This window comes from Actinomycetota bacterium, assembly GCA_035697485.1.
In the GTDB taxonomy this organism is placed as follows: Bacteria; Actinomycetota; UBA4738; order UBA4738; family HRBIN12; genus JAOUEA01.
This window is the reverse complement of the sequence record DASSCU010000048.1, coordinates 1-43,021: the sequence shown is the minus strand read 5'-3', so window position 1 is coordinate 43,021 and position 43,021 is coordinate 1. Positions and strand designations below refer to the sequence as shown.

Genomic DNA, 43,021 nt, shown 5'->3' with positions numbered 1-43,021 from the left:
GGCCGTGATCCACGCGGTGTACGAGCTGGCGGCCGAGTGGCCGGAGTTCCCGATGTTCATCCGCGAGGCCGGTCGCCTCGGACCGAACGCGTTCGACCGGTTCGGCGGCTCGCTGGAGCCGCTGCGCCTGCGGGCGATCGGGTTCCTCGAGGCGGGGATGGCGGCCGGACAGATCCGCCGGCAGGATCCGGCGATGCTGCTGTTCACGTTGTACACGGCCGTCATCGGCTCACTGACCGAGGCGAGCGTGCTGGCGTCATTCGTCGGTCAGGACGACGCGCGGGTGTCGCTCAAGCGCCGCGAGGCCGAGGTGGTCGAGCTGGTGCGGGCGACGATGACGCCGACCGCTTAGCCCGCTTAAGCGTAGAACTCGACGATCAGGCGCTCTTCGACCGGGACCGGCAGCGGGATCTCGTCGCGCTCGGGCCAGCGGCTGAGCGTGCCGGACGCCTCGTCCTTGTTCCGGTAGAGGTACGAGGGTGGCTCGGGTGTGATCTCGAGCGCCTCGCGGACGAACACGAAGTTCTTCGCCTTGTTCGACAGCGTGATCATCTGGCCGGGCTTGACCTGGGCGCTCGGGATGTCGATCCGGCGGCCGTCGAGGCTCACGTGGCCGTGCGAGACGAGCTGGCGGGCCTGGCTCGTCGTCAGGGCGAAGCCGAGGCGCAGGCAGACGGTGTCGAGGCGGCACTCCAGCTGGCGGAGCATCTCCTCGCCCGTGACGCCCCTGTGGCGGGTCGCCTTCTCGAAGTAGCCACGCATCTGCTTCTCGTTCACGCCGTAGATGTGGCGGAGCTTCTGCTTCTCGAGCAGGCGCGTCTGGTACTCGGAGATGCGCTTGCGGCCGCGGCCGTGCTGGCCGGGCGGGTAGGGGCGCTTGTTCGACGGGCAGTTGGGGCGGCCGCAGAGCGGCTCGCCCACGCGACGACACATGCGGTGCTTGGGTCCGATCTTGTCCATTGGGTCTCCCGTGTTCCTCCAGCCTGTTGGGTGTTCCCGCTGGCCAGGGCGCGTGGGCTGGGTTACCCCTGACCGTGGAGCGTCGCCGACTGCGACAGGCGCGCTGCGAGAACTCGTGCCCTTCCGGTGTGCACCGACGATACCAGTCGACCTGCGAAGATGCCCCGCGTGGACGCCGCGCAGGACCGGATCGTAGGGAGCATCCTGGGCCTCGCGCTCGGTGACGCCCTCGGGGCGCCGTTCGAGTTCCGGCGGGCCCGCGACGTGCCGGACCTCGTGCCGGCGTTCGAGCTGCCGTGGATGGGGTTGCCGCCGGGCTCCACGACCGACGACACGGCGATGGCGCGGAACCTTTGGACGAGCCTCACGGCCGCGGAGGGCGAGCTCGACGCCGCCGACGTGCTACGGCGCCACTTGGAGTGGTTCGCCACATCGCCTCCCGACGTCGGCACCCTCACCCGTCGGGTGCTGAGCGGATGGCGCGACGGGGAACCGGATCCGGCCAACGACTACGTTGCCCGGCGTGGTCCGGAGGTGAGCGCCGGGAACGGCAGCGTGATGTACTGCGCGCCGCTCGGCCTCGCCTACGCCGCTCGCCCCGGGGATCTGTTCGCGGCCGCACCGGCGCTGAGCGGGCTCACGCACGCGGACGACCGGTGCCGCACGGCGTGCCTCGCGGTGACGCTGGTCGTCGCGGCGCTCGTGCGGGGCGAACCGGCCGAAAGCGCGGTGCGGGAGGCGCTGGCTGCGATCGGCGGTCGCGAGGGGGCCGAGGAGCTGGAGTACCTGGTGGGAGCGGCGGGGATCGAACGCCCGATCGATGGCCCCGACCAGGGGTTCGTGTTCTTCACGGCCGGGGTCGCGATGAGGGTCGCGGGGGAGAGCCGCCCGTTCGACCGGGGACTGCTCGACGTCGTTGCCCTCGGCGGTGACACCGACACGAACGCCGCGGTCGCGGGAGCGTTGCTCGGCGCGATGCACGGCACCGGGGCGCTGCCGGCCGCCTGGCTCGGGCACCTGCAGGATCGGTCCGCGATCGTGGAGGAGGCGAGGGCGCTGGCTCGGCTCGTGTCCAGCGAGTCTGTGACGGACTAGTACGCGTCGGTGGCGACCGTGTACTCGATCTCGTCGCTGCCGTCGAGGCGCTGCACCATGCCGGACTTCGCGAGCTGGTTCAGGATGCGCTCGGTGAGGCTCGCCGGCACGCCGAGCGATCGCGCGAGGGTGTCCCTCGTCCACACGTCGTACGGCTCGCGGTTCAGGAGGCGGACGATCGCACGGCGGGCGTCGGCCTCCTCCTCGTCGTGCACACGTTCGAGTTCGGTGTCCATCGGATGTCACCTCCGTGCTCAGATCGCCTCGGACGACGGTGGCTCCTCAGTGTCCGACGACGGCGCGGGCGAGGGAACGGGCGCGGGGAACGTTCCCGCACCGTTCGCCGGACGTTCACCGCTCCATGCCGCGGCGACCCGCCCGTGTGACATGCCCGGGACGAGGACTTCGGATACCGTGGCCGACGTTCCCATGCACGAGTGACGGAGGGGGCATCGCGATGGAACCGAGCGAGATCTTCGAGTTGATCGTGAAGGCCGACGAGAAGCTCAAGTACGCCACGGCGGGCAAGGGCGACGTGCGAGCGAAGCAGGCGGGCGAGCTGTTGTCCGAGGCCCTGCGCGAGGCCGAGGCGATCGGCAACGACGCGCTAGTCCAGCAAGCGAAGGTTCGTCTCGCCGATCTCGACGCGATCGTCGGTGGTCGGCCGGGCGAGCCCGATCCCGGCGGAGCCGAGCCCGCCCCGTAGCATCGCTCCGTCGGTCGCCTCCGAGGACCCGCCGGGTCGTGAGACCGAGCGGAAGGTCAGATCTGTGGGCCCGGGCCGGCGGGAGCGGCACCCTCGTGCCAGCGCCTGAACACCTCGCGCATCGCTTCGCGCTGATCGGCGGTGACCGCGGACTCGGTGAGCAGACCCGTGGCCTCGATCGTCGCCCGGAACTGGGCGAGCACCGCGGTGCACCCGGTGCACTCCTCGAGGTGGTGTTCGAACCGCGCCCGATCGGGACCGACCATCGCGCCCTCGAGGTAGTTGGTGATGACCTCCACCACCTCCCGGCACGTCAGATCCTCACCGCTCAGCCCGCTCATGAGGAAGCCTCGATCTCCATCTCGCGCTCCAGGGCCGCGCGCACCTTGGCGCGAGCCCGGTGCAACAGCACCCGCTGATTGGTCTCGGACAGCTCCAGGGCGTTACGGACCTCCTCCGAGGTCCAACCCAGCACGTCCCGCAGACGGATCACCTGCGCCTGCATCGGCGGCAGCGCGTCGATCGCCCGGCGAACGGCGTCGAGCGTCTCGGACGACGTCAGCCGCGTCTCCGGGAGTCCCCGCCAATCCGTCGGAAGCGTCGACCAGTGCCCGGCCCACTCGTCGCCGGCCCCGAGGAAGTGATCGGGGTCGAACGCGGGAGCGTCGAGATCGTCGCCGGCCAGCGACGTGAACGGCACGCTGCGTCCCTCCCGTTGCCCTCGCGTCTTGGCGATGTTGCTCACGATGCGCAGGATCCACGTGCGCAGCGACGAACGGCTCTCGAACCGGTCGATGCCCTGCAGCACGCCGAGCCACGCTTCCTGCACGACCTCCTCCGCGATGGCCTGCGATGAGACGTACATGCGAGCGACGCGGAGCATGATCGGCTGCAGTCGCTCGACGAGCGACATGAAGGCGTCCTCATCACCCCGGCGGAGGCGTCGCACCAGTTCGACGTCATCGCCGGACGCGCTCGCGGCGGCGTCCACGACGCGGAGACTACCGAGGGAGGAGCGACGTCAGGTCGGACGGACGATCTGGACCACCGGCGTGCCGTAGCCTGCGACCGAGCCGTACTGCACCTCGCCGCCCGGTCCCGGGTGCCGGGCGTGGATCATCGTGCCGCCTCCCACGTAGAGGGCCACATGGCTGATCGGTGAGTAGAAGAAGAGCAGGTCGCCCGGCTGGGCCTCCGATAGCGACGACACGACGGCTCCGGAACTCGCCTGCGCGGCCGAGGAGTGCGGCAGGTAGACGCCTGCCTGCGCATAGGCCCAGCTGGTGAGACCCGAGCAGTCGAACGTGTCGGGTCCGGCCGTGCCCCACACGTAGGGCGAACCGAGCGCCGAGTCGGCGGCTCCGATCGCGATCTGGGCGGCGCTCGCATCAGGCGGCGGCACGTACCCGCCGCCACCACCCGTGGTGCTCCCGCCGCCGCTCGTGCCCGTGTCGCTCGCCGCATCGGCTTCCGCGGCGGCTGCGGCGGCGGCCTGCGCTTCCTGACGCTCGATGTAGTCGCGGTACTCCTGGTCGAGCTGGGCGGCGAGCGCCTTCTGCTCCTCGAGCATCGACTGGATCTCGGCCCGTTTGGCCTGCATCTGCTCGAGCTCGGCCGTCTTTTCCTCGATCGTGTCGGCGTAACGCTCGGCCGCCCACTCGGCCTGCTGCCTGGCGTTCTCGGCGGCCGTCGCGAGGTCGGCGTCGTTCTGCGCGAGGGCGCCCATGAACTCGAGCCGGTCGGAGAACTCGGAGAGGTCGGATGCCCCCAGCAGCACGTCCATCTGCGAGCCGGCGCCCGTGTACGCCTCCACGGCACGGTCCTCGAGTTGGCCCATCGCCTCGGCAGCGATCGCCTCCGCGGCTTCCTTGTCGTCGAGGGCGTCGGCGAGCCGGTCCTGCACGCCCTGCAGGCGGACCCGAGCGTCGTTGTACTGCTCGATCGCGATCTCGAGCTCGTGGCCGATCCGGTTGGCCTCGGCCTGCGCGGCCTCGACCTCGGCCTTCGTGGGAGCGGCGACCGAGGCGGAACCTGCTGCGACGACGACGGCGGGGACGATGAAGACGACGGCTACCGCGAGCCGTGCGATCCGCTTCGGGGTGCGGGTCATCGTCCTCCGGTGGTCGGCCTACAGGAATACGAAAGGCTCCGGTCCTCCGGAGCCAACGCCCACGAGGCTACCGAGCGAGATGGGGGGCGTCAAACCTCTGTTGCGCTCTGCGGAACCGTTTTCCTCGGCCCGAGTCCGCCGCCGGATCCCCCCAACGACCGAGGGCGGGTCGCGTCGTGCGCGACCCGCCCTTCCGGTGTCCTGGTCGGGACGGCGGGATTTGAACCCGCGACCTCAGCGTCCCGAACGCTGCGCGCTACCAAGCTGCGCCACGTCCCGAGGAACTTCGAGTGTAGCGATTCGGCGCAGCTCCAACAGCGTCGCCTCGGGCCGGCACGCGAACCTGAACGGGGCGTACTTGCTCGTGCCGAGCCCCTTCGACGTGTGCAGTACCGATCCGCCCATGCGGATCAGGCCGGCCGCGAGCCGCCGCGGCATCGAGCAGTTCGTGACGAGCGGGCCCCCGAGCGGACTGGGCAACGGCAGGCAGACCTGCCCGCCGTGGGTGTGCCCGGCGACCATGAACTCGTAGCCGAGGGCTGCCGCCTCGGGGGCCGAGTCGGGAGAGTGCATCACCGCCACGCCGAAGCGGCCCGGCGCTCGCCGCGGCGCGTCCGTCAGGTCGTGCCATCGCAGGTGCGCATCGTCGAGGCCGAGCAACTCGATCGGCAATCCGTCGAGCGCGAGCTCGCGCCGCACGTTCGTCAGGTCCTCCCATCCGTCGGCGGTGAGCTGGGCGACGAGGTCGGGCGCCCGTCCGGGCTCGGCCCGGCGGCGCTTCCGACGCTTGCGGAAGTAGGCGAGGTAGTTCAGCGGGCGCGGGGCGTAGTAGTCGTTCGACCCGAGCACGAACCACGAGGCCAGCCGCCCCCGTACGGACCGGACCGCCTCGACCGAGCGTTCGACCGCCTCGGGTTCCGCGAGGAAGTCCCCGGTCACGATCGTGACGTCCGCCTCGGGCAACGATGCGAGGAACCGAGCCTTCCCCTCGTCGCCCCGCACGAAGTGCAGGTCGCTCAGATGCAGCACGGTGAGGGTCTCGGGCCCCTCGCCGTCGGCCGGTAGGATGGCGACGCGGTGCCGCACCAAGCGGTACCAGCGGCGTTCGATCGCCACCCCGTAGGCCACGCATCCGGCGCCGACCAGCGCCAGGAGGCCGAGGACCTGCGTGAGCGAACGGGGAAACATCTGGAGGAGTGTAGTGACCGATCCCACGTTGAAGGCCGAGATCCACGAGCAGATGACCGCCGCGATGAGGTCGCGCGACGAGCTGCGCCTGAGCACGCTGCGCATGTTGATCTCGGCGATCCGGTACAAGGAGGACGAGCTGGGCCACGAGCTCAGCGACGACGAGGTGCGCGAGGTCGCCGGCAGCCAGGTGAAGAAGCGAACGGAGTCGATCGAGGTGTTCGAGCAGGCGGGTCGGAGCGAGCTCGTCGCGAAGGAGGTTGCGGAGCGCGAGGTGCTCGCCGAGTACGCACCCGAGCAGCTCTCCGACGAGGCCGTCGACGCCCTCGTCGACGAGGCGATCGCCTCGACCGGCGCGACCTCGGTGCAGCAGATGGGTCAGGTGATGGGGACGATCATGGGTAAGGCCAAGGGCCAGGTCGACGGCTCGGTCGTGCAGGCGAAGGTCAAGGCCAAGCTGGGCGGCTGAGCCGACCTACCGACCCACCACGATCGTCACGGTCGAGCCCTCGGCGGCGGGGGTGCCCCCCGGCGGGTCCTGGCGGATCACCTTCCCAACCCTCGATCCGTCGTCGACCTGGTCGTAGTCGACCCTCACCACGAACCCGGCATCCTCGAGCGTGGCCTGCGCCACGCCTGCGCCCAAGCCGATCGTGCCCGGCACCTCGGTCTTCGGCGGCTTCCCGCTACTGACCTCGATCTTCACGGCGATGCCGAGATCGACCGTCGTGCCGCCGGCCGGGCTCTGCGCCGCGACGATGCCCTCGGGCTCGAGCGAGTCGACCTCGACGACCGACACGTTGAAGCCCGCCTCCTCGAGGCGCGCGATCGCCTGATCCTTCTCGAGGCCGACCACGTTCGGCACGGTCGCGGTCGGAGGCGGCGGAGGCTCGGGGAAGCCCTCGATCGGCATGCCGCTGACGACCCGAGCCATGTACGTGCGCCAGATCGGCGCGGCCACGGTGCCGCCGAAGACGCTCCCCATCGAGTACGGGTTCCCGTTGGAACCGACCCAGATCGCGGTCGCGAGCTGCCGCGTGTACCCGCAGAACCACACGGCTTTGTTCAGGTCCGACGTGCCGGTCTTGCCGGCCACGGGCCGGGTGCCCCAACCGTAGAACGCGCTCGCGGCGGTGCCGCTCGCGGGCACCCGCTGCAGCATCGCCGTGATCAGGTGCGCGATGTCGGGACGCAGCACGCGTTCGCAGTCGGGGTCGTGCTCGAAGACGGTGTCGCCGTCACGCACGATCGTTTCGACCGTGTAGGGCGAGCAGTGCACACCGCCGTTCGCCAGCGTGGCGAAGCCGACCGACATGTCGAGCGGCGAGACCTCGGCGGACCCGGTGGCGAGCGACGCGACCGGCGGCAGGTCGTTCGAGACGCCCATCTTCGAAGCGACCGGGGGCACCGTCTCGGGGCCGATGTCGAGGATCAGCTGCGCGAACACGACGTTGATCGAGTTCTCGGTGGCCGTCCAGAGGTCGACCTTCCCCTTCCCGCTCCCCTCGGCGTTCGAGACGCATCCGTCCTCGTCCTGCCACAGCGGGCTGCAGAACGGCGAGGTGCTCGAGTAGGTCTGGGTCGGCGGCACGCCCTGCTCGAACGCCGCAGCCAACACGAACGGCTTGAACGCCGAGCCCGTGGGGTGGGGATCGGTCGCGAGCGCGAGCTCGTCCTCCATGAAGTTCTTGCCGGAGAGCATCGTGCGGATCGCGCCCGTGTTCGTGTCGACCGTGACGATCGACGTGTCGGGATGCGCCTTCCCGTTCGACGGGATGAACACCCGGTACGGCTGGTTCGCAGCCTGTTGCGCGAACTCCTGCCAGGTCGGGTCGAACGTCGTGGTGATCTTCAGACCCCCCTCGAACAACGTGCGTTTGCGGGCCTTGACGCTGCGCCCCAGCGCATCGAACTGCCCGTTCGCGTTCTCGAGCACCTGGCGGATCATGTAACGGACGAAGAACGGCTGCTTCTTCTGGAGCAGCTTGCCGGCCCCCTTCGGCAGCTTCACCGGCTGCGCTTTGGCCCGTTCTTCCCGCTGCTCGCTGATGCCGACGGGCGAGTCGGTCCCCAGGGCGCCCATGCGCACGAGCACCTCGTTGCGTCGTACGAGCGCCCGCTTCGGGTGATCGATCGGGTTGTAGTCCTCGGGCGCCCTGATCATGCCGGCGAGCATCGCGCCCTCGGTCAACGTGAGCTTGCGAGCCGGCTTGTGGAAGTAGAACTCGGCCGCCGTGCCGATGCCGTAGACGCCGTTCCCGAAGTAGACCTGGTTCAGGTAGAGCTCGAGGATCTCGGGCTTCGTGTACTTCTCCTCGACCCTGATCGCGAGCGCGAGTTCCTGGAACTTGCCTTCGAAGCTCTGGTCGAACTGCCCGAGGCCCAGGGTCGCGCCCACCAGCTGCTGCGTGATCGTGGATCCTCCCTGCACGATCTCGCCCGCCTGCGCGTTCTCGATCAACGCCCGCACGAGCGAGCTCCAGTTCAGGGCGCCGTGCTCGTAGAACTCAGCGTCCTCGATCGCGAGCACCGCGTTCTGCGCGACCTCGCTCACGTCCTTCAGCCGGATCAGCTCTCGGTTGTCGAGGTAGACGGTGGCGAGCTCGGTCTCCCCGTCGTTCGCGTAGATCGTCGATCGTTCCGGGAACCGAGGGATGCGTGTGAAGTCGGCCCCGAGCGTGGAGAGCTTGGCGTCGACCCGCATCACCCCGAACGCGACGCCGACGAACGCGGGGGCGATCAGGAACGCCAGCAGTCCGCTCGCCAACAGGATCACGGGCACCAGCAGGATCGCCGCCAACGGCTTGAATGCCGGACGGTCGGAGATCGGCCGCGGATCGGGCCGGCGGGGAACGGAGGACGGAGGCATGCGGTTGCGCCCAGGATACCCCCCACTGCCTGCGGGTACGATGGAGGACATGCGACGCGTGGCCCTGCGTTCCGCCGTGCTCGGCGTGCTCTCCGTCGCGCTCGCGACCTCCACGGCGGGGGCCGCCGAGGCGACTCCGGTGGTGGTGCTCCGCGTCGAGGGCGCGATCGATCGGCCGTTGCTCGGCTACCTCGACGATCGCCTCGCGCAGGCCGAGCGCGACCGAGCGATCGTCGTGCTGCAGCTCGACACCTCGGGAACCCTCGGCGAGGACGGAGTCGCCCTCGCGCAGCGCGTGGTCGACCTCGACGTGCCGGTGCTGGCGTGGGTCGGGCCCACCCCCGCGAGCGCGTCCGGTGCGGGCATGCTGCTGATGTACGCGTCGTCGCTCGCCGGGGTTGCACCGGGGTCGCAAACCGGGCCCCTCGAGCCGATCGACCTGGTGCACCCCGACGACGTGCCGGCCGATCTCGAGGCCACGATCGAGGGATGGATCGACGAGCGCGGCAAGGACACGCGGCTCGAACGCACCGACGAACCCCTGACCGCGGCCGATGCGATCGAGCTCGGCATCGCCTCGGCTGCGGCGACGTCGGTAACCGGTTTCCTGGCCGAGGTCGACGGGCAGACGGTGCAGACGCCGAGCGGTCCGATCACGCTCGACACGCGCATCGCGACGAGCGAGGAAGAGGCCGGGGAGGGGACCGTCGCCCTGCGCTTCGACAACCTCGGGCCGATCCAGCGGGTCGCCCACGCGATCTCGACCCCCTCGATGGTCTACTTCCTGCTCGTGTTCGGGCTCGCCGCGCTGGCCTTCGAGATCACGCAGCCCGGGTTCGGCTTCGCGGGGTTCGCGGGTGTCGGACTGCTGGCCCTCGCCGCGTACGGACTGTGGGTGGTGCCGCCCTCGATCCTTGGCATGGCGCTCCTGCTCGGCGGCATCTGCCTGATGACCCTCGACGTGCGACTGCGCAACCTCGGCCCGCTGACCGCGGTCGGCCTGATCGCGTTCGGGGCCGGATCGGTGCTGGCGTGGTCGGGCGTGGCCGACGCGATCCGCATCTCGCCGTGGCTGATCGGCGGGGCGGTCGTGGCGTCGCTGCTCTACTACGGCTTCGCGCTCACCGTCGCCCTCCAGTCGCGCGATCGCATCGTGAACACGCAGAGGGGACTGATCGGACTGATCGGCGAGGCGCGGGGCAAGCTGGCCCCCGAGGGGCCCGTCTACGTGAAAGGCGCGATGTGGCGAGGCCGTGCGCAGGGCGACCCGATCGCTCCCGGCGCCAAGGTGCGGGTCCGGGGCGTCGACGGTCTCGTGCTGCGCGTCGAGGAGGAGCCGGACGCCGAGCCTGCCGGCGCGACCAGCGGGCTGGCCGACCCGGTCTGACCGCGCGCATCGGGTCCTCGGTGTGGTGATCCGGTGTCGCTCCTCAGTAGGTTGGGGCCGCCGCAATCCTCGACCGAGGCGTCCTCCGAACAATGGATTGAGATGTGGAATCTCGCCGAGGACTGGCAGCACGAGGCCGCCTGTCGGGGCCAGGACGCGATCTACTTCTTCGCGCCGAACTACTTCGAGCGCCGGGAGGAGAAGAACGCGCGCGAGGCCGTCGCGAAGGCGTTCTGTGCGCGGTGCCCGGTGCGGGAACGATGCCTCGAGTACGCCTTGACCACCCGCGAGGCGCATGGCATCTGGGGCGGCCTCAACGAGATGGAACGTCGTCGCCTGCTCCGCGAGCGGGCTCGCGCCGCGAGCTGACCCGGCCGCCGACCCGCGCCCGGCCGCTACCCTGACCCACCCCACCCGATCGTCTCGCTGCGGCAAGCCCGAATCGTGCGAGGATGCTCCCGCGATGGACGACCGACGAATCCTCGAGCGGATCACCGAACTCGGTCTCGAGCTCCCGCCGCCACCGAATCCCGTGGCCACGTACGTGCCCGTGCGGGTGGTGGGCTCGCTCGCGTTCGTGGCTGGACAGGTGGCCATGGTCGACGGCGTGCTGATGCACCCCGGTCTTCTCGGGGACGGGGTGACCCCGGACGAGGCGGCGCTGGCCGCCCGTCAGGCTGCGCTGCAGTCGCTCTCGGCCCTCCGCGAGGCCCTCGGCTCGTTCGAACCGCTCGTGGGCATCGCGCAGGTCACCGTCTACGTGGCGAGCGTGCCTGACTTCGCGGAGCATCCCGCGGTCGCCAACGGAGCGAGCGATCTGTTGGTCGACGTGCTGGGTGATCCCGGTCGTCACGCACGTGTCGCGGTCGGCGTGTCGTCGCTGCCGCTCGGCACCTCCGTGGAGGTCGCCGTCACCGCCCAGCTCGGCTGAACCATCCCGGGTCTCGGCAGGCGAGACTCAGCGCGGGAACCGAAGGTCGCCGTCGCGGCGACTGACGCCGGTCCGGTCGAAGAACTCCAACAGAGGAAGGGCGAACTTCCGGCTCGTGTGGAGCGCCTCACGGAAGGCGCTCACCGTGATGCCCTCGGTCGAGCTCCGCACGATCTCCTCGGCGCGGGCGACGAACTCGGGGGTGAAGACCAGCTCCTTCGAGATCCGTACCACGAGCCCGGCCGCCACGGCCGCCTCGATGACGTCGCGCTGCACCCCGCTTCGTTCCAGCTCGGCGATCGTGGGAGGCGTTGCCTCGGCGTCGCCGCCGATCGCGGCGAGCAGACGCTGCACGTCGACGTCGTCTGCGTCGAGCGCGACCCGGTGTCCTGCCAGGCGCACCGTGGTCGCCGACCGCACCACGAGCCCGGACGCCACCGTGGCGTCGATCGCCGTCTCGACGAGAGCGAGATCGGTCGGCGCCTTCGCCGTACGAAGGGCGTCACGGACGACCGTGCGAACGTCGCCGATCGGCGCGCCGGCGGCGAGCGGTTCACGCTCGTGGAAGCCGCCGAGCATCTCCATGACCGCGTGCTCCCACGCCTCGCGGACCGCCGGATCGACGGCCCAGGTCCCGATCACGATCGAGGGGTCGGCTTCCCTGCCGACCAACCGAGGCACGTCGTCGACGGCGACGGCGCCTCGCTCGGCGATCAGCAGGGCCGGCAACTCGTCGGGGGACGCCGCCACGCGGGCGGCGAGACGCTCCGGCGCCCCCGTCGCCTTGCCCGGCGCCAGGTCGAGCACCAGGCCGCCGGCCACGGTCTCCCGGCGGCCGGCTTCCCGCAGCACCACACGATCGCCGACGGCGAGCACGAGGGGATGCGACGTGCGCATTCGGGCGAACGCCGAGCCACCCGGCTCGAGCCGATTCCCTTCGAGGAAGCGCACCCGCGCATCGGCCTCCGCGGCGCCCGCGTATACCTTGAACGCTCCGCGTGCGGTGAGCGCCTTCGCGAGCCCTCGCACCGCCCGGAGTTCGACGTCGAACGTCGAGCTGGGGAGCCACGCTCCCGGGCGGGTGATCACGTCGCCGCGCCCGAGGTCGTCGCGTTCGAGTCCCACCAGGTTGGCGGCGACGCGCGCCACCGGGCACGCACGGTCCTCGCTCTGACGGTGCGTCTGCAGGGAACGCACGCGGGCCCGGCGATCGCCGGGTTCGATCGCGATCTCGTCACCGACCGCGAGGCAGGCGCCGGTGAGCGTCCCGGTCGCCACGGTCCCCGCTCCCTTGATCGTGAAGACGCGGTCGACGAAGAGCCTCGCTGGCGACGGCCTCGGCGCCGGAGCCTGCTCCAACATCGCGTCGAGCGCGGCGCCCAGCTGGTCGAGCCCCTCGCCGGTGGCCGACGAGACCGGCACCACGGGGGCACTGGCGAGCGTGGTCCCGTCGAGCTGCTCGAGAACCTCCTGCTCGGCGATGCTCAGGGTCTCCTCGTCGACGAGGTCGAGCTTCGTCAGGGCGACCACCCCGTGCGAGACGCCGAGCACATCGATGATCTCGAGGTGTTCCTCGGATTGCGGCTTCCAGCCCTCGTCCGCTGCGACGACGAAGAGCACGAGCGGCGCCGGACCGACCCCGGCGAGCATGTTGCGGATGAACCGCTCGTGGCCCGGAACGTCGACGAAGCCCACCTCACGTCCGCTCGGGAGCTGGCACCACGCGTAGCCGAGGTCGATCGTCAGTCCGCGGCGCTTCTCCTCGACCCAGCGATCGGGGTCGATGCCGGTGAGCCGAACGATCAGCGACGACTTCCCGTGGTCGACGTGGCCGGCGGTCGCCACCACGCGGTGCGCCGTGCCGACCTCGTCGCGCGCGCCCGCGGTCACCTCACTCCTCGTCGGCGAGCTCGTCGCCCTCGAGGGCGTACCAGACCGCCCGCGCGAGGTCGGGGACCTGCTCGTCCGTGACGGTCCGTAGGTCGAGGAGCACGTGGTCCTTCTCGATCCGGCCGAACACGCTGGGGCGGCCGGCGCGAAGGCGAGCGGCGAACGCGCCGGGATCGGGAACGGTGACCCGCACGCCCCAGGAGGGAAGCCCCGCGCCGGGCATCGATCCGCCGCCCACGGCCGACTCGCATCGATGCACATGGGCATGCTCGAGGTCGCCGCCGATGGTCTCGTTGAGCCGTTGGGCCCGCCGATGCACCGACCCGGCCGACTCCCGGAGCATGCGGACCACCGGCACCCGGTCGAGGTCGCCGGTCACGGTCATCGCGAGCACCTGCTCGAGCGCCGCCACCTGCATCTTGTCGACGCGGACGGCGCGGGCGATGGGGTGGCGACGGAGCTTCGCGACGAGCGCGGCGTCACCGACGATGATGCCGGCCTGCGGACCGCCGAGCAGCTTGTCGCCCGAGAACGTCACGAGGTCGGCGCCGTCGGCGAGCGCGTCGGCGACGGCGGGCTCGCCCTGCGGCAACCCCTGGCCGTGACGCAGCAGGCCCGAGCCCACGTCGTGGAGGAAGGGCACGCCGTGCTGCTCCGCCAGACGGGCGAGCTCGGCGGCCGGAGCGGAGGCCGTGAACCCGACGACCCGGTAATTCGATGGATGCACCTTCAGTACCGCCCCGACGCGCTCGGTGAACGCCGCACGGTAGTCGCCGATGCGCGTGCGGTTCGTCGTGCCGACCTCGACGAGCTTCGCTCCCGATGCCGCCATGATGTCCGGGATGCGGAACTCCCCACCGATCTCGATCAGCTCGCCCCGCGAAACGAGCACCTGCTTACCCTTCGCGAGCCCGGCCAGGCTCAGCATCAGCGCCGCGGCGCAGTTGTTCACGACGAGTGCATCCTCGGCGCCCGTGATCGCGACGAGTATCGACTCGGCGCGGCTCGAGCGACTTCCCCGGGCACCGGTCTCGCGGTCCACCTCGAGGTCGCTGTAGCCGCGGGCCGCTCGCGCCGCCGCCTCGATCGCTCGCTCGGGCAGCGGCGCCCGTCCGAGGTTCGTGTGCAGGATCACCCCGGTCGCGTTGATCACTGGGGTGAGGCCGACCGAGATGCGCGAAGCCCGAGCGATCGCCCGCGCCAGGATCTCGTCGTCGGTCGGGCGCTCGTCGCTCGCCACCTCCATGCCCGCCCGCACCTCACCGAGCACCTCGCTCACCGCGCGCTTCAACAGCGGCCGACCGATGGTGACGACCGCCCTCGTTCCCGGCTCGGAGCGGAGCAGCGAATCGACCGAGGGAAGCGAGCGCCGGACGTCCGTCATGGCCCGGAGCCTATCCCGCGGAACGGTGGCGAGGCGCGCATGGGCGGTGGTGAGGCTTCCGTGGCAGGATAGGGCGTGATGGCCGACACCCGAGAGCGTCCCGCCTTCCAGTCGTCCCAGGTCACGAGCATGATCCGGGGCGGCGGCCTCGACATCGAGATCGCCGACGACTCGATGGCGACCGAGGACATGATCCTCAACATCGGGCCGCAGCACCCGTCGACCCACGGCGTACTCCGAGTGGTGCTCGAGCTCGACGGTGAGGTGATCGTGCGTGCCGAGCCCGTGATCGGCTACATGCACCGCGCGGCGGAGAAGCTCGCCGAGTTCCGCGACGCGCGTCAGACGATGGTGCTGATGAACCGTCACGACTGGATCAGCGCGTTCAACAACGAGCTCGGTTTCGTGATCGCGGTGGAGCGGCTCGCCGGCATCGAGGTACCGGCGCGAGCGCAGTGGATCCGCACGATGTTCGCCGAGTGGAACCGCATCTTGAACCACCTGATGTTCTCGGGTTCCTACCCGCTGGAACTCGGGGCGATGACGCCGATCTTCTACGCGTTCCGTGAACGAGAGATGATCCAGGACCTGATGGAGAGCGCGACCGGCGCACGCATGCATCACTCGTACTGCCGCGTCGGCGGGCTCAAGGACGACCTGCCGGCGGGGTTCCTGAAGCGGTCGGTCGACGTACTCGCCGCTGTGCGCAGGACGATCCGCGACTTCGAGACGCTGATCATGGGCAACGAGATCATCTTCGCGCGCTGCCGCAACGTCGGCGTGCTCCCGACGGCGACGGCGGTCGCCTTCGGCACGAGCGGACCCGTGCTGCACGCGAGTGGTGTGCCGATGGACCCCCGGAAGGACGAGCCGTACGAGAAGTACGGCGAGGTCGAGTTCGAGGTGCCGGTCGGGCAGACCGGCGACAGCTACGACCGCCTGTGGGTATTGGTCGAGCGTATGAAGCAGAGCTGCAACATCATCGAACAGTGCATGGACAAGCTGCCGGCGGGTGAGTACCGCGCCCCGAAGCTGCCGAAGACCCTGAAGCTCGAGGGTGAGTCATACGTCCGCACGGAGAACCCGCTCGGCATGATGGGCTACTACCTCGTCGGGAACGGGAAGAAGCAGCCGTACCGCCTCAAGATGCGCACCCCGTCGTTCTCGAACGTCAGCGTGATCCCGGCGATGCTGCCCGGCACGCAGCTTCCCGACCTGATCTCGATCCTCGGGTCGATCTTCTTCGTGGTCGGCGACGTCGACCGCTGAGCGCGTGAGCACGAGGCCGTCACGCCCGCGCGTGAGTGCGCTCAAGAAGCTCGTGACGACCCACGCCGATCTCGCAGCGGCGGCCGAGCGGGCCGGCGAGGTCGCCGACGACGTGCTGTTCCCCGCGGCGCAGGCGACCGACCGCGCCCGGCTGGTTCCGCTCGCGAACATCGACGCCCTCCGTGATGCGGGGCTGCTCGGGTTGCAGGGTCCCATGAGCGTCGTCGGCGGACTGGGGGCCGGCCACGAGGAGGCCCGGCCGGTGTTCGAGGCGGTCGCCGGCGGGTGCGGCGCCACGGCCTTCGTGTGGGCGCAACACCACGGTGCCGTGCGACGCGTGGCCGGGGGCGACGGTCCGGCCCGCGCCGCGTGGCTTCCGCGTCTGTGCGACGGGTCGACCCTCGCTGGCATCGGCTTCGCGTACCTGCGCCGTCCCGGTCCAGCCGCGGTCCGCGCCGAGCGCGCGGCCGGCGGCTGGCGGATCACCGGCGAGGCGCCTTGGATCACCGGATGGGGCCTGATCGACGCGCTCGTGGTCATGGCCAGAGCCTCCGACGGCTCCGTGGTCACCGCGGTCGTCGACCGTCCGGCCGAGCACCCTGCGCTGCACCCCGGGGAGCCGCAGGCCCTGGCCGTGATGGGGGCGACCGGGACGGTGGTCCTCCGTCTCGACGTGTTGGAGGTAGCCGATCGCGACGTGGTCGGCGTACAGACCGACGAAGCCTGGCGACGGCGGGACCGGGCCGGCTCGGCGCTTCCGCCTGCTGCTCCGCTCGGGATCGCCGACCGGGCGATCCGGTTGCTCCGCGAGCGAGCGTCGGATCCAGGTGTCACCTCGGCGGCCTCGGCGCTCGCCGTCGAGCTCGACGAACGGCGGGCGGCCACTGACGAGATCGCCGCCGCGATCTCCGGATCGATGGTCGACGATCGACCGATCGACGACATGGTCCTGACGGGCGCCACGGAACGCGACCGCGGCCTCGACCTCGCTCGGCGCGCCACCGACGCGCTCGTGGCGGCGAGCGGCGGCGGTGCGATGTCGCTCGATCATCCCGCACAGCGGCTGAGTCGCGAGGCGACGTTCTACTTGATCCAGGCCCAGACCGGCGATCTGCGAGCGACCTCGCTCGCCCGCGCCGCGCGTTCTCGCTGAACGGCTTCCCGAGCTTGGCCCGCGGGTCTCATCCGAGCTCCAGTTGTCCGCCCACCCGTGCCGATACCCCGAGGATGGGACGTCCAGCGGGTTCCGGCGTGCAGCCGATCGGCCTGTTCCGCGTCCGCATGGCGCGCGACGGCGCGGTGGACATCTGGGCCAAGGGCTGGCGCCTCGAATCGCAGGTGCCGGCCCTCGTTCCCGTGGTGATCGCCGTCGGCTTCCTGTTCTCGCCGTTCCCCCTGCCGGTCCGTTCGGTCGGCGCCGGCCTACTCTTGGGTTGCGCCTGGATCGTGCTGCGGATGTCGCGCCTGGGGTTCCGGGTCGATCTCGCCGGCGTGCAGGTGACCAATGTGGCGCGTACGCACCGCGTGGCCTGGGAACGCTTCGACGGGTTCGTGGGGGAGCGCAACGAGCACGAGGGCAGGTGTGTGCTCCTCACCACCGATGGAGATCGGGTCACGTCGCCCGGCACCCTGGATCCCGACGAGATGGACCCGTTCTGGGCTGAGGGCGACATCTCCGCGGTCGACCAGCTGAACCGCCTCGTCGCGCGGACCCGCGAGGCGCTCACATCGGGATCGGTTCCCCGCCCGGCGGATCTGAAGGAGTCCGCGCCATCGCCCGACGACGGTGGTCTCGAGTCGCCGGGCGCGCGGCGGCTGCGGAACATCGCTGGCGGTTGACCCAGACCCCGCCGGGGCCTCAGTCGCGCATGCCCTGTCCCTCGGTGGCGGTCATCGTGCCGGCTCTCGTGATCGCGATCTCGCCATAGGCTGCGTCCGGCTCCCGGACGACCGCGTCATGAGACGGAAGCGAAGCCGGAGGTGACATCGGGCGATGGATCGCACGGCTCACAACTGCCGGTTGATCCAGACGCCGCCGGGGCCCGAGTAGCTGTCGCCCTCGCCCCAGACCCCGATGAACTTCCCGGTGTTCGTGATCGCTGCCTCGCCATAGTCTCCGTAGGGTTCACGGAATCCGGCCGGGCTCTTGTACGCCGTGCCGCCGGTGGCGTCGGAGATGTTCACGGGGCTCGACCACGAGATCCCACCATCGGTGGAAGCGCGGTACCAGACGTTCCAGGCGTCTGGACCGCCGTCCTGCTGCATGTAGAACGCACGGACGTCGCCGGTGCCTCGCGATTCCATCGCAGGGAACGACGAGAAGACCCCTGCGCTGGACAAGGCGGAGCGGGTGCTCCAGGTCGCACCGCCGTCGCCAGACCGTTTCGTCCAGATCGTCTGTGGACCGCCGGCCGTCGTCGCGCCGTCGTACAGCATCACGAGCGCTCCGTTCGAGTCGGCGCTGATCGCCGAGTGGCCGAGGTAGTAGTCGGCGCTACACCCGTCGGCCACGCAGTCGGCGCCCAACTCGACCGAGTCCACGACGACGTTGGACCACGACGATCCCTGGTTCGGCGAGCGGATCGCGTGCACCTGCACCTGGCCCTCGGGCGACGCCCCCGGTCCCGTGTAGCTCACGCTCGACTGGGAGAAGACGACCGTGCCGTTCGGCAGCACGTCACCGTCGAACGCGAAGAAGTAACGGGGGGAGTCGACAACCTTGGTCTGCGTCCACGTGGCGCCCGCGTCGTGGGACTGCGCGATGTACGGATCCCCGCCGCTCGGGCCGTTCCACGCGACGTACACGTGCTGCCCATCGTCGCTCGCCGCGAGGATCGGCTTGTCGTTCCAGCTGACCTTGCCGTAGGTCTTCACGGGCGCCGACCAGGTTGCCCCGTTGTTCGTCGACTTCGAGAAGTAGACGTCGAAGTCGTTCATCCACACCGCGTAGACGTGGCCGGTGTTCGGCACGACCTCCACGATGGGGTCGAACTGCCCCTTCTGGCCGCGGCATTCGCAGAGGAACTGATCCCCCATCCACGTCGCGCCCCCGTCGTTGGAACGGCGCAGCACGATATACGGGGTCGGGCACCGGTTCCCGCATGCGTTCGGCCCCGTGTAGCGCGTGGTCGTCATGTAGACCCAGGGGGTGGCCGGCGCGGCCGCGATCGCGGGCTCCCAGTCGTCGGCCGTGGGGCTGGCGAGCTGCTCGCCGGACCATCCCGGGACAGCCGCCGCCACGATCGGCTCGATCTGTCCGAGCTCGCCGACCCGGCGGGCGTCGTCGGCCGCGTTCAGACGCTGCTCGGTCGAGGTCGCCTGCTCGATCCGCTCGGCGCGAGCCCTTCCGGGCGCGAGGGAGCCGGCACCGTCGCTGCCGGATGCCAGGATCGCCGCCACGGCGACGAGCGCGATCGCCAGCGATGTCGCGATCGTCCTGGTCCAGGTCAGTCCCTTCACCATCTCTGCGCATCCTCCCGCTCGACCGGGCCGTTGGGCGGACGCTACACCGACACCCGCGCGGAGCGCCACCGTCGAGGGGCGGACATGCGGCGACGTCGAGCCGTTAGGCTCGCGAGCCATGGCCGCGACCCCCACGACCCGACCCGCGAACGTGCGTCGCCCCGAGCCGGCGTTCCAGCGTCGCGGCCGCCTCGCACGGCAGCTGATCGTCGTGCCCGTGACGGCATTGTTCCTCGTGCCCCTGTGGCTGATGATCGTGGCCTCGCTGCGGCCGCTCGGCGAGGCGCCGCCGCAGTCGGTGCAGTGGTTCCCGACCTCGCCCGCGTGGGGGAACTACGCCGAGGTCTTCGAGGTGGTGCCGTTCGCGCGCTACACGGCGAACTCGCTGCTCGTGGCTGCGATCGCCGTGCCACTCTCGGTCGTCGTGGCCTCGTGGGCCGGCTTCGCGATCGCGCGGCTTCCGCGTCGATCGCGTGTCTTCCTGATCGGCCTGTGCGTCGGGGTCCTGATGATCCCCGCCACGTCGCTGCTCGTTGGTCGGGTGAGCGTCTTCCGATGGCTCGGGCTCACCGATACGCCGATCCCGCTGATGGCTCCGGCCCTGCTCGGCATGTCGCCCCTGTTCGTGCTGCTGTACGCATGGACCACTTCGCGCCTGAGCGGGGACCTGTTCGATCTCGCGCTCGAGCGCGGCCTCTCGCCGGTCGCCACCTGGTGGCGGGTCGCGATGCCGCTTCAGCGGGGCACGACCGCGGCGGTCGCGTCGCTGTCGTTCGTGATCTCGTGGGGGAACTTCCTCGACCCGTTGATCTATCTCTACGACGGGCGCTGGTTCACGGTGCCGCTCGGCATGCGGTCGCTCGCGATCGTGCCGGTGACCGAGCAGCCGCTGATGCTCGCCGCGTCGGTGCTGGCCTGCCTGCCGGTGCTGGCCTCGTTCCTGTTCGTGCAGCGTCGGCTGTTCACCGATCCGAGGACGGAGACCGTCACGTGAGGATCCGATCGCTCGGCGCGCTCCTCGTCGTCGGGCTCGTGCTCGCCGCGTGCACGAGCGAGGACGCATCTCCCCAGCCTGGCGAACCGACGACCGTATCGGTCTGGGTGTCGGGCGACCCCGGGGAGACCCAGGCGTTCGTCGACGTCGCCGCGGCGTTCGAGATGTCCCAGGATGCGATCGACGTCGACCTCGTCACGATCGCCGAACGCGACGATCTGATCGCGCGCTTGTCGACGTCGCTCGCGGGCGGTGAGCCGCCCGACGTCTTCCTCATGAACTACCGCTACCTGGGGCAGTTCGAGTCGAAAGGGGCGCTCGAGCCGGTCGAGCCGTACCTCGACGCCTCCGATGCCCTGTCGGCCGATGCGTTCTATCCCGAGGCGATGACCGCCTTCCAGGACGACGGCGTGCAGACGTGCATGCCTCAGAACGTGTCGAGCCTGGTCCTCTACTACAACCGCGACCTGTTCGAGGCCGCCGGTATCGACCCGCCTCCCGCCCAGGGCTGGAAGTGGAACGACATGGTGACGACCGCGACGGCGCTCACCCAGGACACGGACGGTGACGGTGCGATCGACGTGTACGGCCTCGGCACCGACGTGGAGATCATCAGGGTGGCCCCGTTCGTCTGGTCGAACGGAGGCGACATCGTCGACGATCCCGACCGGCCGACCCGGTTCACGATCGGCAGCCTCGACGCGATCCGTCCGATCCAGGCGTTCCTCGATCTGCGGGGGGTGCACGGCGTCACCCCCACCGACGAGGAGGCCGAGTCGGCGGACTTCGAGACGAGGTTCCTCGACGGGTCGCTCGCGATGATGATGGAGTCCCGCAAGGTCGTGCCCTCGTTCCGCACGATCACCGACTTCGAATGGGACGTCGCCCAGCTGCCCGTGCACGAGCAGCCGGCGACGGTGCTGCACTCCGACGCGTACTGCATGACCGCGGCGGGCGAACGCAAGGACCAGGCGTGGGAGTTCCTGGAGTTCGCGCTCGGCCCGCAGGGCCAGGAGATCGCGACGGAGACCGGCCGCACCGTGCCCTCGCTGCGCTCGGTGGCCGAGTCGGACGCGTTCCTCGACCCGAGCGTGCCGCCGGCGAGCTCGCAGGTGTTCCTCGACAATATCCCCTCTATCCAGGCGGTTCCCCACATCGCGACCTGGCCCGAGATCGAGGACGTCGTGAACGCGCTGCTGGAGGAGGCCTACTACGAGCCGACCGGTCGCGGTGAGGCCGGCGAGCTCGTGGTCTCGATCCTCGACCGGACGAAGCCGCTGTTCGAGCGGGCGAACTCGGGCGGCTGACGCGTGGCGGTGCGGGTCGACCGGGAGCGGCTGGGCCTGTGGCTCATGGCCTCGCCGTTCTTGATCGGGGTCGTCGTGCTCGTGGCGGCGCCGGCCCTCGTGACGCTCGTGATGTCAGTGTTCGAGTGGGATCTGCTGCAGCCGGCCCGCTTCATCGGACTCGACAACTTCCGCGAGCTCGTCGGCGACGTTGCGTTCAAGGCGTCGCTGCGCAACTCGCTCACGTACGCCGCGATCGCCGTGCCGCTGCGCGTGGCGATCGCGCTCGGCCTCGGGCTGCTGATGCACCGTCGGATGCGCGGGGTCGACGCCGAGCGCGCGGGCGTGTTCTTCCCCACGGTGATCCCCGACGTCGCGTACGCGCTGCTCTGGCTCTGGATCCTCAACCCGCTGTACGGCCCGCTCAACCTGCTGCTCGGCGCGCTCGGGTTGCCGACCCCGTCGTGGCTCTCGATACCGGCGTCGGCTCGGTGGGGGGTAGTCATCATGGGGTTGTTCCTGATCGGGGAAGGCTTCCTGATCGCGCTCGCCGCGCGACGCGCCCTGCCGGGGGAGCTCTACGACATGGCCTCGGCGAGCGGAGCGGGTCCGTTTGCGCGCTTCGCCCGAGTGACGCTGCCGCTGATGACGCCGGCCCTGCTGCTGATGGCCACCCGCGACACGATCATGAGCTTCCAGGCGACGTTCGTGCCGGCGTTGATCGTGACCGAGGGCGGACCGCCTCCCTACGGCACCACGTACTTGCCGCTGTTCGTGTACCGCAACGCGTTCGAGTACCTGCGTTACGGGTACGCCTCGGCCGCGACGGTGTTCATGTTCGTCCTGACCGCCTCGATCGTGTGGCTGCAGTACCGCGCGTTCGATCGCGTTCGCCGAGGGGGGCTCTGGGCGGGGTCACGCCTCGGCGGCTGAACGGTGCTCACGAGCCGCACGCAGGAACGCCGGTTCGGCGACGTCGGGGGTGGCCACCACGAACCATCGGAAACGCCCGAGCCCGGCGGGGTCGGCCAGCATCGTCGCCCGGCTTCGGCCACCCCACGTGCGCACCGCGTCGGCGCCGCGTCCGGAGTCGAGCAGGTCCTGCTGGCGCTCGAGCTCGGTGTGCAGCCAGTCCTCGAAGCCGAGCGCGATCAGGGCGTCGTGCTGCGAGACGGTCGGGAAGGCCCGCAGTCCCTGCGCCGTCGCCGTCTCCGCCAGGAACCCGAAGTCCACGCCCGCGGTGATGTCGGTCGTGCCGGGCGCGGCGAACAGGTCCTCGACGACCCGGTGCGAGGCGTACCCGTGGGCCGGGCCACCGGAACCACGGTCGGAGCCGTAGTCGATCGCGAGCATGACGCGGGGCGCCGACCCCTCGAGCGCCGCCGTCACGAACGTCGCCGCGCCAGTCGGCACGATGGTCTCGACGTCGGTCGCCTCGAGGTCGGTGACCGGCCGCAGCACCTCGACGAGCCGGTCGCCGTCGAGGCCGACGAAGGCCTCGTGCGAGCCCTCGTCGGCCAGCCGGAACCTCCGGAACGGCAGGTTGTCCAGCAGCTCGTGCGCGATGATCATCGCCGGTGCGCTCGCGGCGGGCATCGCGTCGCGGACCGTCACCCCGTCGATCGTCGCCAGCGCCGTTCGAGCCCCGGCGCTGCGTTCGACCGCGGTGACCCTCGTATCGAGATCGGCGAGCTCTGGGAGCAGAGCTCGAAGCAGCGTGCCGTCGCCGGCCCCTGCCTCGATCAGCTCGAACCCGTCGGGACGGCCCATCGCCTCGTGCAGGTCGCGGATCGCCTCGGCGAGCAGCTGCGCGAAGATCGGGTGCACGTGAGGGCTCGTCACGAAGTCGCCCGTCGGTCCTGCACCGACCGGTGGCTCGTCGTAGTAGCCGCCCGGCGAGTACAGGGCGAGCTCCATGAACCGGTCGAAGCGCATCGGCCCGAGTCGGCGGATCTCGTCCACGATCGTGCGGGCGACCACGCCCGGGCCCTCGGCGTCCATCGAGCGGCAGGGTACCTGGGAGGATGAACGCTCGATGAGCGAGCAGATCCGACACGCCGCGTCGGTGGTCGCCGTGCGCGAGGGCGACGACGAGCCCGAGGTGCTCGTCCTCGAGCGGGGGGCCGACAGCCGCTTCCTGCCCGGGTACGTCGTGTTCCCGGGAGGAGCGGTCGACGCCGACGACGCCGTGCTGGCGGCTCGCTGGTTCGACGACGAGGGCGAAGCGGCGCGGGCCGCCGCCGTGCGCGAGCTCGTCGAGGAGGCAGGCCTCGCCCTCACCCGCGGTGGGCTGGTCGATGCCAGCGACCCGGACTCGCTCGATCCGGTGCACGCTTCGCCGCCGATCGCGGCCCAGCTGCACGAGCTCGCGCGGTGGGTCGCTCCCGACGAGGTGCCCGTGCGGTTCGACGCCCGCTATTTCACGATCGCCGCGCCGAGGGATCTCGAGCCGGCACCCGACGGTGGGGAAGCCGCCCACGCCTGGTGGGCCTCGCCTCGGGCGTTGCTCGGCGAGTGGCAGGCCGGCGCCCGCAAGCTGTACTGGCCGACCTACGCCACGATGCTCGAGCTCGCCGCCTGCGGGAGCACCGAGGCGATCGTGACGCTCACCTTCGAGACGCGCGAGCCCGACGACGACGAGGTCGTGCGGCTGCCGCGGTCGGTCTTCTGGGAGGACTGAGCCGATGTTGCCGATCGTGCGGGTGCTGGCTCCGAACCCGAGCGCCTACACGCTCGACGGGACGAACACGTGGGTCGTGGGCGAGGCCCACTCGGTCGTCGTGATCGACCCAGGACCGGACGACCCTGCTCACCTCGACGAGGTTGCACTCGCCGCGGGCGGAGATGTGAGCGCGGTGCTCGTCACCCACGATCACCCCGACCACGCGCCTGGAGCCGTATCGTTCGCCGCCCGCGTGGACGCGCCGCTCTATGCGTTCCGGCTCACCGGCGCCGAGCACCTGCGCGATGGGCAGCAACTGCGGGCGGGAGCCGTGACGCTCACCGCGGTGCACACGCCCGGGCATACCAGCGACCACATGGCGTTCTACGTTCCCTCGGAGGGCGCCCTGTTCACGGGCGACGCGGTACTCGGTCGCGGCACGAGCTTCATCGACCCGCCCGACGGCGACCTGGCCCAGTACCTTCGGTCGCTCGCCCGCATGCAGGAGCTCGCTCCGCGCACGATCTACCCGGGCCACGGTCCCGTCGTCCTCGGCGCCGCGGCCAAGTTGCAGGAGTACCTCGATCACCGCGCGGAGCGCGAGGAGCAGGTCGTCGAGGCGATCTCGCACGGACCCCGCACGGTCACCGACATCGTGGGCGAGATCTACGCCGCGTACCCCCCCGAGGTGCACGAGCTCGCCGCCCGCTCGGTGCTCGCACACCTGTTGAAGCTCTCCATGGAGGGCCGGGCAGCGCAGATGGGGCGCGGCGACGACGCTTCTTGGGAGGCGGTCGCTCCTCGCTCGTGCGAGCGGTGCGGCAAGCCGGTGAAGGGCCGGGCGCGCTACTGCGGCACGTGCAGCCTGATCCTGTTGCAGGAGGGCACGGCCGACAGCCGGTGACGCAGCACGATGCGTCCCCGCGTCGGTACCTCGAGCCGGCCTTCGCGAGCCAGCACACGCATCGCTCGGGTCACCGATTCACGAGTCGTGCCGCACAGGTCGGCGAGATCCTCATGGGTGAGACGCAGCCCGATCGCGACCCCGCCGGCCACGGGATGCCCGAACCGCCCGGCGAGCACCTGCAGCCGCGCGGCGAGCCTGGTCGGCACGTCGAACCACGCCAGATCGGCCGCGAGTCGCGCCGTTCGCTCGGCCCGCCGGACCAGCAGCGGCACCGCCTCGCCGGGCGAGATCTCGCGCAGCCGGCCGGGCTTCAGGGCACGCACCGTCGCCTGGGCGAGACGCTCCTCTCCGTCGGAGCCGGCGCCGTCACCGGGGCCCCCGACCCCGTCGCCGGGTCCGAGCACGTCGAGTACCAGCCGGCGCCCGTCGAGCCGGAGCACCTCGACGACGAACGCACCGTGCGTGACGACCCGCATCGGCGGGCTTGGCTCGCCCTGCCGGACGACCACGCTTCCGGCGCGCACGGCGATCTCGAGGGGACGCGGATGCAGCCCTCGCTGCTCTCGGGCGACCATCGGCACGGCTCCTTCGGGGGAGGAGCGCGACTTCGGGGAGCAGGACCCTACCCGCCACCTCCGACATCGACAGAGGTGCGCATGCGGGGGACCGGGCGATGCATCGCACCCCCCCGAAGGGCTAGGCTTGCCGCGAGCCCGCCGACGATGAGCTCAAGGAGGAACCCTCGTGGCCAAGCCGAAGCCGAAGCTCGAGCCCGTGCTCGCGGCCGTCCCGCTGTTCGAGGGGCTGTCGAAGCGCCACCTGAAGAAGCTCGCCTCGCTCGCCGAGATGGCCAACTTCATGCAGGGGGCCAAGGTCGTGAAGGAAGGCGATCCTGGCGACAGCTTCTACGTCGCGCTCTCCGGCGAGGCGAAGGTCATGGTCAAGGGCAGGACCGTGCACCGCGTGTTGCCAGGCGATCATTTCGGCGAGATCTCGCTGCTCGACGGCGGCGAGCGCACCGCAACGGTCGTGGCCGAAACCCCGATGACGCTGCTGATGATCACGCGGAAGAACTTCCTGAAGGAGCTCGAACAGGATCCCGAGGTCGCGATCACGCTGCTCGAGAGCCTCGCCCGCATGATCCGCCGCGTCGACCGGTCGCTGGCCCGCTGACGTCGCGGAGGCTGCCCGCATGAAGGTCGAGTTCTACCGCCCGGCGTCAGCGCCGGGCGTCGACCAATCCGACGCGGAAGCGCCGCCGCCCGAGCTCGTCGGCTCGGCCTCGTGGGTTGGCGCCGAATCGGTCGTCGAGTGCCGCGACGACGAGCTGCGGACGCTGCTGGAACGCGCCTATCGCAAGACGCCGGTCGTGACCGACGACGCGTCGTACCGGCGGTTCGGCACGTACGGCGAGGTGCAGATCCAGCCGGGCACCCTCGAGTGGTTCCGGGCCGCGTCGTTCGTACGCGTGCCTACGGAGACGGGCCTCGAGGTCCGCCTCGTTCCCGGGATCACGGAGGGTGGGTTCGACCCGGCCGCGGGCTACCGGCGGTTCGAGGACTCGATCGAGCGGCTCGCCACCGGTCAGTAGCCCGAGCTGGGCTCGCTCTCGGATGCGAGCCACGCCTGGCCCGCGTCGCAGAACGAGCGGAAGTCGCAATGGGTGCACCATCGTCCCGGCGTCGGGTCGAACGCGCCGTCACCGATCGCCGTGAGTGAGGCCTCCACGCGTTCTCGCACGACCGAGGGGTCGTCCATCGGCTTCTGGATCTCGTCGCCGCTCGCGAGGTAGAGGTAGGTGAGCGTGAGATCGGCGGGGGCCTTCCCCCAGATCTCGACCGCGGCGAGTCCGTAGACGTCGAGCTGCATGCCGAGCGTGGGGTCGTCGGCGGCGGGCCGTCGGCCGGTCTTCCAGTCGACGATCTCCCAGGGGCCGTCGGGTTCGCCGAAGATCGCGTCGATGCGTCCGCCGACCGTGAACTCGCCGAGGCGCAGCAGAAAGGCCCGCTCCGCGTAGAGCGGTGGGACGCCCGCGAACCTGCTGGCGAGGAACGACTCGCGCAGGCGTTCGATGCGGCCCGGGTCGCCGGCGAGCTCCTCGTCGGTGAGGTCGGGACGATCCTCGAGCTCGAGGAGCTGTCCCTGGCCGCGGGCGCGGCGCTCGATCCAGGCGTGGATCTCGGTGCCGATGCGCGCGGCCGGGCCGCTGAAGCGCGGCAGCGGGCGCACCCGCGACCAATAGAAGCGCTTCGGGCACTGCACGTACGTGATCAAGTCGCTCGCGCCGACCGCCTGGGGTGTGCGCTCGGGGCCGGGACCGCCCTCGACCGCCTCGCGCTCGCGCAGGTGGGCGGCGAGTTGGCGCCGGTCTGCCGTGAGGCGCTCGAACGCCGTGCGGTCGTCGTCGTCGAGCGCGTCGACGAGCGCGGTCTGCACGGCGCCGGCCCCGATCGCCGCCACGGCGGTACGCCGCCATCCGTCTGGGAACGCCGCATCGGCGTCGTCGGGCCTCGCAGGGCCCGGCCAGTCGCGCACGAGCGACTCGCGGTAGCCGAGCATCGGGTTCCGCTCGGGCTCGGCGTCGCCCGACGGCCCGCTCGACGTCTCGATCGCCACCTCGGCCTCCCCCTCGGTCGTGCCCCACTCGGCGAGCTCGGTGAAGAACTCGCTCGGACCCTTCGCGCGAACGTTCTCGCCGTACCAGTTCGAGGCGCTCACGTGCAGCGACCGGCGGGCGCGCGTGAGGGCGACGTACATCGTGCGGCGCTCCTCGATGACCTCCTGGGCCTGCAGGTCGCGCTTGAAGTGCGAGAGCACGCCGTCGAACGTGGGCAGGATCGCCGCGTCGCCGCGCAGCTCGAAGTCGAGCGAGTAGCCGCGCTCGGCCGGGTTCTGTTGGATGCGCCTCGACGGCATCAGCCCCGCCGCCACGCCCGGCACGAAGACGTGGTCGAACTCGAGCCCCTTGGCCTGATGGATCGTCATCACCTTGACCGAGTCGGACTCGCTCGGCTGCACGGGCTCCCATTCTTCCTTCTCGAGCGCCTCGACCGAGTCGACGTAGTCGAGGAACGCGCGAAGTGTGAGCTCACCCTCGACCGGCTCGAACGCGTGCACCTGGTCGAGGAACGCGGCGAGGTTGCGCGAGCGCTGGGCGGCGGCGGCGCGGTCGACGTCGGCCTCGAGCTCGTCGACGATGCCGATGCGCCGCATCACCTCGCCCAGGAACTCGGGCACCGGGCGGCGGGCTTCCACCCGCAGCGCCGAGAGCTCGGCGCGGAACTCCTCGAGCCGCATCCGGCCCTCGTCGGACAGGCCTTCGACCTCGTCGAGGTGCTCGAGCGCCTCCGCGAACAGGAACGGCGTCTCCTCGTCGTCGCCACCCTCGTCGCGCCAGGCGTAGTTCTTGCCTTTCGCCCACGAGGCGACGAGCGCGAGGTCCTTGAAGCCGACGCGGTAGCGGGGGCCCATCAGGATGCGGGCGAGCGCGACGCTCGCCATCGCGTCGTTCGCCGCGCGAGCGTACGCCATCACCTCGACGACCTCGGGCGTACGCAGCAGCCCGGCGAGCCCGACGATCTCGGCCGGGATCTCGCGCTCGGCGAACGTCTGCTGGAGCAGGAAGAACAGCCGCGATGTGCGGCACAGCACCGCAGTCTCGTGCCACGGCGAGCCGGAGGCGTTGAGCTCCACGACCCGCTCGGCGATCGCGCGCGCCTCGGTCAACTCGTCGCGATGTGACGTGACCGTGACGTCGCCCTCGCCGTTGGGTCCGAAGGGCACGAGTCGCTTGTCGGGGTCGGGACGCTGGGCCGGTGGGAGCGGTGAGATGATCGTGTCGGCCGCGTGCAGGATGCGTGCGCCCGATCGGAAGTTCGTGAACAGTGGCAGCCGCTCGGCGGGCGTGCCGTCTTCCTTCGGGAAGTCGGTCGCGAAGTCGAATAGGTTCGACAACGACGCGCCCCGCCACGCGTAGATGTTCTGGTCGGGGTCGCCGACGGCCGTGACCGGGTGGCCGCCCCCGAACATCGCGCGCATGAGCTTCGCCTGTGCGACGTTCGTGTCCTGGTACTCGTCGAGCAGCACGGCGGCGAACCGGTCGCGGTACTCGCGGCCGACCTCGGGGTGAGCGGTCGCGACCTTGACCGCTAGCTCGATCTGGTCGCCGAAGTCGATCACGGCGAGGTCGCGCTTCAGCCGGCGGAAGACTCCCACCGCCTTCGCGAGCTCGATACGCTCGAGCGCCGTGTCGTAGACGCGGTCGGTGCGCGCGATCTGCTTGAGCACCGGCAGCCGCCCCTCGACGAAACTCACGACGTCGTCAGGGTCGACGAGGTGGTTCGCGATCTGCCCGTCCAGGTTCAGGATCTTCTCGACCACGCTCGGCTGCCACTCGGTCTTCACGTGCTCGAACGTCATCTCGTCCAGCACCCGCCCGGCGAGTGTGACCCGCTGGGCCTGACTCAGCACCCGTCGCCCGGTCTCGATGCCGGCGAAGATGCCGTACCGGTCGATCACCTGGGCGGCGAGCCCGTGGTAGTTCAGGATCTCGGGCTCCTCGCCCTGGGCGAGCTCCACGCCGGCGAGCGCGCGGCGGATGCGCGAGCGGAGGTTGTCGGTGGCCTTCACGGTGAACGTGAGCGCGAGCACGTTCCCGGGCAGCACCCCCTCGACGTCGCCGTCGACCCGCCCGAGCGCCGCGAGCGCCAGGTAGACCACTCGGGCGGCGATCACGCTCGTCTTGCCCGAGCCGGCGCCTGCGATCAGCACGCTCGGCTCGAGCGGCATCGTGATCGCGCGCCATTGCTCGTCGGTGGGAGGCGCGCCACCCATGGCGGTCACGACCTCGGGCGGGAACGTCGCGCTCACGCCGGCACCTCCTCGGGTGCTCCGGCGCGGACGGACTCGACGGGGAACACCGGCTGACCTTCCGCGTACAGCGGGCAAAGCGTCTGGAAGTCGCAGAACCGGCAGTTCGCGTAAGGGTTCGGCCGGAACACCTCGCGCTCGTTCAGGTCCCGCTTGCGCGCGATCAGCGAGGCGAGGCGCTCACGCATCTCCGCCTGGTAAGCCTCCTCATCGCGCTCGGTGACCATCCACTTGCGGTAGTCGATGTCCTTGCTCTTCCAGTTGCCCCGCAGGAACGCGAGCTCGACGGTCTTCACCGGCTGGTACTCCGCGAGGTCGGGCGATTCCTGCACGGCGAGGTAGTAGATCCCGAGCTGCAGGCTGTCGCGCGGCGGGCCGGCGCTGTCGCTCTTCCCGGTCTTGAAGTCCGTGATCACGTAGCCGTCCCGCACCGCGGGGCCGATGCGGTCGATGTAGCCGATCACGGTCGCGCCCTCGAACTCGAACTCGAAGAAGCGCTCGATGCCGGCAGCGGGACGCTCGGCGTAGTTCTCGAACCAGTTCCGCAGCATGTGGTCGTGGGCGAGGTCGAAGAACGCCTTCGACACCGCCATCGAGGGGAATTCCTGGGGGCGCCACCGCCGTTCGAGGGCCTCCACCATCGCCCGGGGATCCTTCTCGAGCTCGCCCTTCTCCACCTGTTCGAGGATCGTGTGCACGGTCTTGCCCACCCATGCGTGGTAGCCGCCCGGCCTCCCCAGCCCCAGCTCGTCCCCGAGCACGTGCATCAGCTCGCATGCCTCGAGGTTCGACAGGCGCGAGTACGAGACCCGGATCGTCTCGTGCAGCGGGCGGCCCGTGTCGGTCCACTCGCGATGGAACCACCAGCGACCGGCATCGACCTCGAGCGCCACCAAACCGTCGAGCGCCGCGACGCGCCGCCACGCTGGCCGGCCGGGGTCGGCGAGCTGCGAGCGCCAAGCGGCGGCCGCTTCCCGGGTCGAGACGGGGTCGTCGAACGGCCCGGCGGGTGCGCGCGTCCAGGCGGCGGCGTCGACGAAGCGCGAGCGAGCCGAGCGCTCGTCGGCGTGAGGATGGGCGTCGGCGCACGTGAGCACCACGCGTCGCTTCGCGCGCGCGAGCACCATGTCGAAGAGCCGCCGTTCGTCGTCGAGGCGCTCGCGGTTGCGCTCGGCGTTCGTCACCGCACGCTCCAGCACCGCCAGGTCGAACATCGGTTCTGGCCGGGACAGGCTCGGGAAGTTGCCCTCGGTCACGCCAGAGACGAGCACGGTGTCGAACTCGCGACCGACCGTGCCGTGCGCGGTCAGCACCTGCACGGCGTCGGACCGGCCGCGTTCCCAGGCGGAGTAGCCCGGGCCGTGCTCGCCCGCGTCGAGCGATTCGATGAACGCCGCGACCCCCGCGTCGGCGCTCGCTTCGTCGGTCTCGGCGACCACGTTCGCGAACGTCACCACGGTGTCGAGCTCGCGCCGGGCCTCGGCGCTCTCGCCCGCGTGATCGACGAGCCGTCGCGAGCACGGCAAGTGTTCCCACAGGTGGCGGAACGCGTCCTGCACGCTCATGCCGGCGAACAAGGCGGCCCGGGCGAGCGTCTCGCGCGCCGCTACGACGGCGTCGGCTTCGGCGGAGGTGAGGCCCTCGGTCACGTCGATCGCGTTCGCGATCGAGCCGGTCGTGGCGCGAGCCGCGCGCAGCAGGCCACGGGCCGCGGCGGGGGAGAGCCCGACGACGTCGGAGACGAGGAGCTGTTCGATCAACGTCTCGCGCGCGGCCTCGTCGGCCACGAGCCACCGCAACGCGAGCACGTACGGGCGGGTCGCGGGCTCGGCGGTGAGCGAGAGACCCCGCTCGGGCATCGCCCTGGGGATGCGCGCGTCGTCGAGCGCCCGGAGCAGTCCGCCGAGGTGGGCGCCCTGCCGGCGCACGACGACCGCCATGTCGTGCCACCCGACGCCGTGCTCGACGTGCAGGCGGCGGAGTTCCCGAGCGATGGCTGCGTGCTCCTCGCTCGCATGAGGCGCCACCCATGCCTCGAGGGCTGGGAGCTCGGGCGCGCGATGGTTCGTTGCCAGCTCGATCTTCGCGGCCGACCCGAACACTTCGAGGAAGCGGTCGAGCGGCGCGCGGCTTGTGCCCTGGAACGAGAAGACGTGAGCGTCGGGGTTCGCCGCGACGACGAGATCGGGCGCGCGGAGCCCGCGCAGGATCGCCTCGGCCGCGATCGTCGTGTCGTGGTAGTCGTCGACGAGCACGTGGTCGAAGGGCGGCTCGCCCTCCGGGGCCGCCCCCGCGGCGCGCTGCAGCACCGTCGCGAAGTCGGCGAGGTTGAGCGCGTCGAGCACCTCCTGGTACTCCCCGAGGAAGCGAGCCAGCTCGCGCCAGCCCGTCAGTCTCCGCCGGTCGGCGGCCTCGACGATCCGCTCGGGCGAGAGCAACGCCTCCTGCGCCCGCGAGAGGAACTGCCGGACCTCGTCGGCGAACCCGCGCATGTCGAGGAGCGGCCCGTAGGCGGACCACCGCTCGGGATCCTCGGTCGCCAGGAGCTCGCGCACCTTCGCGAACTGCTCGGTCGCGGACAGGAGCTGGGGCGGTTCGCCCTCGCCCGTCTGTTCGGCATGTGCCTTGAGGATGCGGTTCGCGAGGCCGTGCATCGTGACCACGTGCAGCCCCGAGAGCGAGGTCGGCAGACGCAGCAGCAGTGCGGATCTCGTCGCTTCGCGCGCCGAGGACGACCCCACGACGAGCGCCACCCGATCGGGATCGGCGCCCTGCTCGACGAGCCGAGCGAAGCGTTCGCGGAGCACGGCGGTCTTGCCCGTACCGGCCGGACCGGTCACGAGCAACGTGCCCGAGGCGTGGCCGAGCACGAGCGCCTGGCGCTCGTCGGGGGAGAAGGGGGGCGTCACATCGCGGATGCTACCGCCGCCTGCCGACAGCTGCGCTCGGCTCAGAGGTCGGGGCGGGCCGGCACGGTCACGTCCCGGGGATCGTCAGCCTTGCCCTCGATCACCCGGCGGTACCAGCGCTCGATGTCCGCGGGGCCGAGCGCGCCGACGAGCACCCCGTCACGCAGCACGAGACCCTCGCGTCCGCCGATCCATTCCACCGCCTCGTCGAGCGTCTCGCCGGGGGCGACCACCGGGGTCTGGGCCAAGGGCCGCACGCCGTCGCGTACCGGCCGCATCGGATCGCGTCCCCCGATCCTGCGCGCGCTCTCGATCGAGACGGTGCCGACGACCTTCCCCGCCTCGATGACGGGGAACGCCTGGCCGTCGGCCGCTCGCAGGTATTCGTCGAGCGCTTGTACGAGCGAGAGGTCGATCGGGACGGTAGGCGGCGGGGGCCGCATCGCGTCGGCGACCGTTCCCTGCACAAGCTGATCCCGGATCGCGATGCGCTGGTCCATCGCGCGGCCGGCAGAGATCAGGATCATCGCGACGTAGCCGAGGAAGACCGCCATGCCGATGTCGCCGGTCGCCACCATCCAGACGGCGATGCCGCCGATCACGGCGCCGACCGCGATGCCGCCGTACCCCGCGGCACGCATCGCCGTTCGGCGGTTCCCGGTGATGCCCCAGACGGTCGCGAGCAGCATGCGCCCGCCGTCGAGCGGGAACCCGGGGAGGGCGTTGAACCCGGCGAAGATCAGGCTGAGCCCGGCGAGCGAGCCCATCGTGGCCGCGACCAGCCCGTTCGAGACGGTCTCACCGAACCAGAAGACCCCCGCGAGCACGAGCGTGGTGGCGGGGCCGACGAACGCCACGAGGAACTCGCCGAGCGGACCCTTCCCGCTCGCCTTCGTCTCGGTGGCTCCGCCCCAGAACACCAAGGTGATCCCGGAGACCGGAAGATCGAGCGAGCGCGCCATGATCGCGTGGGCCGCCTCGTGCAGGAGCACGCTGCCGAAGAAGAGCACCGCCGCGAGCACCGCGATCGTGGCGGCTTCCGCCGGCTCGACGAAGACGCGCGTGAGATCCTCGTAGCGCAGCCAGATGTAGAGCGCGGCGATCACGAACCACGACGTGCTGACGTAGAGCGGAATGCCCCGCACGGTCGCGATCTTCCAACGGTTCCCGCCACCCATCGTTCACGAGCGTACCCCTCTGCGACGCTGACGCCGGGTGCACCGATGCATCGGTTCGCCTCGGGCGCGTCGGGCCCTACGCGCCTACCGTGACCAGATGAGCTCCGTCGTGCTGTTCACCCGCGATCTCCGCGTGCACGACCACCCGGCGCTCGACGCGGCGGTCCGCTGCGGCGAGCCGGTGGTGCCGCTCTTCGTGTTGGACCCGGGGCTGCTGGGGCGCAGCGCGAACCGGCAGCGTTTCCTGATGGAGAGCCTCGTCGATCTCGATCGGTCGCTCGCCCGCCGTGGGTCGGGGCTGATCGTGCGCGACGGGGATCCCGTCGCGCGGGTGCTCGACGTCGTGAGCGGCTGCGGGGCGCAGGCGGTGCACCTGTCGTCCGACGTCAGCCGCACCGCACAGCGCAGGGAGGGCGCCCTCCGGGAGGCCCTCGCGGCCCACGGCGTCGATCTCGTGGTCCATCCCGGCAACGCGGTGGTCGAGCCGGGCGAGGTGGTCCCATCCGGCAAGGACATGTACTCGGTGTTCACGCCTTACCACCGCGCATGGGCCCAGGCGCCGCGTCGAGCCGTCCTGGCTCCGCCTCGGATGATCGAGACGCCATCGGACATCGATCCCGGTCGACGGCCCGACGCCGGCGCCGTGCACGCCGACTCGATCGATCTGCCTCCGGGGGGCGAGACCGCGGCGCGCAAGCACCTCGGGACCTACCTTGCAGGCAGCGCATCGCGCTACGCGGCGGTGCGCAACGACCTCGCCGCCGACGCGACCTCGCGCCTGTCGCCGTACCTGCGGTTCGGCAACGTGAGTGCGAACGAGGTGGTCGCGTCTGCGATCGAGGTTCCCGGCGCCGAGGAACTCGTGCGTCAGGTGGCCTGGCGTGACTTCTACGGCCAACTGCTGGCACGCGACCCCGCGATCGCGTGGACGGACTTCCGTGAGCCTCCCGACGACGTGCCGTCGGTGCCGGACCACGGCGAGTACCTCGTGGAGTGCTGGAAGCTGGGCCGCACGGGCATCCCGCTCGTCGACGCGGGCATGCGGCAGCTCCGCCGAGAAGGGTGGATGCACAACCGCGCGCGCATGGTGGTGGCGTCGTTCCTGACCCGGCGGCTCGGCATCCCGTGGCAGCGCGGCGCCGAGCACTTCATGCGCTGGCTCGTCGACGGCGATCCGGCGAACAACTCCGGGGGTTGGCAATGGGTGGCGGGCACGGGCACCGACCCGCGTCGGTCTCGCTCGTTCAACCCGGTGCGGCAGGCCGAGCGGTTCGACCCCGACGGCGCGTACGTGCGGCGGTACGTGCGCGAGCTGGCCCAGGTACCGGCGCCGTGGATCTTCGCCCCGTGGTGGGATCCCGAGCTGCTGCGCGCGACCGGCTACCCCGCCCCCATCCTCGAGGTCCCGTCGGACAAGCCGCCTGGCCCGGGTGTCCCTCCTTTCCGCGCGGGCGAGCCCGCGCACCCGGGCCAGGCTTCCCTTCCACTGTGAGGCCCCGCCGTGACTCCCCCTGTGACGTCGCTCAGTCGGGTAGGTCGAGGTCGAGCATGTCGCCGAGCTCGCGGGCGTTCTTGACCGCGAAGTCCCGGTAGCAGTTGTTCATCAGCACGTGGGTCTCGCGCACCCTACCCGAGAGCTCAAGCACCTTCGGCACCCACTCGGCGAGCTCGTTCGCGGAGTAGTCGTATCGGAAGCGCTCGCTCGCGGTCTCGGCCTTCGACTCCCAGGCGTTCGGGTCCCGGCCGTGGAAGCGGACCATCGCGAGGTCGTCGGCGGTCGCCGCGGCGATCGGCGGGAGGCTCGAATCGAACCCCTGCGGCATGTCGACGCAGACGTAGGGCAGGCGCCGCTCTGACAGGAAACCCATCGTCTCCTCGACGTTGCCCTCGCGCATCCAGCTCTCGTGGCGGAACTCGACCGCGACGCGGAAGTCGGACAGCCGGCCCGCGCACTCCTCGATGTAGGTCTTGTTCTTCCTCGAGATCACGAACCACTGGGGGAACTGGAAGAGCACGGCGCCGAGCTTGCCCGCCGAGTGCAGCGGCATCAGGGCGTCGCGGAAGCGTTGCCACACCTCGTCGACGACCTCGTCGGGCAGCTTGTCGCGGTAGATGCGACGCTTGACGAGCGTCTCCTCGGGAAGCTCGGCAGCGAGGTCCTTGTAGAGCGATTCCGTGCGGGTGGGGTGGTTCGTGAGCAGGGAGTAGGCCTTGATGTTGAACGTGAAGTCTGCCGGCGTGCGCTCGATCCAGAGCACGGAGTTCTTCTCGCTCGGCGGGAAGTAGTAGGTCGAGTCGACCTCCACGAGCGGGAAGCGCGACGCATAGAACTCGAGGCGCGCCTTCGCGCTTTTGGCCTCCGGCGGGTACCAGCGGCCCTCCTTCACGAGGGTGGGGTCGGTCCAACTCGAGGTGCCGATCAGGATGCGGCCGGAGGCCATGCCGGATCGCGGATCAGCCCGCGTCGTCGGTTGGGGTCGGCAGTGCGCCGTTCCTTCGTGCCTCGCGGCGTTCGGCACGCCCGTTCTTCCGCTGGATCACCGCGTTCTTCGCCTGTTCGGCCTTCTGCTTGGCGGTATCGAGCAGGCGTCGCGCCCACATGTACTCGGTCGAGAGGATGCCGAGGCCGACGAAGATCAACAGCCAGCCCGGGCCCGGGAGCACGAGGAGTGCCACGCCCGCCAGCAGCACGGCGAAGCCGGCCACCGTGACGGCGATCCGTTGGCCGTTTCGGCCGATGAACCGCCCGACCGCCTTGGTCCACACGATCGTGGGGTGGTCGTGCCACCTCCGCTCGATCCCGGGCTCGGCGAGCAGCTCCTCGACGACCGCGCTGGCGTCGCGTTCCTCGGGGTCGTCGCCCCAGATATCGTGGCGATGCAGGTGGTCCGTCATCGGAACCACCATCCTCTCACGGCTCGCGGGAACGGTGGAAGGAGTCAGTCGTCGTCGGCGTCGCCGTCGCTCCCGGAGCCCGACGAGTCGTCGCCTCCACCGGAGCCTGACGAGTCGCCGCCGCCCCCATGGTCGTCGCCCGAGCCGGACGGGTCGTCGTCGGAGCCGGACCCCGAGCCCGACGAGTCGTCGTTGCCTCCGGACCCACCGCTCTGCGAGCCTGAGGCCGAGCTCGACTGGGAGCCGGCGGGGGACGGGGACCACGAAGGAGACCAGCTGCCCTGCTGGACGTCCTGTCCGTTGCCGTTGCCGGTTCCCGAGCCCTCGCCCTCGGCGGCCGGGTCCACGGCCGCCGACCGGCCGACGCTGATCGACTCGGGGGTCTCGCTGAGCTGGCGCGCGGTCACGGCGAACGCGCCGAGCGAGACGGCCCCGGCGAGGGCGAGTCCGCCCAGGGCGTAGACCCCGACGACTAGCATGCGCTTCATGGTCCGAGCGTAGAAGGGGACGGGCTAAGAGGAGGTAAAGGAGATGCCGGGCCGGCGCCCCCTCGGCCACCGCTTCAGTTCGTACACGTCGTCACGGCCGATCAGCCACGAGATGTGTTCCCACCACTCCAGTGCGGCGGCACCCGTGGGCGCCTCGGGCATGATCGGTCCGTAGATCGGCCGCGCCCCGCCGAGTCGCAGGCTCGGCACGCCGAAGACGTCGATGTCGCGTGCCTCCTGGTACTCGCGGGTGATCTCCTCGACGAGGGTCGGGTCCGATGCCGCGCGGTCGACGAGCCCGGACATGCCCGCTGCGTCGGCGGCCTGGCGGGTGACCTCGGCCGAGATCGGTTCTGCGCCGTCGTGCACGATCGCGCCGAGCGCGACGTAGTACGTCTCCAGGCCGGGATCCCCGCCCTCGCGGCGCGCGAGCGCCATCGCGGTGAGAGCCTCCCCGTAGCGATCCGCGGCCTCGCTGAAGGGCACCTGCAGACCGGCGGTGTTGACCTCGAGGCTGAAGATGCGCCACTCGATCTCGAACAGACCCCGATCGCGGAGGTTCCGCAACCATCGCGACGTCTCCCAGGCCCACGGGCAGCCGGGGTCGGTCCACACCACCAGGGTCGGCCGGGTCGTCGGATCGCTCACGTGACGTTGGCCTCGCCGGGCTCGGGCCGCATACCGGGCTGGTCGGTGCTCGGGACCGGCTCCGGCGCAGGCCGCAACCGGACTTCGATCAGCGTGCCCCCATCGGGCGGGGCGACGACCTCGAGGGATCCGCCCCAGCGTTCCGCGAGCTCCCGGGCGATCGCGAGCCCGAGCCCCGAGCCCCCGGGGGGAGCAGCGCGGCCTCGTGAGAAGCGCTCGGTCAGGACCTCGCGCTCGTCAGGAGCGATGCCGGGGCCATGATCGCGTACCGCGAGCACCGTTCGCTTGGCACCGGGCGTCACCGAGACCTCGATCGCACCGGGCGCGTACGCCGTGGCGTTGTCGAGCAGGTTATCGATGATCTGATCGAGGTCGGTCGGGTTCGCGTGCACGGGGGCCGGACCGGGGACGACGGCCGTGACCTCGGCCCCACGTTCGACCGCGCGATCGACCCACCGCTCCGCGCCGGCGCGCGCGGCGTCCCCGGCATCGGCCTCCGTCGGCGCGCCCTCCTCGACCTCGTGGGCCATCTCGAGCATGCGATCGATGGTGGCCGCCATGCGGTCGACCTCTCGGTCGGCCGCCTCGAGCTGAGTGCGCAGCTCCGGGTCCCCGGTCTCGTCGGCCGCACGCTCGACCCGCAGCTTCATGCCGGTGAGCGGGGTGCGGAGCTGGTGCGACGCGTTCGCGACGAACGACCGCTGCGCCTGGAACGTGCGCTCGACCCGGTCGGCCATCTCGTCGAACGAGCCCGCGAGCTCCTGTACCTCGTCGGGTCCACCGATCGCGCCGGCACGGGTCGACAGGTCGCCGCGGCCGAGGCTCCGCGCCGCGGCCGCGAGCTTCGTCAGCGGCCGGGCGAGCGATCCGGCCAGCACGAAGGCGACCAGCATGCCCGCGAGCAGCCCGGCGAGCCCGATCACGATCACGCCGACCGTCACGCGCCGGACCGAGTCGCTCACGCGCTGCACGTCGAGCGTGATGCGGACCGCCCCGATGATCGCCGGCCTCCCATCGGGATCGTCGACGATGGGGGCTGAGGCCAGCAATAGGTCGATCGCCAGTTCGTCGCTGGTCCGCACGAGGGCCGACGGTTCGCCGTCGACGAGCGCGCTCACGACTTCCGGACGCTGCACCGTGGCGTAGTCCTCACCGACCGCCGAATCCGCAGGGACGGGGAAGGGATTCGCGTCGGCGAGGACCACGCCATCGTCGTCCATCACGAGCACCCGCCCGTCGATCTGCTCCGAGTAGCGTTCCGCTTGGCGGGTCAGCTGGTCGCGTGAGCCGGGCGCCAGCGACGACGAGTCGAATGACGCCGCGAGAGCCTGGGCGGTGACCTTGGCTTGCCCCAGCAGGTCCGACTCGGCACGTTCGCGAAGGTTGACGGCGAGGGGCACGGTGAGTGCAACGATCACGGTGACCAACACGTAGGCGAAGGCCATGACGAGGCGCGTACGGACCTTCGTAAGAGCCTCCTCAATCCGTGATGTCGGCAGGGGCGGCGAAGCGGAAGCCGACCCCGCGGCTCGTGGTGATGTACCGCGGGTGGCTCGGATCATCCTCGAGCTTCTTCCGCAGCCATGAGATGTGCACGTCGAGCGTCTTCGTGGGTCCGAACCAATGGGGGTCCCAGACCTCGTCCATGATCTGCTCCCGCGGCACGACCTCGCCTGCCCGCGACATCAGCAGCCGCAGCAGATCGAACTCCTTGGCTGCGAGCTGCACGGCCTCGGCGCCCTTCGTCACGGTTCGGGACGACGGGTCGAGCGTGATCTCTCCGATCGCGATCGGCGACTTGGAAGCGGTGTCCGACCCGGCGCGGCTGCGACGCATGATCGCCCGCATGCGTGCCACGAGCTCCCCGGCGCTGAACGGTTTGACGACGTAGTCGTCGGCGCCGAGCTCGAGTCCCACGATGCGGTCGACCTCCTCGCCGCGGGCCGTGAGCATGATGATCGGCACGTCGGATCGGCGACGGATCTCGCGGCACAGATCTCGACCGTCCCCGTCGGGAAGCATCACGTCGAGCAGCAGGAAGTCGGGTTCCCCGACCTCGTAGGCAGCGGTCGCTTCGGCGATCGTGCCGGCGACCTCGGGGTCGAACCCTTCGCGCGAGAGATGCTCCGAGAGGGGCTCGGAGATGCTCGTCTCGTCCTCTACGACGAGCACACGGGGCTTCATGGAGCGATGGTAGCGGCGAGCCCGCAACTTCGGTGGAGAACTCTTGTCACTCTCCTTGCCCAGTGTCACTGGTGGCGGTTAGAAAGCTCCCACCGTCCGGAGGCGCGGGTGCGGGGTCAAGGGAAGGGGGAGTTCTGGTGTCCGACGGTGCAGCGATCCGCAGAGCTCAGGTCGACATTAGGGGCAACCGAGAGTCCACGCGATTTCGCATACTGGCCGGGACGGTCTTCTCATCCGCGGTGGGAGCCGTCTTGATTGGACTCGCGACGGAACATCGATCCGTCTCGTGGGCCGAGCTTCTTGTCTTCGGGGCGGCTGCTGCCCTCGCTGGGCTGCTCTCAGTCAGATCAGGTTCCACAACTGCGTTGTCGCTAGATATGCCCGTCCTGTTGGCAGCGGGGCTGGTGGTTGGTCCAGGGGTTGGGGGTGCCATCGCGCTGGTGTCGTATGTCGACCCTAGAGAGTGGCGCCACGAGATAAGCATATCGAGAGCGATCTGCAATCGCGGTCAAACGGCCCTGAGCGTCATCGGTGGATCCCTAGCCTTTATGGCTGTTGGGGGACAGCTCGGAATCTGGCCAGGCTCGCTGCTGGCTGGCCTGTTGGCCTTAGCTACAGACATTTCGATCAACTACGTTCTCGTGGCCTTGATGACCTCCGTTCGTACTGGAGTCTCAGTCTCCACTGCGCTCTCTCAGCTCCAGCTCGGATCGACTCGCCTGTTCGCTCTGATGTACCTGTCCTACGGGCTGATGAGTGTTCTTCTGGCTGAAGCTACTGCCGGCATGGGTCTGAGAGGGTTTGTGGCGTTCGTCGTTCCGTTGGCGCTTGCGAAGGGTGTGTTCGAGCAGAGTCGACAGGTGCTTCTGCTCCGACGCGATTCAGACCGGAAGAGTAAGGCGCTCATGCAAGCCACCGACTCCCTTGCCAACGAACGGCGTGACGAGCGGCAGGTGCTTGCCGGGGAGCTGCACGATGAAGTGCTCCCTCCCCTATTCAAGGTCCATCTGATGGGGCAGGTCCTTCGTCAAGACCTCGATTCTGGCCGACTCCTAAGTCTCGATGAAGATCTTCCGGAGCTTCTGACCGCTACGGAGATGGCTCAGTCCGCCATCCGGGATGTGGTCAGAGGACTTCGTGGCGCGAAGCTAGGTCCCGGAGGTCTCGCCAGCAGTCTCAGGCTTGTCGCTCAACGCCTTGAGTCGGCTGGCTCCCCGAGATTCGCTCTAGAGATAGGCGAGGTGTCCGGAACGGAGGCCGCTGAGTTGCTCTGCTATCAGCTGGCCCGGGAGGCGATGAGCAACGCTGCGAGACATTCGCAGGCGTCCAAGGTCTCAGTCACTCTGGATGAGGAAAGTGACTGGCTGCAGCTGACCGTTTCCGATGACGGAGTTGGTTTCGATCCGAGTCAGGTGGACTCTTCAACCCACTTCGGCTTGAGTCTCGTCGCCGAGCGCGTGAAGGCCACAAACGGAATCGTTGATGTGCACACCTGTCTCGGTGGGGGCACGACCATACGCGCCCTGATTCCCAAGGCCGGATACAACAAGACCCCGGAATGAAATCCCGGGGTCTGCTGGTGAAGCGTCTCGGTCCTGCTCAGGCCTTCCAGTGTGCGCCGCCCGCGAGGGCGATCGCCAGCAGGGAACCAAGAGCGATGGCGATTCGGCGAGCAATCTTCATGGCCCCACTCCTTCTCCGACGGTCACGTCGTTCTCTCGTTGCAGATACTGACCCCATTCGGGGGACAACGCAAACTATCGGGGGACACCCACATGGGGGACAACGGGGAGTTACAGCTACTGCGTTCGGTGTAGGGCCTGACCCCTCCAGGTGTCCTACTTTCAAACGCTGTCTGTAGAGCCGAAGATGAGCTCGTGACAAGTCAGGGCTCGACCGCGGAGGCGCGAGAACGCTTGCTGCTTGCTTTCGAGCTAGCGGTAATCATCCCGACGCTGGTTCTCCTCGCGATCCTTCTGACGTCCGACGAATCCGTCATCGACAGAGATCTTGCCTTCTACGCCGAGCTACTCCTCTGGGCCGCCCTGATTGCGGTCGTCGAACTCCTCCCGGTACCAGCCTGGCGAGGTGTCCATCTCAGTCTTGGGTTCCCGTTGCTCATGACTGTGGCGATTCTCTTCTCGCCGCCCGCCGCTGCGGTGACGGCTCTGCTGGGGTCCTTCGATCCACGCGAGCTTCGACATGAGGTCACCCTTCTGAGGGCGTTGTTCAATCGATGCCAGGTGAGCTTGTCGGTCTTGGCAGCGAGTGGAGTTTTCCACTGGTTGGCGCCCGATGGCATCGCCACGGTTCCCCAGTGGACGCTGGTGCTTCCAGCGATGGTGGCGGCTATCGCTGACTACGGCGTTAACACGGCGATGGTGACTGTGTTCACAAGCCTTCGAGTCGGCCTTCCCCCGGTTGCCGTCATACGGGAACTTCGCATCGGGCGATTGAGTGAGTTCCTGGTGAGCTATCTGGGGCTCGGCGTACTTGGCCTGATTGTTGCCATCTTCGCGGAGGAGATTGGCTTCTGGTCGATCCCAGCCTTCCTCGGACCTTCTCTGCTGGCTCGACAGATGTTCTTCAGGTCGCAGGCGCTCGAGGAGGCGCACAAGGAGCTGCAGGAGCGTGAACAGGTGCTCAAGACGCTCTCGAACGCGATGGCCGAGGAGCGGGCCGACGAACGGTTGCAGATCGCCGGTTACCTCCACGACGATCTCGCGCAGGTGCTCTTCCGACTGTCGATC

Annotated in this window: 40 protein-coding genes and 1 tRNA gene; 20 read left to right on the top strand and 21 right to left on the bottom strand. The window is 70.1% G+C overall.

From position 1 onward, the window contains the following. On the top strand, positions 1 to 352 hold a 352-nt coding region (locus VFI59_12250; protein HET6714466.1), incomplete at its 5' end, for a hypothetical protein. Between the two features lie 5 nt (positions 353 to 357). Here the strand turns inward: VFI59_12250 and rpsD are convergent. After that, a complete protein-coding gene (gene rpsD, locus VFI59_12245; protein HET6714465.1) occupies positions 358 to 960 on the bottom strand; it encodes a 30S ribosomal protein S4 in 603 nt (200 codons plus the stop codon). Positions 961 to 1,128: 168 nt separating this feature from the next. On the opposite strand from rpsD, the gene VFI59_12240 reads away from it, so the two are divergent. Continuing rightward, positions 1,129 to 2,055: an ADP-ribosylglycohydrolase family protein gene (locus VFI59_12240; GenBank protein HET6714464.1), complete on the top strand. Its 927-nt coding sequence runs from the start codon at positions 1,129 to 1,131 to the stop codon at positions 2,053 to 2,055. Here the strand turns inward: VFI59_12240 and VFI59_12235 are convergent. Beyond that, positions 2,052 to 2,291 carry a hypothetical protein gene (locus VFI59_12235; protein HET6714463.1) on the bottom strand — a complete coding sequence of 80 codons (240 nt, stop codon included), beginning with the start codon at positions 2,289 to 2,291 and terminating at the stop codon, positions 2,052 to 2,054. The two genes, VFI59_12240 and VFI59_12235, sit on opposite strands and share 4 nt — an antisense overlap. A 221-nt stretch (positions 2,292 to 2,512) precedes the next feature. On the opposite strand from VFI59_12235, the gene VFI59_12230 reads away from it, so the two are divergent. Continuing rightward, positions 2,513 to 2,761: a hypothetical protein gene (locus tag VFI59_12230; GenBank protein ID HET6714462.1), complete on the top strand. Its 249-nt coding sequence runs from the start codon at positions 2,513 to 2,515 to the stop codon at positions 2,759 to 2,761. A 56-nt stretch (positions 2,762 to 2,817) separates the two neighbouring features. Here the strand turns inward: VFI59_12230 and VFI59_12225 are convergent, their stop codons facing one another. The 4 genes from VFI59_12225 to VFI59_12210 all read right to left on the bottom strand — a co-directional run bounded on the left by VFI59_12225 (position 2,818) and on the right by VFI59_12210 (position 5,150). Then, positions 2,818 to 3,102, bottom strand: coding sequence for a zf-HC2 domain-containing protein (locus VFI59_12225; GenBank protein HET6714461.1), 285 nt, complete (start codon positions 3,100 to 3,102; stop codon positions 2,818 to 2,820). Beyond that, complete coding sequence (locus VFI59_12220; protein ID HET6714460.1) at positions 3,099 to 3,752, bottom strand: RNA polymerase sigma factor; 654 nt, start codon at positions 3,750 to 3,752, stop codon at positions 3,099 to 3,101. Before VFI59_12220 ends, VFI59_12225 begins: the two co-directional genes overlap by 4 nt. 30 nt (positions 3,753 to 3,782) lie before the next feature. Continuing rightward, positions 3,783 to 4,871 (bottom strand): NlpC/P60 family protein, encoded by a 1,089-nt coding sequence (locus tag VFI59_12215; GenBank protein HET6714459.1) that lies wholly within the window; start codon positions 4,869 to 4,871, stop codon positions 3,783 to 3,785. A gap of 202 nt (positions 4,872 to 5,073) precedes the next feature. Continuing rightward, positions 5,074 to 5,150: transfer RNA gene (locus VFI59_12210), tRNA-Pro, on the bottom strand. 922 nt (positions 5,151 to 6,072) lie between these two features. Between VFI59_12210 and VFI59_12205 the strand changes: the two genes are divergently transcribed. After that, on the top strand, positions 6,073 to 6,528 hold the full coding sequence (locus VFI59_12205; protein ID HET6714458.1) for a GatB/YqeY domain-containing protein: 456 nt from the start codon (positions 6,073 to 6,075) through the stop codon (positions 6,526 to 6,528). Positions 6,529 to 6,534: 6 nt separating this feature from the next. Here the strand turns inward: VFI59_12205 and VFI59_12200 are convergent, their stop codons facing one another. Continuing rightward, positions 6,535 to 8,928 carry a transglycosylase domain-containing protein gene (locus VFI59_12200; GenBank protein HET6714457.1) on the bottom strand — a complete coding sequence of 798 codons (2,394 nt, stop codon included), beginning with the start codon at positions 8,926 to 8,928 and terminating at the stop codon, positions 6,535 to 6,537. Between the two features lie 49 nt (positions 8,929 to 8,977). On the opposite strand from VFI59_12200, the gene VFI59_12195 reads away from it, so the two are divergent. The 3 genes from VFI59_12195 to VFI59_12185 all read left to right on the top strand — a co-directional run bounded on the left by VFI59_12195 (position 8,978) and on the right by VFI59_12185 (position 11,246). Next, positions 8,978 to 10,315 carry an NfeD family protein gene (locus VFI59_12195; GenBank protein ID HET6714456.1) on the top strand — a complete coding sequence of 446 codons (1,338 nt, stop codon included), beginning with the start codon at positions 8,978 to 8,980 and terminating at the stop codon, positions 10,313 to 10,315. A gap of 102 nt (positions 10,316 to 10,417) precedes the next feature. Beyond that, a complete protein-coding gene (locus VFI59_12190; protein HET6714455.1) occupies positions 10,418 to 10,684 on the top strand; it encodes a WhiB family transcriptional regulator in 267 nt (88 codons plus the stop codon). A gap of 94 nt (positions 10,685 to 10,778) precedes the next feature. Beyond that, positions 10,779 to 11,246, top strand: a complete 468-nt coding sequence (locus tag VFI59_12185) for a RidA family protein (protein ID HET6714454.1) — start codon at positions 10,779 to 10,781, stop codon at positions 11,244 to 11,246. A gap of 27 nt (positions 11,247 to 11,273) precedes the next feature. Here the strand turns inward: VFI59_12185 and selB are convergent, their stop codons facing one another. Both selB and selA read right to left on the bottom strand, forming a co-directional pair. Further along, entirely contained in the window at positions 11,274 to 13,136 is a 1,863-nt protein-coding gene (selB, locus tag VFI59_12180) for a selenocysteine-specific translation elongation factor (GenBank protein ID HET6714453.1), read from the bottom strand. 1 nt (position 13,137) lies between these two features. Then, positions 13,138 to 14,520 carry an L-seryl-tRNA(Sec) selenium transferase gene (gene selA, locus VFI59_12175; GenBank protein HET6714452.1) on the bottom strand — a complete coding sequence of 461 codons (1,383 nt, stop codon included), beginning with the start codon at positions 14,518 to 14,520 and terminating at the stop codon, positions 13,138 to 13,140. A gap of 78 nt (positions 14,521 to 14,598) precedes the next feature. On the opposite strand from selA, the gene VFI59_12170 reads away from it, so the two are divergent. From VFI59_12170 to VFI59_12160, 3 genes are all read left to right on the top strand, one after another. Further along, positions 14,599 to 15,789: an NADH-quinone oxidoreductase subunit D gene (locus VFI59_12170; protein HET6714451.1), complete on the top strand. Its 1,191-nt coding sequence runs from the start codon at positions 14,599 to 14,601 to the stop codon at positions 15,787 to 15,789. 31 nt (positions 15,790 to 15,820) lie between these two features. Beyond that, the gene (locus VFI59_12165; GenBank protein ID HET6714450.1) at positions 15,821 to 16,942 is read left to right on the top strand and encodes an acyl-CoA dehydrogenase family protein; all 1,122 of its coding nucleotides are present in this window, start codon (positions 15,821 to 15,823) and stop codon (positions 16,940 to 16,942) included. Between the two features lie 74 nt (positions 16,943 to 17,016). Further along, positions 17,017 to 17,628, top strand: coding sequence for a hypothetical protein (locus tag VFI59_12160; GenBank protein HET6714449.1), 612 nt, complete (start codon positions 17,017 to 17,019; stop codon positions 17,626 to 17,628). Between the two features lie 168 nt (positions 17,629 to 17,796). Here the strand turns inward: VFI59_12160 and VFI59_12155 are convergent, their stop codons facing one another. Beyond that, positions 17,797 to 19,251: a sialidase family protein gene (locus VFI59_12155; protein ID HET6714448.1), complete on the bottom strand. Its 1,455-nt coding sequence runs from the start codon at positions 19,249 to 19,251 to the stop codon at positions 17,797 to 17,799. Positions 19,252 to 19,369: 118 nt separating this feature from the next. Here VFI59_12155 and VFI59_12150 point away from each other — a divergent pair, with 118 nt between their 5' ends. The 3 genes from VFI59_12150 to VFI59_12140 are packed head-to-tail and all read left to right on the top strand — an operon-like array spanning position 19,370 to position 22,464. Further along, entirely contained in the window at positions 19,370 to 20,245 is an 876-nt protein-coding gene (locus VFI59_12150; protein ID HET6714447.1) for a carbohydrate ABC transporter permease, read from the top strand. Continuing rightward, positions 20,242 to 21,552 carry a sugar ABC transporter substrate-binding protein gene (locus tag VFI59_12145; GenBank protein ID HET6714446.1) on the top strand — a complete coding sequence of 437 codons (1,311 nt, stop codon included), beginning with the start codon at positions 20,242 to 20,244 and terminating at the stop codon, positions 21,550 to 21,552. The genes VFI59_12150 and VFI59_12145 overlap by 4 nt, the downstream gene beginning before the upstream one ends. Positions 21,553 to 21,597: 45 nt before the next feature. Then, on the top strand, positions 21,598 to 22,464 hold the full coding sequence (locus tag VFI59_12140) for a sugar ABC transporter permease (GenBank protein ID HET6714445.1): 867 nt from the start codon (positions 21,598 to 21,600) through the stop codon (positions 22,462 to 22,464). Here VFI59_12140 and VFI59_12135 read toward each other — a convergent pair. Further along, positions 22,447 to 23,532: an SAM-dependent methyltransferase gene (locus VFI59_12135; protein ID HET6714444.1), complete on the bottom strand. Its 1,086-nt coding sequence runs from the start codon at positions 23,530 to 23,532 to the stop codon at positions 22,447 to 22,449. The genes VFI59_12140 and VFI59_12135 overlap by 18 nt on opposite strands. Before the next feature lie 34 nt (positions 23,533 to 23,566). On the opposite strand from VFI59_12135, the gene VFI59_12130 reads away from it, so the two are divergent. Continuing rightward, on the top strand, positions 23,567 to 24,211 hold the full coding sequence (locus VFI59_12130; GenBank protein HET6714443.1) for an NUDIX domain-containing protein: 645 nt from the start codon (positions 23,567 to 23,569) through the stop codon (positions 24,209 to 24,211). Between the two features lie 4 nt (positions 24,212 to 24,215). After that, the gene (locus VFI59_12125; protein HET6714442.1) at positions 24,216 to 25,097 is read left to right on the top strand and encodes an MBL fold metallo-hydrolase; all 882 of its coding nucleotides are present in this window, start codon (positions 24,216 to 24,218) and stop codon (positions 25,095 to 25,097) included. Here the strand turns inward: VFI59_12125 and VFI59_12120 are convergent. Next, complete coding sequence (locus VFI59_12120) at positions 25,040 to 25,675, bottom strand: Crp/Fnr family transcriptional regulator (GenBank protein HET6714441.1); 636 nt, start codon at positions 25,673 to 25,675, stop codon at positions 25,040 to 25,042. The genes VFI59_12125 and VFI59_12120 overlap by 58 nt on opposite strands. 169 nt (positions 25,676 to 25,844) lie before the next feature. On the opposite strand from VFI59_12120, the gene VFI59_12115 reads away from it, so the two are divergent. After that, positions 25,845 to 26,273 carry a cyclic nucleotide-binding domain-containing protein gene (locus VFI59_12115; protein ID HET6714440.1) on the top strand — a complete coding sequence of 143 codons (429 nt, stop codon included), beginning with the start codon at positions 25,845 to 25,847 and terminating at the stop codon, positions 26,271 to 26,273. Positions 26,274 to 26,292: 19 nt separating this feature from the next. Continuing rightward, complete coding sequence (locus VFI59_12110) at positions 26,293 to 26,691, top strand: hypothetical protein (GenBank protein ID HET6714439.1); 399 nt, start codon at positions 26,293 to 26,295, stop codon at positions 26,689 to 26,691. Here the strand turns inward: VFI59_12110 and VFI59_12105 are convergent. Genes VFI59_12105 through VFI59_12095 form a run of 3 tightly spaced genes read right to left on the bottom strand, consistent with a single transcriptional unit; the run spans position 26,685 to position 34,056 of the window. Then, the gene (locus VFI59_12105; GenBank protein HET6714438.1) at positions 26,685 to 29,969 is read right to left on the bottom strand and encodes an ATP-dependent DNA helicase; all 3,285 of its coding nucleotides are present in this window, start codon (positions 29,967 to 29,969) and stop codon (positions 26,685 to 26,687) included. The two genes, VFI59_12110 and VFI59_12105, sit on opposite strands and share 7 nt — an antisense overlap. After that, positions 29,966 to 32,878, bottom strand: a complete 2,913-nt coding sequence (locus VFI59_12100; protein HET6714437.1) for an ATP-dependent DNA helicase — start codon at positions 32,876 to 32,878, stop codon at positions 29,966 to 29,968. The genes VFI59_12105 and VFI59_12100 overlap by 4 nt, the downstream gene beginning before the upstream one ends. Before the next feature lie 41 nt (positions 32,879 to 32,919). Then, positions 32,920 to 34,056 (bottom strand): site-2 protease family protein, encoded by a 1,137-nt coding sequence (locus VFI59_12095; GenBank protein ID HET6714436.1) that lies wholly within the window; start codon positions 34,054 to 34,056, stop codon positions 32,920 to 32,922. A gap of 97 nt (positions 34,057 to 34,153) precedes the next feature. Here VFI59_12095 and VFI59_12090 point away from each other — a divergent pair, with 97 nt between their 5' ends. Beyond that, positions 34,154 to 35,548 (top strand): deoxyribodipyrimidine photo-lyase, encoded by a 1,395-nt coding sequence (locus VFI59_12090; protein HET6714435.1) that lies wholly within the window; start codon positions 34,154 to 34,156, stop codon positions 35,546 to 35,548. Between the two features lie 31 nt (positions 35,549 to 35,579). Here the strand turns inward: VFI59_12090 and VFI59_12085 are convergent, their stop codons facing one another. From VFI59_12085 to VFI59_12060, 6 genes are read right to left on the bottom strand one after another with little or no spacing between them, the layout of a single operon-like run. Beyond that, positions 35,580 to 36,497 carry a DUF72 domain-containing protein gene (locus VFI59_12085; GenBank protein HET6714434.1) on the bottom strand — a complete coding sequence of 306 codons (918 nt, stop codon included), beginning with the start codon at positions 36,495 to 36,497 and terminating at the stop codon, positions 35,580 to 35,582. Between the two features lie 13 nt (positions 36,498 to 36,510). Continuing rightward, positions 36,511 to 36,951, bottom strand: coding sequence for a PGPGW domain-containing protein (locus tag VFI59_12080; GenBank protein ID HET6714433.1), 441 nt, complete (start codon positions 36,949 to 36,951; stop codon positions 36,511 to 36,513). 44 nt (positions 36,952 to 36,995) lie between these two features. Next, the gene (locus VFI59_12075; protein ID HET6714432.1) at positions 36,996 to 37,439 is read right to left on the bottom strand and encodes a hypothetical protein; all 444 of its coding nucleotides are present in this window, start codon (positions 37,437 to 37,439) and stop codon (positions 36,996 to 36,998) included. 24 nt (positions 37,440 to 37,463) lie between these two features. Beyond that, positions 37,464 to 38,087, bottom strand: a complete 624-nt coding sequence (locus VFI59_12070; GenBank protein ID HET6714431.1) for a DsbA family protein — start codon at positions 38,085 to 38,087, stop codon at positions 37,464 to 37,466. After that, the gene (locus VFI59_12065; protein HET6714430.1) at positions 38,084 to 39,532 is read right to left on the bottom strand and encodes an ATP-binding protein; all 1,449 of its coding nucleotides are present in this window, start codon (positions 39,530 to 39,532) and stop codon (positions 38,084 to 38,086) included. The genes VFI59_12070 and VFI59_12065 overlap by 4 nt, the downstream gene beginning before the upstream one ends. A gap of 34 nt (positions 39,533 to 39,566) precedes the next feature. Continuing rightward, entirely contained in the window at positions 39,567 to 40,271 is a 705-nt protein-coding gene (locus tag VFI59_12060; protein HET6714429.1) for a response regulator transcription factor, read from the bottom strand. Positions 40,272 to 40,408: 137 nt separating this feature from the next. Here VFI59_12060 and VFI59_12055 point away from each other — a divergent pair, with 137 nt between their 5' ends. Both VFI59_12055 and VFI59_12050 read left to right on the top strand, forming a co-directional pair. Further along, positions 40,409 to 41,833, top strand: a complete 1,425-nt coding sequence (locus VFI59_12055; GenBank protein ID HET6714428.1) for an ATP-binding protein — start codon at positions 40,409 to 40,411, stop codon at positions 41,831 to 41,833. 354 nt (positions 41,834 to 42,187) lie between these two features. After that, positions 42,188 to 43,021: hypothetical protein (locus VFI59_12050; protein ID HET6714427.1), on the top strand; the 834-nt coding region annotated here is incomplete at its 3' end.

Excerpts from the sequence above, each read along its gene's own strand:
- VFI59_12215 (HET6714459.1), bottom strand. The coding sequence starts at position 4,871 with ATGACCCGCACCCCGAAGCGGATCGCACGGCTCGCGGTAGCCGTCGTC.
- VFI59_12170 (HET6714451.1), top strand. The coding sequence starts at position 14,599 with ATGGCCGACACCCGAGAGCGTCCCGCCTTCCAGTCGTCCCAGGTCACG.
- VFI59_12225 (HET6714461.1), bottom strand. The coding sequence starts at position 3,102 with ATGAGCGGGCTGAGCGGTGAGGATCTGACGTGCCGGGAGGTGGTGGAG.
- VFI59_12140 (HET6714445.1), top strand. The coding sequence starts at position 21,598 with ATGGCCTCGCCGTTCTTGATCGGGGTCGTCGTGCTCGTGGCGGCGCCG.
- VFI59_12125 (HET6714442.1), top strand. The coding sequence starts at position 24,216 with ATGTTGCCGATCGTGCGGGTGCTGGCTCCGAACCCGAGCGCCTACACG.
- rpsD (HET6714465.1), bottom strand. The coding sequence starts at position 960 with ATGGACAAGATCGGACCCAAGCACCGCATGTGTCGTCGCGTGGGCGAG.
- VFI59_12085 (HET6714434.1), bottom strand. The coding sequence starts at position 36,497 with ATGGCCTCCGGCCGCATCCTGATCGGCACCTCGAGTTGGACCGACCCC.
- VFI59_12195 (HET6714456.1), top strand. The coding sequence starts at position 8,978 with ATGCGACGCGTGGCCCTGCGTTCCGCCGTGCTCGGCGTGCTCTCCGTC.
- VFI59_12155 (HET6714448.1), bottom strand. The coding sequence starts at position 19,251 with ATGGTGAAGGGACTGACCTGGACCAGGACGATCGCGACATCGCTGGCG.
- VFI59_12060 (HET6714429.1), bottom strand. The coding sequence starts at position 40,271 with ATGAAGCCCCGTGTGCTCGTCGTAGAGGACGAGACGAGCATCTCCGAG.
- VFI59_12185 (HET6714454.1), top strand. The coding sequence starts at position 10,779 with ATGGACGACCGACGAATCCTCGAGCGGATCACCGAACTCGGTCTCGAG.
- VFI59_12190 (HET6714455.1), top strand. The coding sequence starts at position 10,418 with ATGTGGAATCTCGCCGAGGACTGGCAGCACGAGGCCGCCTGTCGGGGC.
- VFI59_12095 (HET6714436.1), bottom strand. The coding sequence starts at position 34,056 with ATGGGTGGCGGGAACCGTTGGAAGATCGCGACCGTGCGGGGCATTCCG.
- VFI59_12075 (HET6714432.1), bottom strand. The coding sequence starts at position 37,439 with ATGAAGCGCATGCTAGTCGTCGGGGTCTACGCCCTGGGCGGACTCGCC.
- VFI59_12135 (HET6714444.1), bottom strand. The coding sequence starts at position 23,532 with ATGGACGCCGAGGGCCCGGGCGTGGTCGCCCGCACGATCGTGGACGAG.
- VFI59_12120 (HET6714441.1), bottom strand. The coding sequence starts at position 25,675 with ATGGTCGCCCGAGAGCAGCGAGGGCTGCATCCGCGTCCCCTCGAGATC.
- VFI59_12090 (HET6714435.1), top strand. The coding sequence starts at position 34,154 with ATGAGCTCCGTCGTGCTGTTCACCCGCGATCTCCGCGTGCACGACCAC.
- VFI59_12110 (HET6714439.1), top strand. The coding sequence starts at position 26,293 with ATGAAGGTCGAGTTCTACCGCCCGGCGTCAGCGCCGGGCGTCGACCAA.
- VFI59_12065 (HET6714430.1), bottom strand. The coding sequence starts at position 39,532 with ATGGCCTTCGCCTACGTGTTGGTCACCGTGATCGTTGCACTCACCGTG.
- VFI59_12150 (HET6714447.1), top strand. The coding sequence starts at position 19,370 with ATGGCCGCGACCCCCACGACCCGACCCGCGAACGTGCGTCGCCCCGAG.
- VFI59_12160 (HET6714449.1), top strand. The coding sequence starts at position 17,017 with ATGGGACGTCCAGCGGGTTCCGGCGTGCAGCCGATCGGCCTGTTCCGC.
- VFI59_12200 (HET6714457.1), bottom strand. The coding sequence starts at position 8,928 with ATGCCTCCGTCCTCCGTTCCCCGCCGGCCCGATCCGCGGCCGATCTCC.
- VFI59_12230 (HET6714462.1), top strand. The coding sequence starts at position 2,513 with ATGGAACCGAGCGAGATCTTCGAGTTGATCGTGAAGGCCGACGAGAAG.
- VFI59_12130 (HET6714443.1), top strand. The coding sequence starts at position 23,567 with ATGAGCGAGCAGATCCGACACGCCGCGTCGGTGGTCGCCGTGCGCGAG.
- selA (HET6714452.1), bottom strand. The coding sequence starts at position 14,520 with ATGACGGACGTCCGGCGCTCGCTTCCCTCGGTCGATTCGCTGCTCCGC.
- VFI59_12235 (HET6714463.1), bottom strand. The coding sequence starts at position 2,291 with ATGGACACCGAACTCGAACGTGTGCACGACGAGGAGGAGGCCGACGCC.
- VFI59_12080 (HET6714433.1), bottom strand. The coding sequence starts at position 36,951 with ATGACGGACCACCTGCATCGCCACGATATCTGGGGCGACGACCCCGAG.